64 protein-coding genes (2 of these 64 running past the window's edge) are annotated in these 55,049 nt (G+C 45.9%); 31 read left to right on the top strand and 33 right to left on the bottom strand.

Annotated features, from left to right (window positions below):
- Positions 1–368 carry the 3' end of a 3-hydroxybutyrate dehydrogenase gene (locus tag ICN49_RS07150; RefSeq protein ID WP_216167024.1) on the top strand. It extends 409 nt beyond the left edge of the window, so only the last 368 of its 777 coding nucleotides appear in the window; the start codon falls outside the window, past its left edge; its stop codon occupies positions 366–368.
- A 61-nt stretch (positions 369–429) separates the two neighbouring features.
- Here ICN49_RS07150 and ICN49_RS07145 read toward each other — a convergent pair whose 3' ends face one another.
- Complete coding sequence (locus tag ICN49_RS07145) at positions 430–1,410, bottom strand: Bug family tripartite tricarboxylate transporter substrate binding protein (RefSeq protein ID WP_216167022.1); 981 nt, start codon at positions 1,408–1,410, stop codon at positions 430–432.
- Between the two features lie 41 nt (positions 1,411–1,451).
- The gene (locus tag ICN49_RS07140; protein ID WP_216167021.1) at positions 1,452–2,396 is read right to left on the bottom strand and encodes a hydroxymethylglutaryl-CoA lyase; all 945 of its coding nucleotides are present in this window, start codon (positions 2,394–2,396) and stop codon (positions 1,452–1,454) included.
- 136 nt (positions 2,397–2,532) lie between these two features.
- Between ICN49_RS07140 and ICN49_RS07135 the strand changes: the two genes are divergently transcribed.
- Positions 2,533–3,126 (top strand): urate hydroxylase PuuD, encoded by a 594-nt coding sequence (locus tag ICN49_RS07135; protein WP_216167019.1) that lies wholly within the window; start codon positions 2,533–2,535, stop codon positions 3,124–3,126.
- A 91-nt stretch (positions 3,127–3,217) separates the two neighbouring features.
- Here the strand turns inward: ICN49_RS07135 and ICN49_RS07130 are convergent, their stop codons facing one another.
- From ICN49_RS07130 to ICN49_RS07120, 3 genes are all read right to left on the bottom strand, one after another.
- Entirely contained in the window at positions 3,218–4,384 is a 1,167-nt protein-coding gene (locus ICN49_RS07130) for an NAD(P)/FAD-dependent oxidoreductase (protein WP_216167018.1), read from the bottom strand.
- Between the two features lie 48 nt (positions 4,385–4,432).
- On the bottom strand, positions 4,433–4,600 hold the full coding sequence (locus tag ICN49_RS07125) for a rubredoxin (RefSeq protein WP_216167016.1): 168 nt from the start codon (positions 4,598–4,600) through the stop codon (positions 4,433–4,435).
- Positions 4,601–4,663: 63 nt separating this feature from the next.
- Positions 4,664–5,149: a rubrerythrin family protein gene (locus ICN49_RS07120; protein WP_216167015.1), complete on the bottom strand. Its 486-nt coding sequence runs from the start codon at positions 5,147–5,149 to the stop codon at positions 4,664–4,666.
- Between the two features lie 168 nt (positions 5,150–5,317).
- Between ICN49_RS07120 and ICN49_RS07115 the strand changes: the two genes are divergently transcribed.
- Both ICN49_RS07115 and ICN49_RS07110 read left to right on the top strand, forming a co-directional pair.
- On the top strand, positions 5,318–6,262 hold the full coding sequence (locus ICN49_RS07115; RefSeq protein ID WP_216167014.1) for a hydrogen peroxide-inducible genes activator: 945 nt from the start codon (positions 5,318–5,320) through the stop codon (positions 6,260–6,262).
- A gap of 69 nt (positions 6,263–6,331) precedes the next feature.
- On the top strand, positions 6,332–7,432 hold the full coding sequence (locus ICN49_RS07110) for an alkene reductase (protein WP_216167012.1): 1,101 nt from the start codon (positions 6,332–6,334) through the stop codon (positions 7,430–7,432).
- 72 nt (positions 7,433–7,504) lie between these two features.
- Here the strand turns inward: ICN49_RS07110 and ICN49_RS07105 are convergent, their stop codons facing one another.
- The 5 genes from ICN49_RS07105 to ICN49_RS07085 all read right to left on the bottom strand — a co-directional run bounded on the left by ICN49_RS07105 (position 7,505) and on the right by ICN49_RS07085 (position 10,483).
- A complete protein-coding gene (locus ICN49_RS07105; RefSeq protein WP_216167010.1) occupies positions 7,505–7,681 on the bottom strand; it encodes a hypothetical protein in 177 nt (58 codons plus the stop codon).
- A gap of 13 nt (positions 7,682–7,694) precedes the next feature.
- Positions 7,695–8,240, bottom strand: coding sequence for a cytochrome b (locus ICN49_RS07100; protein ID WP_216167009.1), 546 nt, complete (start codon positions 8,238–8,240; stop codon positions 7,695–7,697).
- A 78-nt stretch (positions 8,241–8,318) separates the two neighbouring features.
- Positions 8,319–8,507: a hypothetical protein gene (locus ICN49_RS07095; protein ID WP_216167007.1), complete on the bottom strand. Its 189-nt coding sequence runs from the start codon at positions 8,505–8,507 to the stop codon at positions 8,319–8,321.
- Between the two features lie 31 nt (positions 8,508–8,538).
- Positions 8,539–9,285, bottom strand: coding sequence for a bestrophin-like domain (locus tag ICN49_RS07090; protein WP_500797043.1), 747 nt, complete (start codon positions 9,283–9,285; stop codon positions 8,539–8,541).
- A gap of 52 nt (positions 9,286–9,337) precedes the next feature.
- Complete coding sequence (locus ICN49_RS07085) at positions 9,338–10,483, bottom strand: alpha-hydroxy acid oxidase (protein ID WP_216167006.1); 1,146 nt, start codon at positions 10,481–10,483, stop codon at positions 9,338–9,340.
- Between the two features lie 141 nt (positions 10,484–10,624).
- Here ICN49_RS07085 and ICN49_RS07080 point away from each other — a divergent pair, with 141 nt between their 5' ends.
- The 6 genes from ICN49_RS07080 to ICN49_RS07055 all read left to right on the top strand — a co-directional run bounded on the left by ICN49_RS07080 (position 10,625) and on the right by ICN49_RS07055 (position 17,317).
- Positions 10,625–11,548: a DMT family transporter gene (locus ICN49_RS07080; protein ID WP_216167004.1), complete on the top strand. Its 924-nt coding sequence runs from the start codon at positions 10,625–10,627 to the stop codon at positions 11,546–11,548.
- A 79-nt stretch (positions 11,549–11,627) separates the two neighbouring features.
- Complete coding sequence (tcuA, locus tag ICN49_RS07075) at positions 11,628–13,046, top strand: FAD-dependent tricarballylate dehydrogenase TcuA (RefSeq protein ID WP_216167002.1); 1,419 nt, start codon at positions 11,628–11,630, stop codon at positions 13,044–13,046.
- A complete protein-coding gene (tcuB, locus tag ICN49_RS07070) occupies positions 13,033–14,178 on the top strand; it encodes a tricarballylate utilization 4Fe-4S protein TcuB (RefSeq protein ID WP_216167001.1) in 1,146 nt (381 codons plus the stop codon). The genes tcuA and tcuB overlap by 14 nt, the downstream gene beginning before the upstream one ends.
- Positions 14,179–14,218: 40 nt before the next feature.
- A complete protein-coding gene (locus tag ICN49_RS07065; RefSeq protein ID WP_216167000.1) occupies positions 14,219–15,157 on the top strand; it encodes a fumarylacetoacetate hydrolase family protein in 939 nt (312 codons plus the stop codon).
- 10 nt (positions 15,158–15,167) lie between these two features.
- Positions 15,168–16,115 (top strand): Bug family tripartite tricarboxylate transporter substrate binding protein, encoded by a 948-nt coding sequence (locus ICN49_RS07060; protein ID WP_216166998.1) that lies wholly within the window; start codon positions 15,168–15,170, stop codon positions 16,113–16,115.
- A 53-nt stretch (positions 16,116–16,168) separates the two neighbouring features.
- The gene (locus tag ICN49_RS07055) at positions 16,169–17,317 is read left to right on the top strand and encodes an aminotransferase class V-fold PLP-dependent enzyme (RefSeq protein WP_216166996.1); all 1,149 of its coding nucleotides are present in this window, start codon (positions 16,169–16,171) and stop codon (positions 17,315–17,317) included.
- Positions 17,318–17,347: 30 nt separating this feature from the next.
- On the opposite strand, the gene ICN49_RS07050 is transcribed toward ICN49_RS07055, so the two are convergent.
- The gene (locus tag ICN49_RS07050) at positions 17,348–17,998 is read right to left on the bottom strand and encodes an FABP family protein (protein ID WP_216166995.1); all 651 of its coding nucleotides are present in this window, start codon (positions 17,996–17,998) and stop codon (positions 17,348–17,350) included.
- Positions 17,999–18,088: 90 nt separating this feature from the next.
- Here ICN49_RS07050 and ICN49_RS07045 point away from each other — a divergent pair, with 90 nt between their 5' ends.
- On the top strand, positions 18,089–18,349 hold the full coding sequence (locus tag ICN49_RS07045) for a protein tyrosine phosphatase (protein ID WP_216166993.1): 261 nt from the start codon (positions 18,089–18,091) through the stop codon (positions 18,347–18,349).
- A 14-nt stretch (positions 18,350–18,363) separates the two neighbouring features.
- Here the strand turns inward: ICN49_RS07045 and ICN49_RS07040 are convergent, their stop codons facing one another.
- Complete coding sequence (locus ICN49_RS07040) at positions 18,364–19,344, bottom strand: DMT family transporter (RefSeq protein ID WP_216166991.1); 981 nt, start codon at positions 19,342–19,344, stop codon at positions 18,364–18,366.
- A 6-nt stretch (positions 19,345–19,350) separates the two neighbouring features.
- Positions 19,351–20,244: an NAD(P)H-hydrate dehydratase gene (locus ICN49_RS07035; protein ID WP_216166990.1), complete on the bottom strand. Its 894-nt coding sequence runs from the start codon at positions 20,242–20,244 to the stop codon at positions 19,351–19,353.
- A 60-nt stretch (positions 20,245–20,304) separates the two neighbouring features.
- Between ICN49_RS07035 and ICN49_RS07030 the strand changes: the two genes are divergently transcribed.
- Positions 20,305–21,720 carry an MBL fold metallo-hydrolase RNA specificity domain-containing protein gene (locus ICN49_RS07030; protein ID WP_216166989.1) on the top strand — a complete coding sequence of 472 codons (1,416 nt, stop codon included), beginning with the start codon at positions 20,305–20,307 and terminating at the stop codon, positions 21,718–21,720.
- Positions 21,721–21,725: 5 nt separating this feature from the next.
- On the opposite strand, the gene ICN49_RS07025 is transcribed toward ICN49_RS07030, so the two are convergent.
- Both ICN49_RS07025 and ICN49_RS07020 read right to left on the bottom strand, forming a co-directional pair.
- Positions 21,726–22,532 carry an ABC transporter substrate-binding protein gene (locus ICN49_RS07025; RefSeq protein ID WP_255535435.1) on the bottom strand — a complete coding sequence of 269 codons (807 nt, stop codon included), beginning with the start codon at positions 22,530–22,532 and terminating at the stop codon, positions 21,726–21,728.
- Between the two features lie 58 nt (positions 22,533–22,590).
- Entirely contained in the window at positions 22,591–22,794 is a 204-nt protein-coding gene (locus tag ICN49_RS07020; RefSeq protein ID WP_216166987.1) for a hypothetical protein, read from the bottom strand.
- A 173-nt stretch (positions 22,795–22,967) separates the two neighbouring features.
- Between ICN49_RS07020 and ICN49_RS07015 the strand changes: the two genes are divergently transcribed.
- Genes ICN49_RS07015 through ICN49_RS07005 form a run of 3 tightly spaced genes read left to right on the top strand, consistent with a single transcriptional unit; the run spans position 22,968 to position 25,584 of the window.
- Positions 22,968–23,825: an LOG family protein gene (locus tag ICN49_RS07015; protein ID WP_216166986.1), complete on the top strand. Its 858-nt coding sequence runs from the start codon at positions 22,968–22,970 to the stop codon at positions 23,823–23,825.
- A 22-nt stretch (positions 23,826–23,847) separates the two neighbouring features.
- On the top strand, positions 23,848–24,363 hold the full coding sequence (locus ICN49_RS07010) for a hypothetical protein (protein WP_255535434.1): 516 nt from the start codon (positions 23,848–23,850) through the stop codon (positions 24,361–24,363).
- 3 nt (positions 24,364–24,366) lie between these two features.
- Positions 24,367–25,584 carry a BaiN/RdsA family NAD(P)/FAD-dependent oxidoreductase gene (locus ICN49_RS07005; protein WP_216166984.1) on the top strand — a complete coding sequence of 406 codons (1,218 nt, stop codon included), beginning with the start codon at positions 24,367–24,369 and terminating at the stop codon, positions 25,582–25,584.
- Here the strand turns inward: ICN49_RS07005 and ICN49_RS07000 are convergent.
- A complete protein-coding gene (locus tag ICN49_RS07000; protein WP_216166983.1) occupies positions 25,581–26,348 on the bottom strand; it encodes a TerC family protein in 768 nt (255 codons plus the stop codon). The genes ICN49_RS07005 and ICN49_RS07000 overlap by 4 nt on opposite strands.
- Positions 26,349–26,401: 53 nt before the next feature.
- Here ICN49_RS07000 and ICN49_RS06995 point away from each other — a divergent pair, with 53 nt between their 5' ends.
- On the top strand, positions 26,402–27,385 hold the full coding sequence (locus tag ICN49_RS06995) for a Bug family tripartite tricarboxylate transporter substrate binding protein (protein WP_255535433.1): 984 nt from the start codon (positions 26,402–26,404) through the stop codon (positions 27,383–27,385).
- 8 nt (positions 27,386–27,393) lie between these two features.
- Here ICN49_RS06995 and ICN49_RS06990 read toward each other — a convergent pair whose 3' ends face one another.
- Positions 27,394–27,783, bottom strand: coding sequence for a group II truncated hemoglobin (locus tag ICN49_RS06990; RefSeq protein WP_216166981.1), 390 nt, complete (start codon positions 27,781–27,783; stop codon positions 27,394–27,396).
- A 125-nt stretch (positions 27,784–27,908) separates the two neighbouring features.
- On the opposite strand from ICN49_RS06990, the gene ICN49_RS06985 reads away from it, so the two are divergent.
- Positions 27,909–28,436 carry a hypothetical protein gene (locus tag ICN49_RS06985; RefSeq protein WP_216166980.1) on the top strand — a complete coding sequence of 176 codons (528 nt, stop codon included), beginning with the start codon at positions 27,909–27,911 and terminating at the stop codon, positions 28,434–28,436.
- A gap of 45 nt (positions 28,437–28,481) precedes the next feature.
- Here the strand turns inward: ICN49_RS06985 and ICN49_RS06980 are convergent, their stop codons facing one another.
- Complete coding sequence (locus tag ICN49_RS06980) at positions 28,482–28,718, bottom strand: TIGR02450 family Trp-rich protein (RefSeq protein WP_216166978.1); 237 nt, start codon at positions 28,716–28,718, stop codon at positions 28,482–28,484.
- Between the two features lie 11 nt (positions 28,719–28,729).
- Complete coding sequence (locus ICN49_RS06975) at positions 28,730–29,059, bottom strand: hypothetical protein (RefSeq protein ID WP_216166977.1); 330 nt, start codon at positions 29,057–29,059, stop codon at positions 28,730–28,732.
- Between the two features lie 95 nt (positions 29,060–29,154).
- On the opposite strand from ICN49_RS06975, the gene ICN49_RS06970 reads away from it, so the two are divergent.
- A complete protein-coding gene (locus ICN49_RS06970; protein ID WP_216166975.1) occupies positions 29,155–30,204 on the top strand; it encodes a fumarylacetoacetate hydrolase family protein in 1,050 nt (349 codons plus the stop codon).
- Between the two features lie 58 nt (positions 30,205–30,262).
- Here ICN49_RS06970 and ICN49_RS06965 read toward each other — a convergent pair whose 3' ends face one another.
- Positions 30,263–31,846, bottom strand: coding sequence for a rhodanese homology domain-containing protein (locus ICN49_RS06965; protein WP_216166974.1), 1,584 nt, complete (start codon positions 31,844–31,846; stop codon positions 30,263–30,265).
- Between the two features lie 53 nt (positions 31,847–31,899).
- On the bottom strand, positions 31,900–32,913 hold the full coding sequence (locus tag ICN49_RS06960) for a tripartite tricarboxylate transporter substrate binding protein (RefSeq protein ID WP_255535429.1): 1,014 nt from the start codon (positions 32,911–32,913) through the stop codon (positions 31,900–31,902).
- A gap of 119 nt (positions 32,914–33,032) precedes the next feature.
- Between ICN49_RS06960 and ICN49_RS06955 the strand changes: the two genes are divergently transcribed.
- From ICN49_RS06955 to mmsB, 3 genes are all read left to right on the top strand, one after another.
- A complete protein-coding gene (locus ICN49_RS06955) occupies positions 33,033–33,221 on the top strand; it encodes an Hc1-related histone H1-like protein (protein ID WP_011903187.1) in 189 nt (62 codons plus the stop codon).
- A gap of 82 nt (positions 33,222–33,303) precedes the next feature.
- Entirely contained in the window at positions 33,304–33,585 is a 282-nt protein-coding gene (locus tag ICN49_RS06950; RefSeq protein WP_216166972.1) for a cupin domain-containing protein, read from the top strand.
- 12 nt (positions 33,586–33,597) lie between these two features.
- On the top strand, positions 33,598–34,482 hold the full coding sequence (gene mmsB / locus ICN49_RS06945) for a 3-hydroxyisobutyrate dehydrogenase (RefSeq protein ID WP_216166971.1): 885 nt from the start codon (positions 33,598–33,600) through the stop codon (positions 34,480–34,482).
- Between the two features lie 4 nt (positions 34,483–34,486).
- Here mmsB and selD read toward each other — a convergent pair whose 3' ends face one another.
- The 6 genes from selD to ICN49_RS06915 all read right to left on the bottom strand — a co-directional run bounded on the left by selD (position 34,487) and on the right by ICN49_RS06915 (position 39,761).
- Positions 34,487–35,557, bottom strand: coding sequence for a selenide, water dikinase SelD (gene selD, locus ICN49_RS06940; protein WP_216166970.1), 1,071 nt, complete (start codon positions 35,555–35,557; stop codon positions 34,487–34,489).
- Between the two features lie 24 nt (positions 35,558–35,581).
- Positions 35,582–36,133 (bottom strand): TlpA family protein disulfide reductase, encoded by a 552-nt coding sequence (locus ICN49_RS06935; protein ID WP_216166968.1) that lies wholly within the window; start codon positions 36,131–36,133, stop codon positions 35,582–35,584.
- Between the two features lie 22 nt (positions 36,134–36,155).
- Positions 36,156–37,265: a transglutaminase-like domain-containing protein gene (locus tag ICN49_RS06930; protein ID WP_216166967.1), complete on the bottom strand. Its 1,110-nt coding sequence runs from the start codon at positions 37,263–37,265 to the stop codon at positions 36,156–36,158.
- Between the two features lie 64 nt (positions 37,266–37,329).
- Entirely contained in the window at positions 37,330–38,610 is a 1,281-nt protein-coding gene (locus ICN49_RS06925; RefSeq protein ID WP_216166965.1) for a DEAD/DEAH box helicase, read from the bottom strand.
- 111 nt (positions 38,611–38,721) lie between these two features.
- Positions 38,722–39,297 (bottom strand): cysteine dioxygenase family protein, encoded by a 576-nt coding sequence (locus ICN49_RS06920; protein ID WP_216166963.1) that lies wholly within the window; start codon positions 39,295–39,297, stop codon positions 38,722–38,724.
- A 38-nt stretch (positions 39,298–39,335) separates the two neighbouring features.
- The gene (locus tag ICN49_RS06915; protein WP_255535428.1) at positions 39,336–39,761 is read right to left on the bottom strand and encodes a GNAT family N-acetyltransferase; all 426 of its coding nucleotides are present in this window, start codon (positions 39,759–39,761) and stop codon (positions 39,336–39,338) included.
- A gap of 149 nt (positions 39,762–39,910) precedes the next feature.
- Here ICN49_RS06915 and ICN49_RS06910 point away from each other — a divergent pair, with 149 nt between their 5' ends.
- Together ICN49_RS06910 and mgtA are read left to right on the top strand one after the other, a co-directional pair.
- A complete protein-coding gene (locus ICN49_RS06910) occupies positions 39,911–40,492 on the top strand; it encodes a hypothetical protein (RefSeq protein WP_255535427.1) in 582 nt (193 codons plus the stop codon).
- 116 nt (positions 40,493–40,608) lie between these two features.
- Positions 40,609–43,197, top strand: a complete 2,589-nt coding sequence (gene mgtA / locus ICN49_RS06905) for a magnesium-translocating P-type ATPase (protein WP_216166962.1) — start codon at positions 40,609–40,611, stop codon at positions 43,195–43,197.
- Positions 43,198–43,246: 49 nt separating this feature from the next.
- On the opposite strand, the gene ICN49_RS06900 is transcribed toward mgtA, so the two are convergent.
- Positions 43,247–44,071, bottom strand: coding sequence for an ABC transporter substrate-binding protein (locus ICN49_RS06900; RefSeq protein WP_216166960.1), 825 nt, complete (start codon positions 44,069–44,071; stop codon positions 43,247–43,249).
- Positions 44,072–44,146: 75 nt separating this feature from the next.
- On the opposite strand from ICN49_RS06900, the gene ICN49_RS06895 reads away from it, so the two are divergent.
- Both ICN49_RS06895 and modA read left to right on the top strand, forming a co-directional pair.
- On the top strand, positions 44,147–45,169 hold the full coding sequence (locus ICN49_RS06895; protein ID WP_216166959.1) for a helix-turn-helix transcriptional regulator: 1,023 nt from the start codon (positions 44,147–44,149) through the stop codon (positions 45,167–45,169).
- Between the two features lie 33 nt (positions 45,170–45,202).
- Positions 45,203–45,946 (top strand): molybdate ABC transporter substrate-binding protein, encoded by a 744-nt coding sequence (gene modA / locus ICN49_RS06890; protein WP_255535426.1) that lies wholly within the window; start codon positions 45,203–45,205, stop codon positions 45,944–45,946.
- A 4-nt stretch (positions 45,947–45,950) separates the two neighbouring features.
- On the opposite strand, the gene ICN49_RS06885 is transcribed toward modA, so the two are convergent.
- From ICN49_RS06885 to ICN49_RS06875, 3 genes are all read right to left on the bottom strand, one after another.
- The gene (locus tag ICN49_RS06885) at positions 45,951–46,577 is read right to left on the bottom strand and encodes an FMN-binding negative transcriptional regulator (protein ID WP_216166957.1); all 627 of its coding nucleotides are present in this window, start codon (positions 46,575–46,577) and stop codon (positions 45,951–45,953) included.
- A gap of 95 nt (positions 46,578–46,672) precedes the next feature.
- Positions 46,673–47,428, bottom strand: a complete 756-nt coding sequence (locus tag ICN49_RS06880; protein WP_216166956.1) for a hypothetical protein — start codon at positions 47,426–47,428, stop codon at positions 46,673–46,675.
- On the bottom strand, positions 47,428–47,769 hold the full coding sequence (locus ICN49_RS06875) for a cupredoxin domain-containing protein (protein WP_216166955.1): 342 nt from the start codon (positions 47,767–47,769) through the stop codon (positions 47,428–47,430). The genes ICN49_RS06880 and ICN49_RS06875 overlap by 1 nt, the downstream gene beginning before the upstream one ends.
- A gap of 92 nt (positions 47,770–47,861) precedes the next feature.
- Between ICN49_RS06875 and ICN49_RS06870 the strand changes: the two genes are divergently transcribed.
- The 3 genes from ICN49_RS06870 (at position 47,862) to ICN49_RS06860 (ending at position 51,139) form a co-directional block, all read left to right on the top strand.
- Entirely contained in the window at positions 47,862–48,107 is a 246-nt protein-coding gene (locus ICN49_RS06870; RefSeq protein ID WP_216166953.1) for a FeoA family protein, read from the top strand.
- On the top strand, positions 48,100–50,013 hold the full coding sequence (gene feoB / locus ICN49_RS06865) for a ferrous iron transporter B (RefSeq protein ID WP_216166952.1): 1,914 nt from the start codon (positions 48,100–48,102) through the stop codon (positions 50,011–50,013). Before ICN49_RS06870 ends, feoB begins: the two co-directional genes overlap by 8 nt.
- Before the next feature lie 82 nt (positions 50,014–50,095).
- Positions 50,096–51,139, top strand: coding sequence for a fumarylacetoacetate hydrolase family protein (locus tag ICN49_RS06860; protein WP_216166950.1), 1,044 nt, complete (start codon positions 50,096–50,098; stop codon positions 51,137–51,139).
- Between the two features lie 99 nt (positions 51,140–51,238).
- On the opposite strand, the gene ICN49_RS06855 is transcribed toward ICN49_RS06860, so the two are convergent.
- The gene (locus ICN49_RS06855) at positions 51,239–52,126 is read right to left on the bottom strand and encodes a fumarylacetoacetate hydrolase family protein (RefSeq protein ID WP_216166948.1); all 888 of its coding nucleotides are present in this window, start codon (positions 52,124–52,126) and stop codon (positions 51,239–51,241) included.
- A 99-nt stretch (positions 52,127–52,225) separates the two neighbouring features.
- On the opposite strand from ICN49_RS06855, the gene ICN49_RS06850 reads away from it, so the two are divergent.
- From ICN49_RS06850 to ICN49_RS06840, 3 genes are all read left to right on the top strand, one after another.
- On the top strand, positions 52,226–53,200 hold the full coding sequence (locus tag ICN49_RS06850) for a Bug family tripartite tricarboxylate transporter substrate binding protein (protein WP_216166947.1): 975 nt from the start codon (positions 52,226–52,228) through the stop codon (positions 53,198–53,200).
- Positions 53,200–54,009: a class II aldolase/adducin family protein gene (locus tag ICN49_RS06845; RefSeq protein WP_216166945.1), complete on the top strand. Its 810-nt coding sequence runs from the start codon at positions 53,200–53,202 to the stop codon at positions 54,007–54,009. The genes ICN49_RS06850 and ICN49_RS06845 overlap by 1 nt, the downstream gene beginning before the upstream one ends.
- Before the next feature lie 72 nt (positions 54,010–54,081).
- On the top strand, positions 54,082–54,813 hold the full coding sequence (locus ICN49_RS06840; protein ID WP_216166943.1) for a hypothetical protein: 732 nt from the start codon (positions 54,082–54,084) through the stop codon (positions 54,811–54,813).
- Between the two features lie 75 nt (positions 54,814–54,888).
- Here ICN49_RS06840 and ICN49_RS06835 read toward each other — a convergent pair whose 3' ends face one another.
- Positions 54,889–55,049, bottom strand: partial view of a DUF6152 family protein gene (locus ICN49_RS06835; RefSeq protein ID WP_216166941.1) — the 3' portion only. It continues 277 nt past the right edge of the window; 161 of the gene's 438 nt are visible here — the last part of the coding sequence; its start codon lies beyond the right edge, outside the window — the gene reads right to left on this strand; it ends in the stop codon at positions 54,889–54,891.

Raw genomic sequence — 55,049 nt, 5'->3', positions numbered from 1 at the left:
ATATAGCCTCAGTGCATGGCTTGGTCGCTTCAACCCAAAAAGCAGCCTACGTTGCTGCTAAGCATGGCATTGTTGGTTTAACCAAAGTCACCGCTCTTGAAAATGCGCGCACTGGTATTACGTGTAACGCTATTTGTCCTGGTTGGGTTTTAACGCCATTGGTTCAAAAGCAAGTGGATGCTAGAGCGGAACGTGAGCACATCTCGAATGACGCCGCGAAGATTGCCTTGGTTTCTGAGAAACAACCTTCTGGTGAATTCGTAAGCCCAGAACAGCTGGCTGCCTTAGCAGTGTTTCTCTGCGGGCCCGATGCCTCAGAGGTAAGAGGTGTTGCTTGGAATATGGATGGTGGTTGGACTGCTCAATAGATTGACTTGCAGATACTCACTTCTTGGCATCAATACCGCTGAGTAGGTTCAGAATCAATCCTTACTCGGCGGTAATTTTTCTGTCAGCAATAATCTTGCCCCAAGTGGCAGATTGACTCGCAATATATTTGGCTAAATCTTCACGCGATCCTGGATTGGGTGTTAAGCCATGTTCAGCTAATTGCTTATTGGTTACTTTATCGGTCAACACGGCAACTAAGGCTTTATTCCATTTATCTAAAATGACTTCAGGTGTTTTGCCTGGAGCCACGAATGCGTACCAGTTGACAGCATCAAAGCCTGGGTAGCCTGACTCTGCGATCGTAGGAACATTTGGCAGGGTAGGTGCACGCTTTAGTCCAGTGCTAGCAATCGGAATCAGTTTGCCGCTCTTGATGTAAGGCTCTGCGGTTGCCAATGCTGAATAGTAAGAAGAGACTCTGCCGCCGAGCAAGTCAACCATCGCTGGACTACCTCCCTTATAAGGTACGTGAACCGTATCGATATCTGCTCTAACGTTGAAGAGTTCGCCCTGTAGGTGTGAGGCTGAGCCGCTTCCAGTAGAGGCAAAAGTAATTTTTCCGGGATTCTTCTTCGCATACGCTACGTACTCTTTGAGAGTCTTAATGTCCAACTCTGGAATCACTACCAAGACATTGGGGAAGGTCACACCCATAGTGAGGGGCGCCAAATCTTTTTGAGGATCGTAAGGCAACTTCATCAAGTGAGGAGCAATCGAAAGCGGTCCAATCGAGCCAAACAAAATCACCGATCCATCGGTTGGCGCATTCGCAGTAAAAGCGTGGGCAATATTTCCACCGGCACCAGGCTTGTTATCGACAATCACATTCTGCCCAAGATCCTCACTCAGTTTTTTGGCAATGATGCGAGCCGCGTTATCAGCAGATCCACCTGCAGCAAAGCCAACCACCATCGTGATTGTTTTCTTTGGCGGAAATTCTTGTGCGTTCAATGCTGAGCTAGCACTTAAAAACACGATAGCAAAAGCAAGAATAGATTTAACTAAGAAGGATGGTTTCATGATCTTGTCTCGGATATTGTTTAATTTTTTTTGAGTGTTTACTAGATCTGGCAAGGTGCTTTGTACACGCGATCTACTTTACCAGCCATCAGTAATTGGCTGGGTAAAGTTCTACCAACGATGTTTTGTAAATCCTTAGAGCATTCTAGAAGCGTATCAATCTGCATATGGGTTTTAAGACCCATGAGATCAAGCATGTGCACCAGTTCTTCAGTGCAGATATTGCCGGTAGCGCCGGGGGCATAGGGGCAGCCACCTAAGCCACCAAGCGAGGAGTCAAAGCGATCTATACCGCTATGAACAGCTGCAAGAGCGTTGGCCAGACCCATGCCACGGGTGTTGTGGAAGTGCAGGGTCCACTGTAGGTTGGGGTGCTTAGCTTGGACCGTTTCACAGACTTCCTGAACTTGGGCTGGGTTAGCCATGCCAGTGGTATCGCAAACCGTAATGCCACGAATGCCTTTTTCCGAAAATCGGTCAATCCAGTGCATTAATTCTTTGAGGGGGGTGATGCCAGACATTGGGCAGCCAAAACTCGTTGATAAAGAAATATTGACTGCAATCTTGTTAGAGTGCGCCAGATCAATAACTGAGCTTAAGCCCTTAAATGAATCTTCACGACCCATCTTGAGATTGGCCTGATTGTGGGTCTCGCTCACCGACATCACGAGATTGAATTCATCTACGCCAACAGCAATCGCACGTTCAGCCCCCTTGAGATTTGGAATTAAAACGGTGTACTCCACACCAGGAACGCGATTGATGCCTTGCATCACCGCTTCAGCATCTGCCAACATCGGTATGGCTTTGGGGCTGGTGAATGAGCTCACTTCAATTTTGGCGTAACCCGCATTACTGAGTCGATCAATCAGAGCAATCTTTTCCTCAGTTGGGATAAAGGCACTTTCAGCCTGAAATCCATCCCGCGTGACCACTTCCTGAATGTAAATTCGTTTATGGGGGCTAGGGCTTAAATGGCTGGTCATATGGGTCTTTAAAACAAGCTGCCAAAGTTGGCTAAGTACCTATTTTAAGTAAGAAATCCCAATTTTGGGTCAGATAAACAAAAACAGCAGAATCGTTTATAGTTACAGCGCATTCATATATATAGGAGATCCTCACATGGCATCAATATTGACCTCATTGGGACGCACGGTTTTAGCTGGTTTTGTGCTGCTCGTTCTGATTATTCTGGCCTTAGGTGGTAATTTTGGTTCTGCCGAGCTGCCTTTCGTATTCCGTTGGTTACACGTGATGTTTGGCGTAATGTGGATTGGTTTGCTCTGGTACTTCAATTTTGTCCAGATTCCATCGATGCCAAAAATCCCTGACGAGCAAAAGCCAGCAATTGGTAAAGTGATTGCTCCAGCCGCATTGTTCTGGTTCCGTTGGGCAGCTTTGTTTACTGTGTTGACTGGTTTAATCGTTGCTACATTGAACGGTTACGCTCATCAAGCCTTTACATTGCAAGCGCCATTCCGTGCCATTGGCTTGGGTATGTGGATAGCTTTGGTCATGGCCTTTAACGTATGGTTCATCATTTGGCCAAATCAGAAACGTGCCCTTGGTATCGTTACTGTTGAAGCTGACGTAAAAGCTAAATCTGCACGCATTGCGATGTTGACTTCACGCTTGAATACATTGTTATCAATTCCAATGTTGTTCTTGATGGTTGCTCAATCACACAACACTACTTGGTTTGTAGTGGTTGCTTAGTTAGCCGCCTAATTAATTGCTTCGTTAGCACTTCCGCATTACAGAAAAGGCCCGCAGATGCGGGCCTTTTCTATGGATCAATTAAGCCTTGTTACAGGATTACAGGCAACTCTTTAGTCAGGGCGCCGCGTTGAGTAGTTGCACTCCCCATCAGCACGAAGCCGAGAAGTTTACTATCAGCAGATTCAAAACGGGCTTCTAAGCCGCCTTCAACGGGGGTGATTTTCCAAGAGCCAATTGCATCTTTAGCAGGCGGGGACACGATGGTAGGTAGGGCCGGGGTCTTCACCATCACTGGCATGGCAGGGTAGCTCAAAGCAGTATCTTGGCCCAGGAGGGTAGGTGCAAGCGCTCTTGCAGCCTGCATGATCGGCATCACATAGGGCAATACCAAACCTTCCACTTCAGCGCAGTCGCCTAGTGAGTAGATATTTTTTGCACTGGTTTCTAAATGGCGATTGACCTGAATGCCCATACTTGTACATAAGCCAGCAGCCTTGGCCAGCTCTAATCTAGGCCTTAAGCCAACAGCAGAAAGAACCACATCGCTCTCAATCGTATTGCCGTTGGCAAGGGTGATTTGCAAATGGCTACCAGTGCGATCAATTGATTGCACAGTTGTGCCGAAGTGCCAGCGCACACCCGCATCACTGAGTTTGTTTTGTAATTCTTGAGCAGATTCCTTTGGTAAGAGGCGTCCTAAAGCTTGTGGTGCTAGGTCAATGACGTCTACTTCATAAGAACCAAGAACTAGATCGTTTGCAAACTCACAGCCAATTAAGCCTGCGCCTAATATTGCTATCTTCTTTTTCCCTGCAATAGCTTCGCGGAACTTTGCATAGTCTTCTAAGTCGTTTACGGTAAGCACTTCATTCGCAGCATTACCTTGAAGGGCAAGACGAATTTGATCAGCCCCTAAGGCCATCACTAACTTGCTGTACGAGAGAGTGCCTTTATTGGTCACTACGGTTTGCAGGTCTGCATCAATGCTACTCACTTCAGCCTCACTCATGATGGTGAGCTCTAGCTGGCTAGCCATGCCATCTTGTGGTGTAGAGATGAGTTGCTTAGCCTCTTTTTTGCTCGCCAGCGCGGTTGAAAGCATTGGCTTTGAGTAGAAGTACCCTGGCTCACGAGTGATCAGGGTAATAGGGATTGCTTTATCTAATTTGCGGATTTCGCGAATGACGGTGAAGCCAGCCAATCCGCTGCCAATGATGACAATGGCGGATTGTGATTGTTGCGTATTGTGATCCAAAGCTGGGCTCCTAGTAATACATTCAATTGCGATAAAGATGGGGCTTGATTAGCCGATCTGAACCATTTCAAAGTCAGATTTGGCTACACCGCAGTCTGGGCATTCCCAATCTGCAGGCACATCAGCCCAAGCAGTTCCCGCAGCGATACCATCTTCTGGGATGCCTTTTGCTTCGTCATAGATGAAGCCACACACGATACATTGCCAAGATTTCATAATCATTCCTTCGTTCAATAGTGATGAGTTTAAATTTAATTTCGAATTAATTCTTGAGGCAGCTTATTTGGCTGCAAATGCTATAGCGCTTTCCAAGGCTTTTTTGTAGTGGTTAGCATGACGCTCCTCTACATTAGCCAAGGCAGCAAAGCGTTTAGCTGCTTTTACCAACATTGCTTGGAATTGCTCGGCATGCTCTTTAGATTCAGCAATTTGCTCATCAATTTCTTGAATGGCTGCAGAGTTACCTTCCTCGACAGCGGTTTTGCGGAAGCTTGGGTACATTTCAGTGTATTCATAGGTTTCACCTTCAATCGCAATCTCCAATGCACGGGTTGGGGTAATCGTGCTTGCAGGGTAGAGCAAATCGAGATGACCGAAGGCATGCATCACTTCTTGATCAGCCGTTGCCTCAAAGATTTTTGCCGTCTCTTGATCACCTGCCGCGCGTGCCAACTTGGCAAAGTAACGATATTTGATATGAGCCATGGACTCGCCAGCAAATGCAGACTCGAGATTTTGGATTGTTTTAATTTCAGGACGTGCCATTGTTGATTCCTCTTTGTAAAGTGTAAAAATCCGTTTAATGAGAAGAGGGCTATTTCATTGCCTTTTGCTCAACCATGGGATGGATTTTGAGCTTTAAATTATTATCAGTCCAATGAATAATAATGATACTATTTATCGAAATATTAGATAAATAGGAAATCGGGGAATATGGCCTATCTACCTTCACTGAGACAGCTCAGTTACTTTGTGGCATTAGCTAAAGAGTTGAACTTCACGCGTGCTGCACAAGCTTGTTTTGTGGGCCAGTCAACCTTGAGCGCAGGGCTAAAGGAGTTGGAAGATAGCCTAGGGATTCGCTTGGTGGAGCGAGATCGACAGAATGTATCCATCACACCTATTGGCTTAGAGGTTTTAGAGCGAGCTAAGGCTATTCTGGCGGCTTCTGAGGACTTGGTTGAGTACGCTGATGGGGCAGCCAAGCCAATGACCGCCACAATCCGCCTAGGAGTCATCCCAACTATTGCACCTTTTCTATTGCCACAGGTTTTGCCAGAAATTCGCAATCGCTTTCCAAGTTTGAAAATCACCTTACGTGAAGATTTGACCGCAAATTTACTGGCTAGACTTGCCGATCATCAGTTAGATTTCGCCTTAATTGCCCTACCTTATGACGTCAATGGTTTGTTGGTTAAAGAGCTATTGAATGATGAGTTCTGGTTAGTTGCTCGAGCAGATGATCCTGCACTCAAAGGCAAAGAGGTGCATTTGCCGGCCAAGATGGCTGAGAGACTGCTTTTGCTTGAAGAGGGGCATTGCCTGCGTGACCACAGCCTGCAGGCTTGCAAGAGATCAGATATTCGTAATGCTGAAGGTATGGAGGCTACCAGCCTACTGACATTACTCCAAATGGTCGAGTCAGGAATGGGCATCGCATTGCTTCCAGAGATGGCTGTGAAGGGCGGTTTGCTCAATAACACTGAGTTAGTCGCCAGACCACTAGCGACGCCCACTCCTAAGCGTGTTATTGCACTGGTTGCGCGCTCCTCTACTGCTCGCCTAGAAGAGTTTCAAGTGCTGTCGGATTGTATTCAGGAGCGCTTTGGAGCGAGCATTAGAATCAGTCGCGGTAAACGTAAAGGTATTCGTGCGTGAGCAAGACTGCAGCAATTTTGCTACAGTCTTGCTTCACGATGATGTGTTTTATAGAAAAGAAAGATGGCAATGTCCGGAAAAGAAATCATGTTTACCCCAGTAAAGCTCGGTTCGATTGAGTTGAAGAATCGTTTAGTCATGGCGCCGTTAACTAGAATGCGTGCCGTAGCTGGTGATGTACCACATCCATTAGCCAAAACGTATTACGCCCAGCGTGCGAGTGCTGGTTTGATTATTACTGAGGCTACTCAAATTTCCCCTTTAGGTATGGGTTACCCAGCAACTCCTGGAATTTATTCTGCCGAGCAAACTGCTGCTTGGAAAGAGATTGTTGAGGCGGTTCATACGAAGGGTGGTTCTATCGTTGCCCAGTTATGGCATGTGGGTCGAATTTCCCATTCATCATTGCATCCAGAACAAGGTGTGCCAGAGGCGCCTTCTGCTATTGCTGCTGCAGGCCAAACCTATGGCGCTGATTGGCAGTTGCATGACTACGAAACCCCTAAGGCTATGACATCTGATGATATAGCTCGATTGATTAAGGAGTATGAGACGGCAGCTCAGAACGCTAAGTCTGCAGGATTTGATGGTGTAGAAATTCATGCTGCCAACGGTTATCTCTTGGATCAGTTCTTGCAAGACAAAACCAACCAACGCACAGATCAATATGGCGGCTCAATTGAGAATCGCCTACGCTTGCTTGGTGAAGTCATCGATGCTGTTGCCAAAGTATTTCCAAGCGATCGAATTGGTGTGCGTCTATCCCCTTATGGTCAATTTAATGACATGAGTGATAGCGATCCAGTTGCTTTATTTGGTGCAGCCATTCAAAAATTAAATAGCTATCACTTGGCGTATGTACACATGATTGAGCCACGCTCAACCAGTGCGGGCGGTAATGATCAAGTGTACGAAGATGCTCCAGTTACTTCAGAGATATTCCGCAAGGCCTATCAAGGAAAATTCATCAGTGCTGGTGGATATGATCAAGCAATGGGTGAGAAGGTATTGGAAGACGGTTTGGCTGATGCAGTTGCTTATGGCCGTTTGTATATTTCCAATCCGGATTTAGCTGAGCGTTTTGAAAAGAACGCCCCATTAAATCCTTATAACCGTGCAACCTTCTACGGTGGGGCGGAAGTGGGTTACACCGATTACCCAGCATTATGATGAGATAGAAAAATACACAGTCACGCTAGTGAGGTGACAGTCGATGAGGTCATATTCCCAAAGAATCTGACCTCATTTTTTATTGTTTGGCGGATCTAATAAATCAAAGTGGTTTGCTACTAGCAGCATGACTACTGAAGCGAGGCCTAGAGCGAAGAATTGCCATTGGTGGAGTATGGCAGTGCCAACCACAGTCATGAGGGTTGTCCAGGCGACGGCAATCTTTGCTTTTTTGCTTAATGGTTTCATATTCCAGATATTCCTATTTGCTTTCAGGGTCGTATTTATTCAACATGCGAAGAAGTGTATCGGTTTTCAGGATGTAATGGTGCCACAAAGCTACCAGGGCATGAATTCCAATGAGGAAGTACAACGCATTACCTAGCCATTCATGGAGTTCTTTGAACACCTTCTTGATGGATGGGTCAGGGCTTAGCACTTGGGGGAGTGTCCAATTGAAGAATTGCACCTCTTTACCACCTGCCTGCAGAAAAATAAGGCCCATGATGGGAAGTGTCAGCAGCAAGCAATAGAGCAACCAATTCATTGCTGTGGCCAAATGACTAAATAATAGGCTTGTTCCAGAGCGCTTTGGAACACCATAGATCATACGAATACCCAGTCTCAATACCATAGCGATAAATATGAGCTGTCCCAAAAGACTATGGATTGTTTTACAGAGCTCGCGAGGCTCACTCCCTTTGACAAACTGCCCCTTTAATTCAATCACGCCGAGCGCTGCTACAACGAGAAGAAATACGAGCCAGTGAAAGAAGATAGATAAGGGGTGATAGCGTTTTTTTGACATGATGTGCTGAATAGATTTACAGACAACATCATAAATAAGGTAATTGACAATGACCATTGTGGGGTCATTGCATCAAACTTAGTTGGGCAGTCTAGCCTTAGCGCTTAATTCGTTAACGGCGCCGCGCTTATCCAGTTGCGATAGTCTTAAAGCCTCCACTTCAAAATCAATTTGTGCCGGATGAAACTCATCGTTTCCTAAGTGAACCACGTAGGTCCAGACCAGCTCGCGGCCTCTGTTTTTAAAGACATCTACTACTCGTTTCATTTTTACCGCCTATAAAAAGTACTATGCCACTTTATTTTTCTGAAGTGCTGGGACTGCCTGCACTCTGTTGATGTAAGGAATTTTTTAACTGAATTAAATTACGCGGTTCTACTCTGATGACACCGCCTCTTGGACTATCAATATCTGCAATCAGAAAGAAAGACACTGCAATGACAAAAGGAAAAATCATGAAGAGAGCGATATTATGCGAAAAGTTCCTAGCCCCAAATCCTACCAAGAGATTGGCGCAAATCGCGATTGCCCCCATGAGTCCCCAGGCGGTGAATGGGATACGGTTCCACCAGGCAGCTTGGGTGTAACCATGCGAATTGAGGACATCATTCATACCGGAGACGGCTAAAGCAGTCATGGCATTGGTCTGTGAACGGGCAGCTGGCAGAACTTCCTGCCAAAGCGCATTTTCAAGCTTATCCGTTCGTTTGGAAATTTCTGTCAGAGGCTCGTGATGCTGCTCGGTATAAAACAGGATGCGTTGATCAAGATAGCGAACTAAGAGCACTTTGATTGCCGATGCTGAAGTTGCGGGAAGAAGGTCGGCACGGAGATACTCAGTGCCAATAGCATTCGCTTCAGCCTCTTCCAGAACCTCTCTTTGATCATGACGATCAATGGCCATGGAGAAAGTAAATCCAATGATGAGCGCGAGAAGCGTCAATGTTGCCGTTTGAATAATTCCCAAATCAGAAGCTGTCTCACTGTCTTTAGTGCGGTACTTACTAAGCACCGCATTTCCGAACCAAACAGATGCTGAGCAAATTATAAGAGTGAAGGCAAAGGCAACAAAGGGGTGATCAAGAATGTATTTAATTTTAAAAAGTTCCTGGATACAAAATATCTTTAGTAACGTTCTGAATATCGCGGTGACCCGTAAAAGCCATAGTGATATCTAGCTCATTGTGAATCAATTCCAGACATTTCGTCACGCCAGCTTCTCCCATGGCACCCAAGCCATATAGGAAGGGTCGACCAATCATCGTGCCACGCGCTCCAAGAGCCCATGCTTTTAAAACATCCTGTCCAGAGCGGATGCCGCCATCCATCCATACTTCAATATCCTTGCCAACTGCATCCACAATGCCAGGAAGTGCCTGAATGCTAGAAACGGCGCCATCTAGTTGACGCCCACCGTGGTTGGAAACAATCATGGCATCTGCACCAGAGTTGGCAGCTAAACGAGCATCTTCAGCATCCAAGATGCCTTTAATAATGAGCTTACCGCCCCATAGCTTTTTGATCCATTCCACATCACCCCAGTTCAAGCCCGGATCAAATTGTTCTGCTGTCCAAGAGGAGAGGGAAGACATATTGCCCACGCCTGTGGCATGCCCCACGATATTGCGAAAAGTTCTGCGAGGTGTCATAGCCATACCTAGACACCAACGTGGCTTAGTAGCCATATTGAACATATTCGCAATGGTCAGTTTTGGTGGTGCTGATAGACCATTCTTGAGATCCTTATTGCGTTGACCCAAAATTTGTAAATCCAATGTCAACATCAGTGCCGAACACTTCGCCACTTTGGCTCTTTCAATTAAGCGCTCAATAAAGCCACGGTCTTTCATGACATAGAGCTGAAACCAAAATGGCTTGGTCGTACGCTCCGCGACGTCTTCAATAGAGCAGATGCTCATCGTGGATAAGCAAAACGGGACGCCGAATTTTTCAGCTGCTCGGGCTGCTAGGATTTCGCCGTCGGCATGTTGCATACCAGTCAGGCCAGTTGGGGCTAATGCTACTGGCATCGCAACGTCTTCACCAATCATCTTTGTTCTGGTGGTGCGATTTGTCATATCAACAGCGACACGTTGGCGCAACTTGATTTTTTGAAAATCAGATTCGTTTGCTCGGTAGGTGGATTCAGTCCAGGAGCCAGAGTCGGCATAGTCATAAAACATCCTGGGGGTACGCTTTTGATGAAGTACCCGTAGGTCTTCAATGTTGGTAATGATTGCCACGTTTTATCCTTCGATTTGAGGTCATTTATGAAGACTCTGACCTATTTAAGCTCTATCTTAGCAATACCAGGCATTTGTTTCTACAATAGGAGGGTAGTCCCTAACTGGGGCCTTGATTTCCTCCTTGTTCAATACCTTCCAATGTTTCAGCTTAATTTAGCTACTATTTTCTATTTAGTTGTTGCCACAGCACTCTGGGCCGGAAATGCTATTGCCGGACGTCTTCTAGTTGGGAGCGTTTCGCCAATTACCTTGAGCGCAGTTCGATGGGGATTGGCCGCCTTGATCTTGCTGCCTTTTGGCTGGCGCATCTTTAAGCGCGATAGTGCACTCTGGCAAAACAAGACGCGTTTTTTATTGCTAGGACTTTTTGGGGTCGGTAGTTATAACGTCCTTCTTTATCTCGCCCTGCAAACTTCTACCCCCATCAATGTCACTTTGATTGGGGCCAGCATGCCAATTTGGATGTTATTGATTGGGGCAGTATTTTATAAAGTCCGACCCACCTTGCTACAGCTCATTGGTGCTGTTGTCTCCCTGATTGGTGTAACGGTGGTATTGACCAGAGGCGAGCCTTCAACACTATTTTCGATGGAATTGGTTGTGGGTGATCTTCTGATCATGCTTGCTACGATCTTATGGGCGACCTATAGCTGGATGCTCAGTCGTCCAGGTCAAAGTACTGAACGTCAGTGGCCTTGGGCGGATTTTTTGATGGCCCAGGTATTAGTAGGTTTGTTATGGACATTATTCTTTGATGGTTTTGAGATCGCCGGTGGCTATGCTCACCTAGAACTGAATGTATTTACTGCCGCTGTTATTTTATTTGTAGCAGTCGGACCGTCTTTGATCGCCTACCGCTGCTGGGGATTGGGTGTGAATGGTGCTGGGCCTACCGTAGCCGCATTTTTTGCCAACCTCATCCCGTTGTTTACTGCCCTGTTATCAGCAGCAATGCTAAGGGAACCCCCAAGGCTTTATCACGGGCTGGCTTTTGCGTTAATTGTTACCGGTATTGTGGTGTCATCCACCAAATCTAGGGCCAGCCAAGTAAAGGCATCTTGATCCACGTCTAGGAATTAAATAGAAAAAAGCTTTACAGTTATTTTTTCTGAATTTTGCTTCTAATATTTTTAGGTTGACTATGTTTGATGTTCTTGTGATCGGTGGCGGAAATGCTGCTCTTTGTGCCGCTTTAATGGCCAAAGAAGCGGGCGCTACTGTTTTGCTTTTAGAGTCAGCACCCAAAGAATGGCGCGGCGGAAATTCTGCGCATACTCGCAATATTCGTTCAATGCATGATGCGCCTGAAGATGTGATGAGTGAGGCCTACCCTGAAGAGGAATATTGGCAGGATGTAATGAAGGTTACCGGCGGCATTACAGATGAAAAGTTAGCACGCTTGACCATTCGTGCATCTTCCCAGTGTCGCGCTTGGATGCAAAAACACGGCGTGAGATTTCAGCCGCCATTGTCTGGCACGCTCAATTTATCCAGAACCAACGCCTTTTTTATGGGTGGTGGCAAGGCTTTAGTAAATGCCTATTACCGGAGTGCCGAAAAGCTGGGAGTCAAGATTCGTTACGACGCTACAGTCACTTCCTTAGATATTCAGGATGGAACATTTTTAGCGGCTTACGTTGGCAATGAGCGCATCGAAGCTAGGTCTTGCGTATTGGCTGCCGGTGGCTTTGAATCGAATCGCGAGTGGTTAAAAGAGGCTTGGGGTATCAACGAGTTTGGTGAAGCGCCAGCTGATAATTTTTTGATTCGGGGCACGCGATATAACAAGGGCGTGCTATTAAAGCAATTAATTGAGATGGGTGCGGATTCTGTGAGCGATGCAACTCAAGCGCACATGGTGGCAGTCGATGCGAGAGCACCACTATACGACGGTGGAATCTGTACGCGCGTCGATTGCGTCTCTTTCGGAATCGTCGTTAACAAGAATGCCGAACGTTTTTCTGATGAAGGTGAAGATTTTTGGCCAAAGCGGTATGCGTTTTGGGGAAGGTTAGTAGCCCATCAACCAGGTCAGATTGGATATTCCATTATTGATTCAAAAGTATTGGGTAGATTTATGCCTCCAGTATTTCCAGGGGATAAGGCGGATACCCTGGAAGAGTTGGCGGACATGTTGGGTCTGGACAGAGGGGCTCTGCTGAAAACGATTCAGGAATATAACGCTGCTTGTCAGGCGGGCACTTTTGATCACACGATCATGGATGATTGCCATACCAATGGCTTGGAGCCCGCTAAGACTCACTGGGCACTTCCTATCGATACCGGACCGTTCTATGGATATATTTTGCGACCTGGCGTGACTTTTACTTATCTTGGACTGAAGACCACCGATAGGGCAGAAGTACATTTTGGTGGAAAACCAAGCGATAACCTATTTGTCGCCGGTGAAATGATGGCTGGCAATGTTTTAGGAAAAGGCTATGCAGCAGGAATTGGTATGGCGATTGGGACAGCATTTGGCAGGATTGCAGGAACGCAAGCAGCGCAGGCAGCACAATTCGCTCTTCGTCATCGGGATGTAACACATGCAAGCACTTAAAGAACTGATTCAAGAAGCTACAGTCCTAGCATCGGGCTCTCCTGAGGCTGAAGCTGCGCGCATGTTGCAGATCTGTAATGCCTGTCGCTATTGTGAAGGCTTCTGTGCAGTCTTTCCAGCGATGACTCGCAGGATTGATTTCAATGTGGCTGATATGAACTACTTAGCCAATCTTTGCCATAACTGCGGCGCCTGTTTGCATGCCTGTCAATATGCTCCTCCTCATGAGTTTGGAGTGAACATTCCTCAAGTAATGGCGCAGGTCCGCAAAGACACCTACATAACCTATGCGTGGCCTAAGTCATTTGGCTCTCTCTATCAGAAGAATGGCTTGACGACGGTCTTAGCCACTTCCATATCTTTAACTGCATTCTTGCTACTGACGTTGTGGATGAATGGCAATCTTGTCTCCAGCCCATTCAACGGTAATTTTTACGCAATCTTTTCTCACAACACTTTGGCTTTGATGTTTGGGTCGGTATTTGCTTTTGCCTTACTGGCATTAAGTGTTGGGGTGTTTTCTTTCTGGAGACAAATCTCCGATGGAAATATCTCAGGTGCGGCTGCTGCTGAGGCGACACATGATGCGCTGACTTTGAAGTATCTTGGCGGCGGCCATGGAGATGGCTGCAATAACGAGGATGATGCTTTTTCACTCTGGCGTAAACGCTTTCACCATTTCACCTTTTATGGATTTATGTTTTGCTTTGCGGCTACTTCAGTAGCGACGCTCTATCACTACTTATTGGATCTACACGCGCCTTATGCATTGACTAGTCTTCCTGTGCTTCTGGGTACAGTGGGCGGTATTGGTTTACTGATTGGTCCTGCTGGCTTGCTGTACTTAAATCTCAGGCGCAATGCAGAGCACGGTGATGCGACACAAAAACCCATGGATAGGGCATTCATTATTTTGCTGTTCTGTATCAGTGCGTCTGGTTTAGCCTTGCTGGCATATCGTGACACTGCCTCTATGGCGATCATGCTGGCAATTCATCTTGGATTCGTTATGGCCTTTTTCCTGACGATGCCTTACGGAAAGTTCGGGCACGGTTTTTACCGAATTGCTGCTTTACTCAAAAATTCAGTCGAAAAGCGCCAGAAAAATAATGCGCTGTTTGGCTCAGAATAAGTTTTCCATTTTCACTACTTCAATATAAAACCTAAAAAATATGAGACTCATTACATTTACCCGCAGCGGATCATCCACCCCTGAAATCGGCGCCAGAATTCCCAATTTATCGGGAGACTTAGTTTTACCATTTAGTGATGTTGCTCAATCACAAGGCATCAAAGATTTTCCAGTGGGGATGAGAGATTTTTTACGTGCCGGCAGCAAGGTGATGGAGCAGGCGAAGGCTTGGGTTAAAACGATTCCAGAATCTGCTCCCCCATTGTTGTTGCAGGCTTCGAGCATTACGTATTTACCGCCGATCATGGATGCCGAAAAGTTTCTTTGTGTAGGTAAAAATTACCGTACACATTTGGAGGAGCTCAAGCGCACCAACCTGATTAAAGAAATTCCTCAAGAGCCCACTTCATTTATTAAGTTGAACTCCTGTCTTTCTGGGCACGAGGCAAAAGTGGTTCGTCCAAAAGGCATTACCCGTCTGGATTACGAGCCGGAATTGGTTTTTGTGATGGGTAAGCGCGCGCTAGGCGCTAAAAAAGATGAGGCCATGAGCTATGTCGCTGGTGTCACCATTCTGAATGACCTGACTTGCCGTGACTTGCAGTTACGCGAAGTTGCTTCTGGTTCACGCTTTTGGACCGGAAAGAATATCCCTGGCTTTGGGCCGCTTGGACCTGAGATTGTGACGATTGATGAGATTCCGGATGTCTATGATTTGTGGATGACTTGCTCCGTCAATGGAGAAGAGCGCATGCGCGTTAATACACAAGATCAAATTTGGAAGATCTCCGATATTTTGGAGCATTTCTCACGTTTTATCCCTATCGAAGCTGGTGATATGTTTTCTACTGGCGCGCCTGGTGGTGTGGCGGTGGGTAAAGAAAATGCGGAAGATTTATATCTCAAACCAGGCGATGTGGTTGAGTGCTCAATCGATGGCATCTCGACCTTAAGAACGACGATTGTTGATGAAGTCTAAGGCGAAGATGATGCGGCAATATCTGGTTTCTGCAATTTTTTTGTTTGGCTTGCTAGGATGTTTACCTGCGCAAGCTCAATCGATTGATTCTTTTCCTGTAAAGCCTATCAAGGTCATCGTGCCATTTCCACCGGGTGGCGGGGCTGATACTTTAATTCGTTTGATGGCGCCATCGCTGACTGAGTTATGGAAGCAATCTTTGATTATTGAAAATCGTCCCGGGGCTAGTGGGGCGATTGGTGCTGAGATCGTAGCGCAATCCTCAGGGGATGGCTATACCTTGTTGATGGGTTCAACGGCAGCGGTAACCGATAGGAATATCGCGCAATTTTCTCCCGTGGCCTTGGTATCCGCCTCTCCTTATATCGTTACGGTTAACCCTGGTTTAAATATCAACTCGATTAAAGCACTGGTTGCTTTTGCAAAAGCCAATCCTGGCAAAGTGAGATTTGGCTCATCTGGTGCCGGCTCAGCTTCACACTTATCTGGCGAATTATTTGCGTCGATGGCGGGGATTGAGTTACTGCATATTCCTTACAAGGGAACAGGTCAGGCTTTAACAGATTTATTGGCGGGCCATATTGACTTGATGTTTGCACCTGCACAAACCGTGATGCCGCAAATTGAAACGGGTAAGTTGCTGGCTTTAGGTCAGACCGGAGCAAAGCGCTCTGAAGCTTTGCCCAATATTCCAACTGTCTCAGAATCCGGATTGCCGGGCTATAGTGCTGTCGGATGGTTTGGTCTTTTTGCGCCCGCAAGCACACCAAAGGCAATCGTACAAAAACTCAACCAAGGGGTTGCCGTCACCTTAAGTCAGGAAAAGCTGAGGAAAGCGATGTTGGAGCGGGGGAGTGACCCTGCCAGCGGTAGTGCCGATGATTTTGTGTCCTTTTTGCGCTTAGACCAAGCTAAATGGGGCAAATTGATCAAAGACAATCGGATTGCAGTGCAATAAGTAACTAAATCAGTATCATTTAGGACTATTTACAGAATTTCTAGGAAATCACTATGCCAGGCTTACTTCCCAATATTGATCCAGACGGACTTTTAGAGTTCTCGGTTGTTTACACCGATCGCTCCTTGAACCACATGTCTGTAGAGTTCAAAAAAGTGATGGTAGATATTTCTAGCGTCTTAAAGGATGCATACAACGCAAGCTCTGCTGTGATTGTTCCCGGTAGCGGTACTTTTGGTATGGAGGCAGTTGCTCGTCAATTTGCCAACAATCAAAAATGCTTGGTGTTGCGTAATGGCTGGTTCAGTTATCGCTGGACACAAATTTTTGATTTAGCCCATATCACTCAAGACGTCACAGTTCTGAAGGGTAAGCAATTAGATGCTTCTACTCAAGGTGTATTTGCTCCAGCACCAATTGAAGAAGTTGTTGCCTTCATCAAAAAAGAAAAGCCAGCCGTAGTATTTGCGCCGCACGTTGAAACCTCTGCCGGAATTATTCTGCCAGACGATTACCTCAAAGCTGTTGGTGATGCTGTGCGTTCAGTTGGCGGTCTGTTTGTTTTGGATTGCATCGCATCTGGTGCGATGTGGGTTGACATGAAGGCATGCAATGTTGATGTATTAATCACTGCACCACAAAAAGGTTGGAGTAGCTCCCCTTGCTGCGCTTTGATTGCTATGGGTGAAAGAGCGCGCGAGCATATTGAATCTACGCAAAGCAGCAGCTTCTCCATGGATCTTAAAAAATGGCTCCAAATCATGGAAGCTTATGAAAAGGGCGGGCATGTTTATCACACCACCATGCCAACGGACGCTCTAAAGATTTTGCGTAACACCATGAAAGAAACTCAGTCATTAGGCTTTGCAGCTCTGAAGCAAAAGCAACAAGAGTTAGGCGACAAGGTTCGTGCCTTGCTGGTATCTAAAGGCTACCCATCCGTTTCCGCTAAGGGCTTTCAGGCTCCTGGCGTAGTGGTAAGTTACACCAAGGATGCTGATATTCAGTCAGGTAAGAAGTTTATTGCCTTAGGTCTGCAGACTGCTGCTGGTGTTCCATTGCAATGCGATGAACGTCCAGATTTCCGCACTTTCCGGATTGGCTTATTTGGTCTTGAGAAGTTGGCACACGTTGATCGCACGGTCGATCACCTTGCAACAGCTTTAGAAAAGATTACTGAAGTTGAGGCGCAGCCAGCCTAAGCAATTGCAAGCCACACATAAAAAGCCATCCTAGGATGGCTTTTTTATTGCCTCTAAGGCTAGGGGATTTGGCGTTGGCTCACCGACTTTCATGAGAAGGTTATTGTCTTTGTGATGAAAGGGCTCAGCACTTCCTTTAATCATCATGATGGTATCTTGGCTATAGGACCAAGTTCCATCGTCTAAATAACAAACTTGAATACGATATTCAATCGTCTTGAATGCATATTCTAAAAAAGGATTTGAAGAGATTCCCGATGTTGGGTTATCAGCTCTGGCAACGAGTTCAAATTGATTGGCAGTCGCCGCGGTTTGGCCCGATGCCATGGCAATCATTCCGCGAGGAATAGTGAGGGTATGAGTAACGGTTTCAGTTGCCGGCTCCCACAACCAGTAGCCAACTTGATCATGGTATGTCTTGATTTGATCTGGCTTGGTGATGTGGGTGTGATACCTCAAGCCATAAAGCAATTGTGGGCCATTGGTTTGAGGGTCAATAGGTTGTAGTTCTATGCGCTCAATATAGGCCTGTTTTTTTGGACCTTCTGCCTTTGGTTTTACGTCTAACCCTCGCGCTCCTTCCCAAATTCCAGCCATGCGGGTCAGGGGCCCTAGATTTTTTAGGGTATCAATTGAGTAGCCTTGTGGTTCGGTATAGATATCTTTTGGGAAATTGGTCATGGCAGCGCTCAAATTGAATTGTTGAAAAAAGCATTTTTGCTAAATTCTTGGGTATTATTTAATTATCCACAAACCCAATTGGAGAATTTGATGATTTCTCGTTTCGTACGTTTAAGCTTAGCCACCCTGGTATCCGCCACGATTGGCCTATCTCCAATCTCGGTGATGGCTGCTGACCCTGCGCCAGCCTCAGCACCAGTTGCTGCCCCTGCGGCTGCTCCTGCCGCTCAGCCAGATAAAGCTGCTGATAAGAGCGCTCAGAAGCAGGCTAAGAAAGATAAAAAAGCGAAGAAGAAAGCTGAGAAAAAAGCAAAGAAGAAGGCAAAAAAGGCTGAAGCCGCACAGCAGTAATGCTGTTTGCTCGGCTATGATCCGAGCAAGTCTTTATCGCTAAAACCATTAGGGTTCACAGACTCTAGTGGTTTTTGTTTATTGGAGTCATTACGCACTAATAGCCACATAGCCGCCATCACTAAAGTCATGCCTCCAATTTGCAACCAGGTAATGGGTTCAGATAGAACAGCCCAACCCATGAAGATCGTGGAGACGGGCCCCAGAATACCCGCCTGTGCAACGAGTGGGGAGCCAATGCGATTAATGGCAATCATAATGAGCAGCATTGGAATGACCGTGCAGACACTAGCATTCACAAGACTAAGCCAATAGATTTGGGAGGCCTGCTCCAGAATATCTGTGGGGTTGTATACCAAGGCTTGTATAGCGCTGAAGAATGCTGATGATGTACTTGCATAGACTACCAAGCGAATGCTGCCAACACGCCTCACCATTTCTCCGGAGCCAATCATGTAAACCGCATAGGTGCAGGCGCTGGCAAATACCAAGAGCATTCCAAGCCATGCTGCACTTCCAGTGGAATTAGCATCTTGAATAAATACGGTCAGCACACCAAGGTAGCCGACGATTAAGGCCGCCCACTGAACACGTGAAATGGTTTTTTGCAAAACAAAATAGGAGATTAGTAAAACAATCGTTGGAGTGAGATACAAAACAATTCTCTCGAGGCCAACAGAGATGTATTGCAATCCTAAAAAATCCAAATAGCTTGATAGAAAGTAGCCCAAAAATCCTAAGAGCAATACCTTTGAGCGGTCTGACCAACTAATGGGCAACATTTTTTGCTGACGTGATTGCCACCAATAGATCGACCAAAATAAAGGCAAGGCAATCAACATGCGAAGTGCCAGGAGAGTTTCTGCATTCGCGCCATAAGTGAAAGCGAGCTTAATCAGAATGGCTTTGCCAGAGAATAGAATGGACCCCAGGCCAGCCATCAGAATGCCAGATAGATAGCGTTTGCGTTGCAGAGCGAGATTGCTGGCGTGCATGTTTACTTATAGAAGACGGTTGAGCATGCTACGCATTTCTAGAATGGTCTCTGATGGTGTAAGTCCAATGGGGCCAATCCCTTTATTGACCAAGCCATCAGCCGCCGATGCATGGAGTTGCACGGCTATGCAGGTCGATGACCATAAATCGAGCTGATGTCGAATACCTTGAGCAGCAATAGCGGCAATACTGCCTGTGAGTACGTCACCCATACCACCTGTACCCATGCCGGGATTGCCTTGCATGCATTGAACGCTAGAGTGCTGCGGAGAGGCAATTAAGGTGTGCCGGCCTTTGAGGGCCACAATGGAGCCAGTTAACTGCGCTAAGCTTTTTAAAGTGACTTGGCGTTGATCTTGAACTTGCTCACTCGATATGTTGAGAAGTCGAGCTGCCTCACCAGGGTGCGGCGTAATGACGCTTAGACCTGGAAATTGTTGATTGCGATTTTGTAATGCCAGTAAAAGCGCTTTGTTGTCGGCGATTAAATTTAGCGCGTCTGCATCGAGGACCAAAGGAATGTTGGGATGCGCCAGGCTCGCTTGAAGCCATGTATAAGCAAGTGAGGAGTTACCCAGACCTGGTCCGATTGCAATGAGATCGGGATTCGTTTTGATCAACAGTTCCGCTGCATTATTACCTGCCGCTCTCACCATTAATTCTGGTTGGTCAAGGAGTGCCTGGGTAGATGTATGGTCGAGCATTTCGAGAATGGTCCAACCGGCACCCAAATGCAATGCGGCATTACCTGCAAGTACCAGTGCACCCGCCATACCAGGGGCGCCGCCAATGATCACAACTTTCCCAGCGTCGCCTTTATGTTCCGATGGCCTTCGCTTTAAATGTTGAATGAGATCCAGTGACGCAAGTTCTACTGGTTCTTGGGTTGATGCTGTCATCCCTATTAATCGCTTTTATTTAGATGGTGAGGGTATTTTAAGGGGTGTATGCTTTTAAGCATGAAGATTCAATTTTTTGGTGCAGCGGGGGAGGTTACGGGTTCACGACACTCGGTCCAGGCTTTCCTTGGTGGTCACGAGAGACGTTTTATTGTTGATTACGGGATGTTTCAAGGTGGACGTGAAGCCAGTCTGAAAAATCTGGAGCCATTGCCATTTTCCCCCCAAGAAATTGACTTTATCGTCTTAACCCATGCCCATATTGACCATAGTGGATTATTGCCACGTCTTTGTGCCCAAGGGTTTACCGGCCCAATCTATTGCACTAGCGCTACCTTTGAGTTATTAAAAATTCTGCTACCGGACAGCGCGCATTTGCAATTTGCAGATGTTGAGCGGGCCGAGCGTAAGCAGAAGGCAGGCAAGTGGCATGGCGATATGCCTGTCGCGCTGTATAGCAGAGAAGAAGTAGAGATGACTTTGAATCAGTTTGAGGTCATAGAGTATGGGCAAGTCGTCAAGCCCTGTGAAGGTGTGCAGTTAGAGTTTCGTAATGCCGGGCATATTCTTGGATCGGCTATTGCTATTTTGGATATTCAGGAAACGGACTCACCAGTAAAGCGCTGCGTGTTCTCTGGTGACATTGGTATGAAGGGCAGAGTCTTAATGCCTGATCCAGCGGTGATTAGCGAGGCAGATGTATTGCTAATTGAATCGACTTATGGAGATCGCCTGCATCGCAGTCTACAAGAGACTGAAGATGAGCTGGTGGAGGTGATTTCATCGACGATGCGCGGACATGGAAATGTGATCATTCCAGCTTTTGCCGTCGGGCGAACCCAAGAGGTGTTATTTCTATTGATTGATTTAGTTCGTAAAGGATTATTGCCGCATCTCAGTATTTGGGTAGATTCGCCGATGGCAACAGCAGCTACACATCTCACCGAGCATTTCTTTTCGCAATTGGATCAGCAGTCGCAGGCGACTTTTGCGTGGTTTAAAGATCATCCAGATGCAGTTAGCCTACGTTTTATTGCCGATGTAGAAGAATCCAAAGCACTTAATAAAATTAAGGGTGGCGCCGTCATTATTTCGGCAAGCGGGATGTGTGATGCTGGTCGAATCGTGCATCACTTAGCTAACAATCTTCCTTATGCGCAGAATGCCATCGTCATCACTGGCTTTCAGGCCTACGGCAGTCTTGGGCGGCGCTTAGTCGACAAGGTTCCTATGGTCCGGTTATTTGGTGAGGAGGTTTTAGTGAAGGCCTCTATCCATACTATTGGAGGCTTGTCAGCGCATGCCGATAAAGCGGGCTTACTAGATTGGCTAAGCGGATTTAAAAAGCCTCCCAAAGCCACATTTGTTGTGCATGGAGAGCCTAAAGCAGCTGCTGCATTTGCTGCAAGTATTCGAGATGAACTAGGCTGGACCCATGTCCAGATTCCGGAGCGCCTACAAACTATTCAGTGCTGAAGATCCTATTCGGCAACCTTGGCACCTTGGATATCGTGACGATACATTGCATTCGCGACAAATCCAGACGCTTTTAACTCGGTAATGATGGCGCTTAAGTAAGCGCTGGTTTTTTCATATCCAGATCTGGCTTTCGGAATGCCGATCGCTTGATTGATCACCATAAACCGTCCAGGCAACATTCTTAAATCTGTATAGCGGGAAGCATCGCTCTCAAGTTGTTGTTTTACACCTGCAGCGACATTTCCTTGGCCACCCATGAAGTCGTCTACCACCGCTTGTGAGCTCGGGGCGCGCAAAATGGTTGCATGTTTAATTTCTCGTGTGAGATAAAGGTCATAAGCACTTCCTTTGCCGACCACAATTTCATTACCAGCCACATCAACTGCTGCGTTGCTGGTAATAGGGGATGACGCTTTGACCATATAGGCGCCTTCGATTTGAATATAGGGTGGGGTATAGCTAATGTCTTCACCTCGCACTGGGTCTATGGCAACAAAGACTAAATCAATATTGCCAGTCTTAATTGCATCTACTGTTGCGCCTGCGCTTTTAAAGGGAATCAGTTGGACCGGTAAACCCGTTCGCTTGCCAATCTCATTAGCAATATCAATCGTCACCCCTTTTGTTTTTTGGGTAACTGCATCAGTCCCCGCTAAAACAGGATTCCCTAAATTAATCCCAACTCGGATTGTGCCGGTTGGTGCAAAGGATTGAAGCATGGCTTTATCAGATGGGTTCATGGCTTTAGGCGATTGGCTATTGGCGAGAGTGGAAAGGAGTAGAAGGCAGGCGCTGAAAAAGTATTTCATAAACAGATGATATAAAAAAACCGCGGCTGACCGCGGTTTTCTTTCGATGTCAGTAAGATTACTTCTTAGCATCGGCAGCTGGGGCTGCTGCAGGTGCAGCCGGAGCAGCAGCTGGTGCATCTTTTTTAGCTTCTTCAACATGCGTAGCTTCAGCACCATGTTTTTCACCACCCATATCAATGTTGCCATCGCCTTTGAGGAGTAGATAGGCTGTAGCACTAATTAATACCAATACCATGATGATGATTGAACGGTTGCTCATTACTTTTCCTTCAGTTTGTTGAAATTGCAATAATCTTAACCTGTGTTTTGGCCTCAGTAAATCCCAATCGCCTCCTAATAAGCCTGAGATGTGTAAGTGATAGCACTTTCTAGGTAGTAATACTGACACTCCAAGAGGTAAGATGGAGTTCTATTTCCTTTCAAGGTAGTGATATGAGCCCAAAGCTCCCCATCAATAATGCACAGACAATTTCTGATTTTTTAAATCTGAATAAGGGTGAAATTTCTGAGAAAACATCTGAGGACTCCTCAAAATTTGCATTTGATGATCCTGCGTTCTTGGCGAGACGTGAAACCTTGGGGATCCGATTTGAATTGGAGCTATTAAAGCCTGATATTTTGCTGCGGGAGCGGGGTATTGATCACACGATTACTGTTTTTGGTTCTGCCCGCTTTGTAAGTTACGAGCAAGCCTTAAAGATGGGGAAAGAAGCTAAGACTTCTGAGGAAATAGCAGAGGCAAAAAATGCCGTGTTGCATAGTAAATACTATGAGTCTGCACGTGAATTCGGAAAGCTTGTGGCTGCTTATAACGCTACACAATTAACAACAAGCAGTAAGCTTCATATCTGTACGGGTGGCGGCCCCGGCATTATGGAGGCAGCTAACCGTGGTGCCTATGAGGCGGGTGATGAAACCATTGGATTTAATATCAGCCTTCCTCGAGAGCAACATCCCAATCCATACATCACCGAAGGTTTGGCGTTTCGATTTCATTACTTCGCCTTGCGCAAGATGCAATTTATGCTCAGAGCAAGGGCAATTGTGGCTTACCCAGGGGGTTTTGGTTCCTTTGATGAGCTCTTTGAAGTATTGACGTTGATGCAGACTGGCAAGGTAGCGGTTCTACCCGTGATCCTGGTTGGTGATGGGTTTTGGTCTGAGGTCCTGAATTTACAAAAGATGATTGAATTCGGTGTGATTGATAAGTCAAGCGTGGACTTAATACATTTTGTTCATACTGCAGAAGAGGCCTGGAAAGTGATTGTTGACTGCTACCAATTGGCTTGATCATCTGTAAAATAGGCTGATCATGATGACGCCTCAAGCCTCCACTCTCATTACCCAATTAGATCTTCCTGGATATGCACTGGGAATCGCTATTTTGCTGCTGGTCATGCTGGTGCATGGAGCCGCCTTATTACAGATTGCTAAGCGCTACGAGGTTAAATCGTTTTTGTATCTTTCTGAACATAAGCATTCTTCAGTCGCTGTTGTTTTTTACATCAGCATTCTGTGTTTATTTCTGACGCACATTGCTGAGATCTTTATTTGGGGTATCTCCCTGTGGGCTTTTAAATTGCTCCCAGTTTTGAGTGAAAGTATTTTGTTTGCGGGCAGTACCTATACGGCAATGGGATTTATGGATGATATTTTGCCGCCTGGCTGGAAAATGCTAGCCATCATTATTGCCTTCTCTGGCATGTTTGCATTTGCTTGGACTGCGTCCGTCATGATCTCCATGACAAAGAACTTTAGACGGGCCTATACCCGCATGCATATGGAAAAGCTCAACATTCCTACTGAAATCATTGAGCGCTTTAAATAAACTATGAGCAAAATTTGGGATGCCGTCATTATTGGTGGCGGAGCTGCTGGTTTATTTTGTGCTGGTGTTGCAGGTCAACTCGGTAAAAAAGTATTGCTACTAGATCACGCTGAGATATTAGGTGAAAAAATACGTATCAGCGGAGGTGGGCGATGTAACTTTACGAATCTTCATAGCAGCCCAGCCAATTTTCTATCTCTTAATGCACACTTTGTAAAAAGTGCATTGGCGCGTTACTCTTCGAAAGATTTTATTCAGTTAGTGCAGACCTATCGCATTGCTTATCACGAGAAGCATCAGGGACAACTCTTCTGTGACGACTCGGCAAAACAGATCATTGATTTATTGTTTTCTGAGTGTGCTAAAGGTGGCGTGAAGATTCGCAATCCCGTAAAGTTGGAAGCGATTTCTCATGAGGCAGATGTTTGGACTATTCAAACTAATCAAGGAGTAGAAAAAACCAAGGCAGTTGTCATGGCGACTGGTGGTTTGCCAGTACCAGCAATTGGGGCCACTGCATATTCCTTGGATATTGCCAAGCAATTCGGACTCAATGTGATTGATCCTCGTCCCGCCTTAGTGCCGCTATCGTTCACTTCTGAGACTTTTTCTAATCTCAATGAATTGGCTGGTCTGAGTTTGCCTGTCCGCATCAGCTCTGGCTCAAAAGGTAGTCGATACGGCGCATGTCGTTTCAATGAAGATCTATTGCTCACACACAAAGGCTTGTCTGGCCCAGCAGTATTGCAAGCAAGTAGTTATTGGACTGAGGGCGAAGCCATTCATATTGATTGGCTTGGTGCGGTTGAAGTTGGCAGCAGCTTTCAGTGCGATGATCTATTCAATAATGAAGATAATCGACTCAAGCTTACTGAAACTATTTTGGCTTCAGTATTGCCGCAACGTCTAGCAAAAGCATTTGCAGAGCAAAAAAACTTATTGGGTCGCAAATGGGCTGAGGTCTCTAAGAAAGATCGACAGGTATTAAAAGAGTTGCTTACCAATTGGTCTGTCAAACCAGCGGGAACCTTGGGTTGGAAAAAAGCTGAGGTGATGTTAGGTGGGGTTGATACCAAAGAGTTGGATGGTCAAACCATGATGTCGCGTAATCATCCTGGACTGTATTTCATTGGCGAGTGCGTAGATGTCACAGGCCATCTTGGGGGGCACAACTTCCAATGGGCTTGGTCAAGCGGCTTTGCTTGCGCTCAAGCACTTTAATCCGCAGAGCTTTTCTTCTTCTTGCGTGAACGGATATTCAGTAGCTCTACCGACAGCGAGAATGCCATTGCGACATAGACATACCCTTTGGGAATATGCACTCCCATTCCCTCGGCAATGAGGACAACGCCAACTACCGTCAAAAAAGATAGGGCCAGCACTTTAATGGAGGGGTGATTATGAACAAAGTCCCCAATAGGCTTGGCTGCGACCAGCATGATCAGAACTGAAGCAAGCACAGCGGCAATCATCACACCAATTTGATCGACCATTCCCACAGCAGTAATCACACTGTCGAGTGAAAAGATAATATCGAGTAAACCAATTTGCACAACTGAGCTAATGAACATCTTTGACATTGATTTTGAATCAATAGCACGTGTTTCAGAGCTCTGATTGGTATCGTGTGCTTCACCAACTTCTACTTCTGTATAAATTTCTTTGGAGGCTTTCCAGATTAAGAAGAAGCCACCAAGTAATAAGATTAAATCTCGCCCCGAAATGACATGATCCGCAATAGTCAGTAATGCTTGATTGAGTCCCATCACCCAAGAAAGGCTTAATAGCAACAGAATGCGGGTGAGTAGTGCAAAAAGCAGGCCAAACTGTCTGACTTGTTCGCGGATTTCCACTGGGAGACGATTGGCGATGACGCTGATAAAGATGATGTTATCGATCCCTAAGACAACCTCAAGGGCGCAGAGGGTTAGGAATGCGATCCAAACGCCAGGGTCGTTTAAGTAGGTGGTGACGAGTTCAATCATGTTTAGATGGGGTGCCTTTCGGGTAAAGTGTATCTAACTACACTCACTCCACCATGACAAAGTTGATATCCATGCGCGCTGTCCGGACATTTCTAGTTATAACGCTATCTTTTTTGCTATTGCAGGGGGTGCAAGCCGCCTATCCCGATAAGCCTATCAAAGTTGTTATTGGATTTCCGGCGGGTGGGCCCTTAGATGCCCATATACGTCTTCTGGTGGATAAGCTTCAAAATGCATTAGGTCAACCAGTCATTGTCGATTACAAGTCTGGAGCTGGTGGTGCAGTAGGCGCCCAGTTTGTTGCTCAGTCTCCTGCTGATGGATACACGGTGTTACTTGCCAATACAGGGACGATGGTGATTAACCCAGCGATCTATACAAAATCCCCTTATGACACTTTGAAGGACTTTCAGCCCATTGCACGCACTGCCCAGCAGCCATTAGCCTTAATTGTGAACAACGATGTTCCGGCGCAGACACTCAAAGAGTTTGTTGCCTACGCAAAAGCAAACCCAGGAAAATTGAATTATGGTTCCGCTGGCAATGGCGGAATTTCCCATTTGGTGCCAGAGATGCTTAAAAATGAAACCGGTATTTTTATAGTGCACATCCCCTTTAAGGGCAGTGCGCCAGCCTTTACTGATCTCATGGCTGGTCACGTGCAATTTATGGCGGAGTCTGTCCCCCAGGCTGCTAACTATGCCAAGCAGGGCAAAGTGAGGGCGCTAGCAGTAACGAGTGCTAAACGTAACCCAGCTTTACCAAATACCCCGACAGTCCTCGAGACAGGTGTGGCCAATTTAGAAGTAGTGGGTTTTTATGGAATTCTGGCACCTAAAGGCACTCCACTAGAGGTGGTGAATAAATTAAGCCAAGCATTTAAAGAGACGCTGGAATCGCCTGAGATTCAAAAGAAGATGATGGATCAGGGGGCTGATCCCGCATACTTAAATGCAGAGCAATTTACGAAATTCTTGAACACAGAAATGCCGCGTTGGGCGAAGGCTGTCAAGCAAGCTGGCGCTAAGCTCGACTGAGGCTCTTGCTAGTTGGGTTGATTTCTCATCCAATCGGCAGTGTTGAAGAAAGATTCATGCAATTGATCGGCAATATTGCCCTCAATACCGCAATCCTCAAGCGCTTGATACATGCAAGCTAACCACTGATTGCGCTCTTTCATGCCAATCTTAAAAGGGAGGTGTCTTGCCCTTAACATTGGGTGACCATACTTAGGCGAGTAAATATCAGGCCCGCCCATCCAGCCCGTGAGGAAAAATTTGAGTTTTTCACGAGATCCAGAGAGGTCAGCAGGGTGCATGGCACGAAGATCGGACAAGGTCTCTTCCAGTGCCATTAAATCGTAAAAGCGATCAACCAGCTCATCGACTTTGTCGATACCGCCAATGGCTTCATATAGGCTATTTTGTCCTGTCATAAACCTATTTTAATATGGAAAAGCAGGGCAATTGGCAAGTATAGAAAATCGGTATAGAGTTATCTTAGAAGCAGTTGATGAAGCACTTTGGTATTTATTCATAATCACTTTATTAAGGAAAAATGATGGACGCAAAAGATTTTCAAAAATGGCAACAAGAAAAAGCAAAAGAACTTTTTAGTTATTCCCATAAGCTCTTGGATGCCGCCAAGCAACTCAGTGAGCACCACATTGCAGAAATTGAGTGGGGCATGAAAAATGCGCTGGATAGCGCTAAGTCTGCAGCTAAAAATGACCTGACTAAGCTTAAAGACTTACAAGAAGAGGCGACTAAAGAGGCTGCAAAGCGTGCAGCTGTCTACCAGAAGAAGGTTAAAGCTGTTCTGAAAGATCTTGGCGAAAATGCTGCTGATGAAACAGAGAAGCATTTAGAGAAAGTGCGCACCTCTTTAGTGGGCTGGTTAGAGGATGCTGAGAATAAATTGCCAGCGCATGCTGATAAGCTTTCTAAAGTTGTTCATGAGATGTCGACTACGGGTCAGAAAATGTTTAAAGAAGGACGCCGGATTGTTAATCAAGTAGCGGATGCTGCTGAGAAAAACCTAGATGGTCTTTCTAGTAAGGCCTCTGGCGGCAAGAAGAAGAACGATTGATTTTATTTTTCCCCTCGATAAAAGACCGCTTGCTAGTGGTCTTTTTTATTTCCAGCCCTGAATCCAGATTTCTGGATTACTAAGATCGCGCCAAGGAATGATCTGAGTCTGATTGCTATAGATAGCCTCAAGCTCAATAAACTCAATTCTCTCGTCTGGAGGCTCTGGAAAAATGACCTTGCTTACTAAAAAATGTTTCTGTTTATTGGTGGGATGAACGGCAGTCCATTTAGTAAGTAGTAATTTCTTGGGATGGATAGGGTTTGAGGAGTGGATAGACATATGATTTTTACTTAAAGCGCTTTGCAATGTAGTTGATTGTCTTGATCTAGCAAAGCCCCTGTACTAGGAATGAAGGTGACCTGAGATTTTTCAATCGCAGCTGGGCAATTGCTATCGAAGTAGCTCTTATCCCCTAGACTGCCACAATAATTTAACTGCTTGCTCTGAAGTTGCATTTGGGCTTTTTTGAGGACCATGGGCAACTTGTCACCAGCTGTATTTTCGCAATTCCAGCTGGTGTACGTTTCCCGCTCACAAGCGCTTAAGCTGAGAAGCAAGGCTATCACTAGGCAGGCACTGAGCTGAATATGGAATGGTTTCATGGCTTTAAGAATAGCCATTTTTCAAAATTCCTGCCTATTTCAAGCTTTCGTATTAAGATTTGAGGCAATGGGACCTTAGAAGGCCCTTAGTAAAAATACAAAAAGGAGATGTTGTGGATACAAATCGTCGAGATATGCTCAAGCTTGGAACTTCAGCCGCAATTGGTGGCTTACTGATGCCTGCTGGAGCTGCATCAGCCCAAGATCGTCAGCCGATCGTAGTGGAGCCAATGACTGGTAAGGCGGGATTTCGCATTGCCAACTATTTACCGAAGATGGGAGCTACTTCTCGCTTAGGCTTGGTCACCAATGATGGTTTGGTAGTCGACATCCCAGCAGAAGCTGCTCGTCAAAAGGTGCAACTTTCATTTGATCCTACTTCAACAATTTCTTTAGCCGCATCCGGTAACAGGGGATTGCTAGAGCTTGCTACGCTATTTAAGAATCGTGGCTCTAATTTGGTCAATGTCAATCAAGTGATTTTGCTGTCACCCATTCCTAAACCGCAAAGCAATATTTACTGTGTGGGTTGGAACTACCTAGATCACTTTGACGAGGGTAAAAAGAATCGCGCTGATTCGGCTGTCAAAGAGTATCCAAAAGTTCCCGTTCTTTTTACCAAGGGTACTCAGACTATGAATGGTCCTTTTGATAGCATTCCCTATGATGGCGGTTATTCAACCCAGATTGATTGGGAAGCTGAATTAGCAGTCATTATTGGCAAGAAGGGTAAGAATATTTCCGAAGAGTCCGCCATGGATTATGTTTTTGGCTATTCTGCTTATAACGACACTACTGCACGCGATGTCCAGCAGAAACGTCACTCAGGCCAATGGTTTAAAGGTAAGAGCTTGGATGGTCATGGACCAATGGGCCCTTGGGTTGTCACGGCTGGCGGCGTTGACTTGGATGACACGCGCATCATCTGCCGTGTGAACGGCGTTGAAAAACAAAATGCTAGTTACAAGCAGATGTTTTTCAAAATCCCTGTGATTATTTCAGAACTATCACGCAGTTTGACATTACTCCCTGGCGACATTATTGCCACCGGCACACCTTCAGGTGTGGGCTTTGGTAGAACTCCTCAAGAGTTTTTAAAGCCAGGCGATATGATGGAAACACAAATCACTGGGGTAGGGATCATTCGCAATAAGATTGCTTAACTTAAAATGCAAGCAAAAAAAGCGCTGGACTTACCAGCGCTTTTTTATTGGAATAAGCTTAGAGAACCCAAAAGTGATGGGTGCCGTCTTTGCCTAACTGCTCAACTAAACCAAACTCCCAGTCTAGGTAAGCCTGCATGGCTGCAGTATCAATGCCAGTACCTTCATAGGGGCGCTTATAGCGATCTAGCGGTGGCGAGGCGAGATGTGTTGCGCCTTTCTCAATCTCCAATCCTGCATCAGTCCATCCTGTGTTGCCGCCCCTGAGTACATAAACCTCAACACCGCTCAGGGATTTGAATTCTTCTGCAATAAAGCTAGCTAATTGCGGTGGGGTGCTGGTGAGAACGTAGCGATTAGCCTTGGGGAGTTTTCCTAAAGCATCTACTAGCTGTGAGCGCAACGCAAACCAAGCGCCAGGGATGTGGCCCTTGACGTAATTAGCATGGGTACTGAAATCCACTATCAAGGTATTGGAATTCTCCTTGATCCATTCTGAAAGCATGGTTGGGTCGACACTCTGAACACTCGGCAGGCTTGGCATAGGAGCCTGCCATGGACCTTTCTGCGTTAAATCACTGGCCTTAATATCGTCTAATACATAAACCTCCCAGGCCATCTGCGCTAGCCATGAAGCTGGCATGTTTGCGCGAACGCCACCAGGGTCTGCTAAGACGATACGGGCGCCTCTTACTGGGGCAACCATCTCCGTCTCTTGAACGAGCTGTCCACCAGGAACAGAACGAAATCCTGGTAAGTGGCCAGCTTCATATTCTTCTGGGGTGCGAGTGTCAAAGAAATAAGTCGTGCGATCTACCTGCGCTTGCCATTTGGCTACATCGGCAAAGCTTGCACACTTTACATTGGCTCGATCAGCAACGGAGCGCGCTCGTTCAGCAGCGGTATCAGAAATTTCATTGCTCACTTCTTTAAACTTGCGACTTTGACCCTTATCGAGAACTTGCCCAGCTAAAGTCCAGCCAATCGTGCCATTGCGTAATGCATTCACTTCATTAGGAATACCGGCATTAATCAAGGATTGTGTGCCAATAATGCTACGGGTTCTACCAGCACAGTTCACAATGATTTTTGTCTTAGGATTAGGGGCTAGGTCAGGAACCCTCAGAACCAGTTCAGCGCCTGGAACGCTGATGCCGGTTGGGATGCTCATGGTGTGATATTCATCAAAGCGGCGGACATCCACTACCACTACGTCAGCCTTGTCATCAATTAACTTCTGAACCTCTTGAGCTGATAGAGAGGGGGTGTGACGTTTAGATTCAACCAACTCGCCAAACGATTTGCTTGGCACATTAACATCTTTGAACACTTCGCCGCCAGCAGCTTTCCATGCCTGCACTCCGCCTTCAAAAATAGAAACATCGGCATATCCAAGCCCTCGTAATTTTTGCGCAGCAAGTTCGGCATATCCTTCGCCATCATCTAAGGTAACGATAGAGACATCTTTTCTGGGTAACTTTCCAAAGGCATCAATCTCAATACGAGAGAGCGGAAGATTTGCTGCAAAGAGGGGATGCTCTTGAGCATGTGGGTCTTCTTCGCGCACATCTAAAAAAGCAATCTCTTCTTTATTGAGTAGCTTGTTGCGAACAAAAGAATAATTTGTAATATTGAAGCTCATACGGCTCTCTTATTTGATGAATAACTAAATATATGAATGATAGCAATTAAAAATTAATCTAACTTTGCACCAGATTTTTTAACAACATCATTCCAGCGCACAATTTCTTGATTGATAAAGACTGCTAATTCCTGCCGCGTCATCTTGGGTGCGCTAGCTCCCATGGAGGCCCAGCGCTCCTTGATTTCTGGTGAGGCAAGTGCAATTTGTACTTCAGCACTCATTTTCTCGATAATATCTTTCGGGGTGCCTTTAATGGCCCACATAGCGTACCAACTAGAAACTACAAAGTTTGATATTCCTAATTCTTGGGCCGTAGGTAGGTTTGGAAAAGCGTCTACTCGTTTTTGGGTGGTAACAGCCACGGCAATTAACTGACCATTCCTAATGAAGGGCGCAGCGCCTGCCAAGGTATCAAACATCATGTCCACTTGTCCTGCAACTACATCTTGTAACGCCGGCCCTGTTCCCCGATACGGGATATGTGTAATGAATAATTTGTTTTGCATCTTGAATAATTCACCAGTTAAATGCTGTGAGGTGCCATTGCCAGTTGATGCGTAGTTATATTTTCCTGGGTGCTTGCGAATTTCTTCGATGATCGATTTCAAATCATTCTTAGGAAATTTGTTTGGGTTAACAACAATCACGTGGGGTACGCTGCCAATAATGGCTATTGGTTCAAAATCTTTTGTAATGTCGTAGGAGAGATTGGCGTACATGCTCGGGGCAATTGAGTGATGCACCGCACCAAGAAGCCAGGTATAACCATCAGGAGCCATTTTTGCTGCAACTGCAGCACCCAGCGTTCCACCCGCACCCCCGCGATTGTCGACCACAATAGAATCATTCAGTTGAGTAGAGAGCTGTTTAGCTAAGGGGCGTCCAAAAGCATCTACCGCTCCACCTGGGGGGAAGGGGTTAATAAAGGTGATTGGCTTGCTTGAGGAAGGCCAAGAGCTGCTCTGTGCGCCCGCTGACATGCAAATGACGCTAGTAATAAGTAAAAGAAGGGTTTTTTTGAACATTTCTAGGGTCTCCGGGATATTTTTCTGTAATTTGAACATTCTGTCTGATGTGCTGCTTCTAAGAGTTATCCCTGATGAAAAGCCCCATTTTTTATCGTTTTTATCGATATATACTGATTCGGCGTTTGTAATTGAATATTTAATTAAGAGGAGACAAGATGTCACAACACGATACATTGCTAGCTGCTTTTGAAGCATACAAAGCAGAGAATGAAAAGTTCATTGAAAAAGGCATTAAGGCATCTGCTGCACGTGCTCGTAAAGCACTACAAGAAATCGCTGGCGCCTGTAAAGAGCGTCGTAAAGAGATCACAGCTACAAAAGAGGCGATGGAAGCTAAGAAGTAATTTCCACTCATATTCTTAAAAAGCCTAGTTCAGTAATGGACTAGGCTTTTTGCTTTAGTGCGCATCCGCCATTGCTGAATCGATGACTAAAACAGAATTTATACACATGCTGATGCAAGAGGGCTATCCTGACCCTGTTGAGGTCCAACGTGAGCCCCGCGGATCATTGGATGAGCACTCTCATCCTTTTGAAGTGTATGCGCTGATCTTAGATGGTGATATTGAGTTAATCATAGAAGGTGAAAGTGCTGTTTATAAGCCTGGTGATATTTTTTACTTAGGCGCATATGAGCCTCACTCAGAAAGATATGGGAAAGAGGGTGTTCTCTACCTAGCAAGCAGAAGGTCGGTTGATGATTTATAGCGAGAGGTGTATATGAAGGTCGCATTTATTGGTTTGGGCAACATGGGTTTGCCAATGGCACTCAATCTTTTGAAGGCTGGGTATAGCGTTACTGGCTTTGATTTAGTTCAGAGTCAGATTGACGCTTTTGTTGGTGCAGGTGGTCTGCCAGAAAAGAGCGCCGCTTTAGCTGTCATTGACGCCGACATCGTAATCAGCATGCTCCCGGCCTCACGCCATGTGGAAAGTCTATATCTTGGCGATGCTGGCATCTTGGCCCATGCCAATCCTCGGGCCTTATTGATTGACTGCTCCACTATCTCACCTAAGGTTGCCCAAGACGTAGCCAAAACTGCTAAAGCCAAGGGATTTGCCATGATCGATGCCCCAGTTTCAGGCGGTACTGCCGGGGCGCAAGCGGCTACCTTGACCTTTATGGTTGGTGGCGATGCCAAGGATCTAGAGCGGGCTCGACCTCTGCTGGAGAAGATGGGTAAAAACATTTTCCATGCAGGTGCTAATGGCAGTGGCCAAACCGTTAAGGTTTGCAACAACATGCTCTTGGGTATTCAGATGCTGGGAACAAGTGAGGCCCTACGTTTGGGTATTGCCAATGGCATGGACCCGAAAATCTTGTCTGACATCATGACGAAAAGCTCTGGCCGTAATTGGGCTTTGGAGTTATACAACCCATGCCCGAACGTAATGGAGAATGTGCCCTCATCCAAAAACTATGCAGGTGGTTTTGGGGTGGATTTAATGCTGAAGGATTTAGGTTTAGCAGTGGAGAACGCGCAGGATTTAAATGCCAGCACTCCCTTGGGAGAGTTGGCTCATCACTTGTACGAGTTACACAGTAAAGCTGGAAATGGTGCGCTGGATTTCTCTAGCGTATTTAATCTAACTAAAGTCGAATAGACATTTAATTAGAAATCACCAGCGACTTCTCTTCTTTTGCACCCATTTGGCCAATGACGCGCGCACCCAAGAACTGATGGCGACTAAAGATATCCAACACTTCTTTAACTGTATCTGGACTGCAAGAGACTAGTAGTCCGCCACTGGTTTGAGGATCGGTTAATAAAGCCTGTTGTGCTTTAGTGAAACCCATTGGTAAAGAAATTTCGTCGCCATAGCTTTGCCAATTGCGATCCGATGCCCCTGTAATGACATCTTGGTCTGCAAGTTCTTGCACTTGAGAGAGAAGTGGCACTTGGCTCCAGTCGATATGGGCTGTGCAATGTGACCCTCGTGCCAGCTCAAGCATATGACCGGCTAAACCAAAGCCAGTGACGTCGGTGAGAGCATGAACACCAGGCAACTTAGCAAGATCAGGGCCAGCCGAATTTAACTTGGTCGTGTTGGAGATCATTTCTTGATAACCAGCTGGGCTCAAGAGATCTTTCTTTAATGCAGCAGAAAGAATGCCGACACCAATGGGCTTTCCAAGGATGAGAACATCACCCGGTTTAGCTGCGGCATTGCTCTTGATTTGTTTTGGGTCGATGATGCCGATTGCTACCAATCCATAGATGGGCTCTACAGAATCAATCGTATGACCTCCAGCAATAGCGATACCTGCGCTACGACAGGCTTCTGCGCCACCTTCTAGAATGCGTGCGATGGTGGCATTTGATAAGACCTTGATAGGCATACCAACAAGTGCAAGCGCAAAGAGTGGTGTACCACCCATGGCATAAATATCGCTAATGGCATTGGTAGCAGCAATCTTCCCAAAATCAAATGGATCATCGACGATCGGCATAAAGAAATCCGTGGTCGCAACAATCGCTTGTGAATCATTAATCTGATAGACAGCTGCATCATCAGAAGTCTCAATACCAATCAGCAGCTCTTTAGGAAAAGGTAGTTGCGGCACACCTTTTAGAATTTCTGAGAGGACGGCCGGTGCAATCTTGCATCCACAACCACCACCATGAGACAGGGAGGTAAGGCGAGGTTCAGTATTTTCTAGATGATGAATGGTGTTCATTGTTTTTCGATCAGAAATAGTCATTTATTGACGTAGTAGCGTTTCAATTTTACCGCTCACTTCTTCGCTATCGGCATTATCAATTGCGCCAATCCAGACGCCGTCAATTTTGCCCTGCTTATTGATAAGGAAGGTCGTTGGGATGCCGCGGGCTTTCCAGGTTTTATAAATGATGCTGTTGCGGTCCTGCAAAACCTCGATAGCGTTTTCAGGGATGCCATTACCTTTAAGGAATTGGGTAATGCGAGGTTTCATTTCTGCCAAGTTCACGGCAAAAACTTTCAGACCTTTGGCGCCGTACTTATCTTGCAAGTAGGTAAGCTCTGTAAATTCTTCTCTGCACGGTTCACACCAGCTAGCCCAAAAATTCACAATCACGACTTTACCTTTGAAAGCGTTGATATCAACTGGTGTACCCGCTAAGTTATTGAGCAGTAATGGTGGGGTTTGGCTTAAGCCAACCTTGCTGACGGCTTGCCATTGCGCAGAGGCGTAAGCACCCCATAGGCTGAGACAAATAAAAAACAGCGAGAGAAATATTCCCCTCGCTGTTTGTTTTTTTATCAGATCTATCACTAGAAATTCTTAAAAATAAACATTAACCAATCAGTCGGCTTGTAATTTTGTATTTGAAGTTATCTGGGTCTAGCGAATCAAAACGACCTTCTTTACTCTCTGCTTGTGGATACATTAAGAAAGGAATCACACCATTCTTACCAAGCTTAGAGCCGGGCAGGGCGATGTCGTGATCATAGTTGTAAGCCATCCAATTCATTTCCCAATTGCCAAATAGGTAATCACGGATTGCCACTACCTTTGGATCGGTCACAGCTAGGCCGCCAGTTTCCTCAAGAATCACTTTGCGAACGTCCGCAGGATCTACTGGGCACCAGCCATAGCCGCTGGCATAAAACTCAGCACGGCAATGTTGCGCTTTAGTGATCTCACCAGACTTACCAAGACTCTTATAGCCACGAGCAGAATCAGCGATACGAATGCCATATACATCACGAGCGGCAATACCTGCAGAGCGAGCGAGAGCCACAAAGACCGCATTAATATCTGCGCATTTTCCACCAAGGTTATTGGTCTCTAGCATCAACTTGACATCACCTTGGCCACAACCGCGGGTTTTAGGATCGCGGTGAGTGTTGTCTACAACCCAGTTGTAGATTGCTTTTGCTTTATCAACATCTGTTGCATTTGCAGGGAGGGAGGCAAGACATTCTTGTGCTTTTGCTTTAACAATGCCATCAGTTGGTAGATAGGCTGTCGCGCGTGTCCAGAACTTTTGCTCTTCTTTGGAAAGTTTTAAAGCTGGATTTGGGGTGGAGAGTTCTAGGTGGCGATTGCGGGTGCTCACAATCATGGCAACCTTCACTGAATGTGCGCTGGCTGACTTGTCCCATTTAGTCCAGAGCATGCGAGCTTGCTTGTCTGGTGTCTCATAAATCTTACTTTCTACTTTGGTATCGCCTGCTTCCGGTCTGATCGACAGTGTCTTGAAATAATCGGTATTCAAAACGAGTGGCAAAGGAATCCATGCCTCAGCAGCGCCATTGGTGTTCTCAAGATTAACTTCAGTAACGATCTCATAAGTAGTCCACTCTGGTGAGGATTGTGCGAATACAGATGTGATTGGATTGAGGGCCGGTAGTGCAAAGGCGCTTGCGATGGCTTTGATGGCTGAGCGACGGGTAATAGTCATTGGATATCTTTTTATGGGTGATAAAGGTTAAAAGGTTTTCACGGAATGATTTTAAAGGGGGGTTTTAGCGGCTAAAGCTTCTTTTAGGCGGGCTAGAGCGCTTGGCCGCTGGTTTGGCGCCACCTCCGGCATTCCCAGAGGGTCTAGGCTTTCTAGATTGCTGGTGTTGCTGACTGCGCATCTGAATGGGTTGAGCCACTGCATTTGGGTCTGGTTCAAATCCAGGAATCACTTCTTGTGGAAGTTTCTGCTTGATCAGTTTCTCAATGTCTTTCAACATTTGGTGCTCATCCACACAGACTAGGGATACGGCAACCCCATTGGACCCAGCTCTACCAGTTCGGCCAATACGGTGAACGTAGTCTTCCGATACATTTGGCAGGTCATAGTTCACGACGTGAGGGAGTTGGTCGATATCGATGCCGCGCGCAGCAATATCAGTTGCTACCAATACAGCAATCTTCCCAGCCTTGAAATCAGCCAGCGCTTTAGTACGTGCGCTTTGACTCTTATTGCCATGGATGGCCATGCTGGTGATGCCATCTTTTTCTAATTGGGTAACTAACTTGTTGGCGCCATGCTTGGTGCGCGTAAATACGAGAACCTGCTTCCAATCATTGCTTTTGATCAGATGCGCCAAGAGCGGATGCTTGTTGGTTCTGTCTACCGGATGAATTAACTGTGCAATCGCTTCGTTGGCGCTATTGCTGCGCGCTACTTCGATTAAAGCAGGGGAGTTCAAAAGACTATCAGCGAGCGTTTTAATCTCAGTTGAAAAGGTTGCGGAGAACAAGAGGTTCTGACGTTGTTTTGGCAGGGCAGCCAAAATCTTTTTAATGTCGCGCAAAAAGCCCATGTCGAGCATGCGATCGGCTTCGTCTAAAACCAGAATTTCAATGGCACTCAGTGATACGCAATTTTGGGACATCAAATCTAACAGTCGTCCAGGGGTGGCTACCAAAATATCTAAGCCAGCTTGAATCGCTTTGATTTGGGGATTAGCGCCCACACCGCCAAAGATAACAGTAGATTTAAGACCGGTGTATTTGCCATAGGTCACAACGGATTCTTGTACTTGAGCTGCTAACTCACGAGTAGGAGTCAGAATTAATACCTTGAGCTGACGCTTTCCGGATGTGGGTTTGGCATTACTGAGTAAGCGTTGCAGAATCGGCAGGGTAAAGCCAGCAGTCTTGCCTGTGCCGGTTTGTGCGGCAGCCAGTAAGTCGCCACCTTTGAGTACTGCTGGAATAGATTTAGCTTGGATTGGGGTGGGAGTGGTGTAACCATGCTCCTCAATCGCGCGCAGGATGGAATCAGATAAACCGAGTTCTGTAAATAACATAGGGACCAATGAAATATTGGCCCGTATTCAATTAAACGACTATCCCGGCCAATGGGGTGAGCTGCCACACTAGGGTGTCTGCAGTAAGAGGCTGTATTTTAGCCTATCGCCCTAGGAATGCCATAGATTGGGCGTGAAAGCATTGACATAGCCGGAGACAAAGAGTTTCTCGGCGCCTGTCTCTGGATGAAAGACGGCTCTTTCGATTCTGCCGATATTACCGCCGTACACATGGATGCTGATTGAAGGCTGGTTACTTAAGTTGTTAGCTACGACATGAATGTCATGAGTATTGGGTGAAACCATCGCTACTTGGCCGGGTAAGAAAATAGATTCCTCACCGGCTTGATAACTGCCATCTTTTTGTAGATGAAAGGCGGTTTCTTTTTCGGCGCCACGCAATTGACCCACCATGCCCCATACAGTGTGATTATGAATAGGTGTTTTTTGTCCTGGCCCCCACACAAAACTCACTACAGAAAATCGCTCGAGAGGGTCCGCATATAAAAGATATTGCTGGTAGTACTCAGGGTGTGGCTTACTGAGTTCATCGGGCAACCAATCATCTTCCTTAATCAAAGCTTCAAGCAGTCTTTTGCCTTTGGTGAAAATGATTTCTTCAGAAACCTTTTCATCCAGCAGCAGGGTGAGCCCTTTAATAAAAGTGAGTAGCTTACCTTCTTGCATACTTATTCCTCATTGGGGCTAGGTTGATGGTTCAATATTTACTGCAATATCAGAATCATATTACGGTGAGGAATTCCTGCTTCGTCATAGACTTCACCGAAAGAACTAAAACCTAGCCTCTCATAAAAAGGCATAGCCGTGACTTGGGCATGAAGCTCAAACTCCATTATTCCTTGGGATCTCCCCAGCTCTAGCAGGGTTTTCAAAAGTGAACTGCCGATGCCATTTCGGCGATGTCCACTTAAGACAGCCATTCGACCGATTTGCCCCTTTTTGCCTGCTAGCCTTATGAGTCTAGCCGTACCAACGCATAAAGGTCCGATATAGGCCAAAGCATGGTCGGCATCCGCATCGGACTCATCAAGCTCCAATTCTTCTGGCACGCCTTGCTCTTGCACAAATATAGCCATACGTATGGGAAGGGCTTCAGTAATGGCCTCAGACCATGGTTTTATCGAAATCATGTGCATTTCCTTCAATGTATCAAACAATCGAGACCTTGTTTAGCCGGCGGCAGAAATTGTCATAAAAAGCATCAATATCGTAGTTACAATGAAAAATGAAGCCCAGATACTGGGTTCAACTTACAACCCTTACTTATTTAGGAGTTATCTTGAAGAAATCATTACTTGTCACACTATTTGCAACACTAGGTTTAACTTTTGCAGCTTCTTCCTTTGCGCAACTTCCAGCAAAGATGCTTCCTTTAGCAGCCGATGTAGCTGTTTTAAGCGCCACCGTTGATTCAGTAGATGCTAAGAAGCGCATTGTTGTATTGAAAGATGCCAATGGCAATCTAGCGCAGATGAATGTTTCCAAGCAAGTAAACGATTTGGATAAAGTTAAAAAGGGCGACGTATTTTTGGTTGAGCATGCTCAAGCGATTGCGATTGGCCTAACAGCTGCTGGTAAAGATGCTAAACCAGGCGTTTCTGGTGTTCGCTCTGTTGTGATTGCCGGCAAGGGATCTGCAAAGCCATTTGAAGAAACGACTGACACTATTTATGCAACAGTAAAAATTACTACGATTGATGCTAAGACTCGCGTAGTGACTTTCACATTACCTAGCGGTGAAAAGCAAAGAGTTAAAGTGGATCAAAGCGTTCTTGGTCTTGAGAAATTCAAAGCTGGCGATGATGTCATTGTTGAGTTTGTTGACGACACAGCCATTGGTTTTGTAACTCCTAAGAAGTAATGCATTAGCAATACACCGTTTGCAGAGTTTCTTCTGCATCCCAAAATGCCCGTCAGGCTTCAATCTGTCGGGCATTTTCTTTGGCTGGAAATAGCCTATGAGCCTACAATGATTCTATGAATCTCGTGCAGCAACATAGCTTAGACATAACACATTTTTCAAATGTACAGCACGATTCTTTGCTAAAGGAGTTGGGGAGTTCGATAGAGGGTTTGCGTAAGGATGTTGCCATCAGCAGGCTCCGGCAATATGGCCCCAACACCATAGACATCACACGCAAGATTCATCCGCTTTTACAGTTCTTAGCATTATTTTTATCGCCTTTGCCTTTGCTCTTAATTGCGCTCTCAATTATTTCTTTGGTGACGGGTGGTGTAACGGGTTCCCTGGTGATTGCAGCGATGGTTTTTTTATCTACAGGCTTAGCTTTTTTACAAGAATACAAATCTAATAAAGCCGCAGAGAAACTACGCCAACTAGTGAGTATTAAGGTGACCGTCTTGCGCGAGAACCTTGAACAAGACATTCCTTTGAGCGAGCTTGTCCCTGGTGATCTCGTCCAACTCTCAGCTGGCGACCTGATTCCGGCAGATCTTCGCCTATTGAGCACAAATGATTTGTTTGTTAACCAATCTTCTTTAACTGGTGAGGCCATGCCAGTAGAGAAGGTTGCTAGTAGTAGTGATGCTAAGTCAGTCTTTGAACTTCCTAATATCTGCTTTATGGGTAGTCATGTTGTCTCAGGCCTGGGATTGGCAGTCGTGGTTCACACAGCTTCACAGACCATGTTTGGTCAACTCGCAAAAGATATTGTTTCTGCAAAAAAGACCTCCAGCTTCGATAAAGGCATCAAGCAATTTATCTGGCTCATGATCAAGTTCATGGCCGTTATGGTCCCAGCAGTCTTCCTCATCAATGGGTTGATCAAAGGAGATTGGTTGGAGGCCTTGTTATTTGCTACAGCAGTTGCGGTTGGCCTTACTCCTGAAATGCTGCCTATGCTGGTGACGATTAACCTTGCAAAAGGTGCAATCGCCATGTCCCGGAAGCGGGTGATTGTGAAGCGCCTGAATTCCATTCAGAACTTAGGCGCCATGGATGTTCTGTGTACGGATAAGACTGGCACTTTGACTCAAGATGAAATCATCCTGGAGCGCTATGTTGATATTGCTGGTAACGAAGATGAAACAGTTCTGGAGTATGCCTACCTCAATAGCCATTACCAATCCGGACTAAAAAACTTATTGGATGTAGCGGTGCTCAAGCACGTCGATATTCATCAAAAATTGCATCAAGCTGCTGCATTTGAAAAGCTCGATGAAATTCCTTTCGACTTTCAGCGTCGTCGCATGTCTGTAGTAGTGAAACAAAATGAAGCCTTGCAGATTCTGATTTGCAAGGGCGCGGTAGAGGAGATTGCCAGTTGCTGCACCAAGGTTGTACTGAACGGCCAAGTGCAAGCCATTACCCCTGAGCTGAAGACTCAACAAGAATCGCTGTTTGCAGAACTCAGTAGCGATGGTTTTCGTGTAATTGCAGTGGCTATTAAAGAGATTGCGATTGCCAACGCTAACCCTAATAATCACTACACCGTCGCCGATGAGAGCAATCTCACCTTAGTAGGCTATGTTGCCTTCCTAGACCCCCCAAAGGATTCTGCTAGGCCAGCAATCGCCGAATTGCATGCTTTAGGGGTGAAGGTCAAAATTTTGACTGGCGACAATGAGCTGGTAACGCGCAAAATCTGCAGCGAGGTTGGCGTCTCTGTAAAGAGAGTATTGATAGGTTCACAAGTAGATGAACTTACCGATGATCAGCTCGCCACAGTTGCCGAAGAGATCTCAGTATTTGCCAGAATGTCACCACAACAAAAGGCAAGGGTGATACAAGTACTCCAATCAAAAGGGCACGTAGTCGGTTATTTGGGTGATGGCATTAATGATGGCCCAGGACTAAAAACAGCTGATGTGAGCATCTCTGTTGATACAGCAGTAGATATAGCCAAAGAATCAGCAGACATTATTTTGCTGGAGAAGAATCTCTTGATTATGAAAGAAGGGGTGCTGGAAGGTCGCAAGGTGTTTGGCAACATCATGAAATACATCAAGATGTCTGCAAGCTCCAACTTTGGCAACATGTTCAGCATGGTCGGCGCGAGTGCACTGCTTCCTTTTCTGCCGATGGCGCCAGTGCAAATTCTCTTGAATAATCTGCTTTATGATTTTTCCCAGACCTCAGTACCTACTGATAATGTTGATGCGGAATACCTAACAGAACCACGCACTTGGGATATCGCCCATATCGCCCGCTATATGTTCTGTATTGGGCCCATCAGCTCATTGTTTGATTACGCCACCTTTGGTTTACTGTGGTTTGTTCTGCGCGCAGATTCTCTAGCTGATGCCAGCCTGTTTCAGACGGGGTGGTTTGTGGAGTCACTACTGTCGCAAACGCTGATCGTGCATATCATTAGAACAGGCAAGATCCCCTTTATACAAAGCCGACCAAGTCTTCCCTTGCTTCTGACAACCGGCGTTATTTGTCTCGTCGCCATAGTCTTACCATTTAGTCATCTTGCAGGCCCGCTGCAGATGTCACCACTACCAGCCATCTACTGGTATGGCTTAGTCCCCATACTGCTCTGCTACTTTGGCCTGACTCAGTTTGTAAAGTCCCTATTGGTCAGGCGTTTTGGCTTGACGTAAAAAAGCCCGCTGTAGCAGGCTAGTTTCAAGCGAACCTAATGGCGCTGGCTTACTTCTTAGCGTTAGGGAAGAATAATTGCTCACCACCAACTTTATAACCAGCAATCGTGTCTTGACCATCTTTAGAAATCAGCCAATCAATGAATGCCTGTCCTTCAGCTTTTTTAACTTGAGGGTACTTCACAGGGTTAACTAGCATGACACCGTACTGATTGAAGAGTTTTGGATCACCTTGAACCAAGATAACGAGGTCGCCACGATTCTTGAAGGTTAACCAAGTAGCGCGGTCAGACAAGATGTAGCCATTCATAGCGGATGCTGTATTAAGCGCAGGACCCATGCCAGAGCCGGTTTCTTTGTACCAGCTTGATGATGGAGAAACTTCAACCCCAGCGCCTTTCCAGTAACGTAGTTCTGCAGCGTGCGTACCGCTCTTATCACCGCGTGAAATGAATGGAGTCTGCGTAGAAGCAATCTTTTGTAATCCTGCCTGAATATCCTTGCCACCACCAATCTTCGCTGGATCAACTTTTGGACCAATCAAGACAAAGTCGTTGTACATCACTTCATTGCGTTGAGTTGAGTAACCTTCTTCTACAAATTTCTCTTCAGCAGGCTTATCGTGCACAAAAACAACATCGGCATCGCCGCGTCGACCAATATCCAAAGCTTGACCAGTGCCAACCGCCACAACCTTGACCTGAATACCAGCCTTCTTTTCAAAGATTGGGAGGAGGTAGCCAAAAAGACCCGACTGCTCTGTAGAAGTTGTAGATGACACAACGATGCTCTTTTCTTGAGCAATAGCCATTTGACTTTGGCTCAACAAGACCAAGGAGAGGGCGGCGGTGAAGCTAAGGAGCAGTTTTTTCATTTGTATCACCAATAGATCGATTAAGTTGTTATCATCCCACACTCTAGAGACGCTTGAATATGCAATGGATTACATATGCAAATTGATATACGACCAATGCTTATCCCCAAAGGGAAAGTTGCCGATAAGACCCCAGTTGATTTAGTTTGGTTATCTGGATTATTAAAAAATATCGGGGGCGGGGATTCTTTGGTGCAGGCTTCCAAGAAATCCGGGGTGTCTTATCGAAGTGCGTGGGGAAAATTAAACGACGTTGAGGAAATGCTATCCCTGCAACTCATCTTGAGGACAAAAGGGCATGGCTCGGAGTTGACTCAGTTTGGCGAATATTTCATTGGCTTTATTGATGGCATGCAAGCAGATCACAATAAGCAGGGAAAACTGCATTACGACAAATTAATACTAGAACTTAATAAGTTGAAGAAGATTGAAAGCTCCAAGTGGAAATTTCATTCGAGCAGCGATGCCATCATTCAAAAAGCTGTTGAGGATGTGAAGGGATTTGCTTTAAAAATAGCGGGGTCAGGCGAGGCCTTAGAAAAGCTTTTGAATCAAGAAGTCGATATTGCTGGATACCATGTGTCCGATGAGAAAAGCTCTAAGGCAATTTACAGTCGACTGATGAAAAGCGGTATTCAAGTTTTCCCTGTGATGAAACGAACTCAAGGCCTGATGGTTAAAAAAGGTAACCCACTGAACATTAAGTCGGTTATTGATCTAACGAAGCGCAAGGTTCGATTCATGAATCGCCAAATTGGCTCGGGTACCAGGTTATTGCTTGATACTTTACTGATTGAGGAGAATATCGACCCAACAGATATTCATGGCTACTTGCAGGAGGAGTTCACCCACTCAGCAGTGGCTAACGCCATTCTGGCTGGTAAGGTCGATGCAGGGTTGGGGGTGAAAAATGTCGCGATTGAAAATGGTCTTGGCTTTATCCCTGTTAAAGACGAAATCTTCTTTATCGCCATGCACAAGGAGTTGGCTTCAGAAGCGCAAGTTTCGAAGTTAATTCGTAAAATTCGAGCTTACTCAGGAGAAACTCCAGGCTATAAAGCTGTGAGCCTGAATCGACAAATTTCAGATTGGTTATAAACTGAAGTTCAATTTTATTGTTAGGCACTTCATTTGTTGCGCTTACTCCTAATCCTACTGGCATGTCTTTCAGCGTGTGCTCAAGCGCAAACTGCAACCGTGGCTGTCGCCGCCAATATGAAGCCGGCATTCGAGGAAATTTATCAAGGCTTCAAGCAATCTCATCCCGAGAGCATCCGAATTGTTTATGGATCCTCTGGAAATCTAGCCACTCAGATTCTCCAGGGCGCACCTTTTAGTTTATTCATTGCCGCAGATGAGGCTTACCCACTGCGTTTGTATAAAGAAGGTATAACGCTAGACCAAGGCGCTGTTTATGCCATTGGGCATTTGGTTTTACTGTTGAACTCTAAGAGTAAACCCAAAGTCAGCGACGTACCTGAGCAGATTGCTTCTCTGTTAAAAAGAGCTAATAAGATTTCCATTGCCAATCCTGAGCTTGCACCATACGGTGCAGCGGCATCTCAATACCTTCAGACTCGTCACTTGTGGGATGCAGTTAAAGGCAAACTCGTATTCGGGGAAAATATTTCTATCGCTACGATGTATGTCAGCTCTGGTGCTGTAGATGTTGGCTTTACTTCTTTGTCTTTGGCTAAATCCTTAGAAGTTGCTAAGACTACGCAGTATGTTCATTTAGATGGGGCAGATACTTTGATCAGTCAGCGCATGGTCCTGACGAAAGGCGCCCCTAAAGTTGTGTTGAGTCTTTATGAGTATCTACAGAGTCCTGCTGCAAAGTCTATCTTGATAAAACATGGGTATTCCATCCCCTAGAGTCTTACTGTGGCTTCTTCATAAGTACCAGCATGGCGCGCAAGTTTTCCTCCGGGGACTTCTGGAGATTTTCAACAACGCCAGTGTATTCAGATGGGCTGCGATTCTGACTTAACTTGAATTTGCCAACCAGACTGCTGACTTCGATTTCAATTCCAATAATGGCTTTAAGCATCATCTGCACATACTCTTCTGGCGCATCAGCTAATTTCCAGTTTGATTGATAGGTGGGCTCATGGGTATCAGTCATCTGAGAAACGTGTTGTCGTATCCAGTGCGGATCATCTATGAGACTCAACTTTCCTTCTGCATGCACTACGGCATAGTTCCAAGTGGGGACTACTTTTCCAGTTTCCTGTTTGCTGGGGTACCAAGCTGGCGTAATGTAGGCATTGGGACCATGGAAGACGGCGGTGACCTCCCGATTTTCTTGCTCAGCAACTTTAACAAGCGGGTTAGTTCTAGCGATATGGCCATGGAATTTCTTGCCATCTTTACTCAGCATGAGTGGCAGGTGATTGACTTCTAGATGCCCATCTAAATTTCCGACTAAAGTTGCCAGAGGGTATTCGGTGATGAGTTGCGCGAGGATTTGTAGATCATCTACTTGGAAGTGTTTTGGTAAGTACATAAGTTATTCGGCCAGAAGCTTTGTGGAATCAATGATAGTTAAGAACATATCAGAAATTAGCATCTAACTAGCTATGCAGCCGAACTTTATTTTGACTAGAACTCATATTCAGCCTGCATACGGATGGTATTGCGTGGGGATGCCGCTGTAGTGCCCCAAAGATAGGCTACGTTGTACTTAATGGCCTCTTTGCGGCCCAATTTCGTTTTCCCAAAAATCGCCGGTCCGACGCTGGATTGCTGTTGTTGATCAGTATTCCAACTGTTGACTTGGCCAAGCCAGGAGTAGATTTGTGCGCCCACTTCAAATTCAGGTTGTAGGCGGTATTTCAATTGGCCCTGGTAGCCAAAGTAAGTGCCTTGATTTTCAGTGCCCGTGTAATGACCTTGCATCAATAGATTTAGATTGGCTTGCCATTTCTTCCATTCACTTTGCAGTAAAAAACCATACTTAGCCTCGTAGCCCTCATTCCTATTTTGCGGACGTTCTAATTCAATCAGAAACCCGATATCTACTGGATATTTACCAGTCTCAGTGAGTTGAAACTTGTTTTCCCATTCAACCGCATCAAATTGAGATGTGTTGCCATCCCAAATCGCCTTGCCGTAGATTTCAGTAAACCACCAAGAGTTAACGCCATATCCAAATCCAATGGATGCCCCTGACTGTCTTGAGGTGTCGCCATTTCTTGGTGATTGCGTCCCAAACTTGGTGTCAATTTCCCTTTCGCCTTCCTCGACGATGGGACTGTAAATATAGTCAGCCGGCCCACTCAAGTACTCCGCAGCATGGATGAGGGGGGTGAAGCTTAGCAAGCTAATGAAGAAGAGTCGCTTGATTGCATGCGGCATTATTTCACCCTCACAATTCCTTGCGCCGTTTCTGGGCTGAACTCCCCTTCAAATTTGTAATTGCCAGCGCTGAGCGGGCCAATATAAAAAGAAGCTTTACTGCCTGGGTTGATGAGCACTTCTCTGTTGAGGTCGTAACTTTCAAACTCTTCTGGTGTGTCGTCGAAGTTTTCAATCGTCAGCTTTACCTTGGTATCAGCAGGAATTTCAATTTCAGAAGGCGAAAATCGACCTTTTTTGATGGATATGTAAATTTCTGTTGCTATTGGGCTTGCGTAACTCAATGTCCCCATGAAGAGGGTGGGCACAGCAAATAAAAGGCTTAGGAGGTGGTTTTTCATATATTTTGACTGATTATTAATAAGAATCATTCTCAATTGTAAGGTATATAATGAGAATCGTTCCTATTAAATGTCAAAAGTGACACCATTCCATGCATTTGGATCAAGTCGTTTTAAATTCACCCTATAGGGTTAGCGGGGTCAATCCCCCCAAAGGTGCGCCTCAAATTAAGGGGCAATTGGAAGACATCGGCTTTTTACCGGGCGAGCAAGTGACGCTCTTGCGTAAGGGTCTTTTGGGTAAGGGCCCATTCATGGTGCGTGTTGGCTCTTCTACCTTTGCATTGCGTAAATCTGAAGCCCACATGATTGAAGTTGAGCTCGAACCCCATGTCTGAATCTAAGCTTCACTTTTTTTCGAATGAGCCACTGGTTGCGCTCTTAGGTAATCCCAACTGCGGTAAGACGGCATTATTTAATCTGCTAACGGGCAGTCGCCAAAAGGTAGCTAATTATTCGGGCGTGACTGTTGAGCGCAAAGAGGGACGCTTGGGTTTAGATTCCGGAAAAAATATTCGCATTTTGGATTTGCCTGGTGCCTATAGCCTCTATCCACGTTCTTTGGATGAGAGAGTGACCTGCAATGTTTTATTGGGCAGGGCAGAAGGCGAGAAGCGCCCTGATCTAGTGGTTTGTATTTTGAGTGCCATGAACTTGCGTCGTAATCTGCGTTTGGTTCTTGCTGCTAAGCGCTTGGGACTGCCTTGTATGGTTGTCTTGAATATGCTCGATATCGCCAAGCGTCAAGGCCTAGAGATCAATACTGATGCACTTTCCAAGGAGCTTGGTCTGCCAGTGCTGACCAGTATTGGCATTCAGGCAGATGGTGCTGATGGCATTAAATCGTTTTTCAATCAATTGGATTGGAAAGATTTAAGTGCATTGCGCACGGGCACCAGTGATGCTACTTTAGAAAATGCAGCTTCACACATTGCCCATTCTGAATCTGACAATATTCAAGTTCAGAGAATTTTAAAAAGTCTTGGTTTGGATCAAATCATCCCTGATCGTTTTAGCGATCGACTGGATTCTGTATTGCTGCATCCCATCATTGGCCCAATTATTCTGGCGGCCTTACTCTTTTTCATATTCCAGGCGGTCTTTAGTTGGGCGACCGTGCCCATGGATCTGATTAAAACCACCATTGAATATTTCGGTGGTTTATTAGGTGAAGTCTTGCCTAATAATTGGTTACGCAGCTTACTCATCAATGGCGTGCTAGCTGGTCTGGGTGGGGTCGTCATTTTCCTGCCGCAAATCTTGATCTTGTTTTTCTTCATCTTGCTGTTGGAGGAGTCTGGATATTTACCGCGTGCGGCATTCTTATTGGATCGCGTGATGGGTTCAGTTGGCTTATCGGGCCGATCATTTATTCCGCTGCTCTCTAGCTTTGCTTGCGCTATTCCAGGGATTATGGCGACTAGAAGTATTTCTAATTCGCGCGATCGCTTAGTCACCATCTTGATTGCACCAATGATGACTTGTTCAGCACGTTTGCCGGTTTATGCATTATTGATCTCAGCATTTATTCCAAACCAAAAGCTGTGGATGGGCATTGATCTGCAGGGACTGGTCTTATTCTTGCTTTATCTCGCCGGCATTTTTGGTGCCATGGGTGTTGCGTGGATCTTGAAGCGTTTCACTAGCGAACAATTCCGCATGAATGCCTTGATGATGGAGTTGCCTAGCTATCACATGCCCCGTTTAGGAAATTTAGCCATTAGCCTCTGGCAACGCGCTGAAATTTTCTTGCGTCGGGTTGGCGGAATTATTTTGATCATGACAGTGGCGCTCTGGGTTCTATCTAGTTTCCCAACGCCACCCGATTGGGCTACTGGTTCACCGATTCAATACAGTATTGCCGGTATGTTGGGACAGGCTTTATCCCATGTTTTTTCGCCGATCGGATTTAACTGGCAGATCAGTATTGCGCTGGTTCCTGGTATGGCTGCGCGTGAGGTAGTGGTGAGCTCTTTGGCAACGGTGTACGCCTTGTCTAGCTCTAGCGCTGATGCAGCAGATGCTTTGATCCCGCTAATCTCTACCAGCTGGTCTTTGGCAACAGCGCTTTCCTTGTTGGCATGGTTTGTCTTTGCCCCGCAGTGCCTCTCCACTATCGCAGCAGTTAAGCGTGAAACTGGTGGCTGGAAGATCCCAGCGATCATGCTGAGCTATCTCTTTGGCCTCGCTTACCTGGCTTCATTCATTACCTATCATTTAGCAGTCTTCTACGGACTTGGATAGACCCCTTATTTTGCTGCGCCACCGCATTTTTTTCTGCGGTAATATCTTTCTAGAAGTTCTAATAAAAATATAGGAGATAAGAATGAGTTCTCGTCGTCAGTTTATGAAAACAGCCTCAGCGGCTGGTGCAGGTCTTGTTGCAGCATCCACTATGGGCGTGATGCAAGATGCATCCGCACACCAAACTTCAGTGTGGGGAGGGGATGTTTATACAGGCCCTCGCGAAATGGTTAAGAACAGCAAGATTCTTTCGATTCAGAATGCTGATGGATCTGAGACTCTAGGTGTCGTTACCCCCAAAGGTGTGATTGATGTGCGCGCGGTTGCTAAAAAAATGAAGATCGCTGCACCCTTAACGCTCGATCAGTTGTTGCAAGAGGGAAATGCAGCAGGCTTTAATAAAGTAGTTGCCAGTGCAGATAAGTCAGGCGTTCCTTATTTAAAGGAATCCGACATTACCTTTGGACGTCTGTTTAAGAATCCTGGAAAGATTGTCTGTGTTGGCTTGAACTATCGCGCCCATGCTGACGAAGTAGGGATGGCACATCCCCGTGTCCCGCCACTGTTCAATAAGTACAACAACAGTCTTGCAGCCCATAACTGCTTATTGCAAATTCCTCCTCCAGAGGTTTCATATAAGCTGGACTACGAGACTGAGCTCTTGATTGTCATTGGCAAGCAGATGCGTAACGTTCCAATGTCTGATGCTCTCAGTTATGTTGCTGGTTATTGCACCTCAAATGACTTCTCATCACGGGACCTGCAGTTGGAGTTGCCAAGTGGTCAGTGGATGATTGGTAAAACCTTAGATCAATACGCACCGATTGGGCCTTATATGGTGACAGCAGACTTAGTGGGGGATCCGAATAAGCTTCAGGTACAGACACTTGTGAATGGTGAAATGCGCCAGAATTCCAATACGGCTGACTTTATTCACAACACTCAAAAGATGTTGTCTTATATCAGTACTTATTGGACTCTAGAGCCAGGAGATATTGTCTTTACAGGTACACCTCAGGGTGTGATTGCTGGTATGCCAAAAGACAAGCAAGTCTGGCTCAAGAAGGGTGACAAGATTGTTAGCCGTATTGAGAAGTTGGGCGACCTACAATTTACTTTGGGCTAATACTCAAATAGCTCAGAAAAGTTGCGCAAATAAAAAGCCACCCTCGGGTGGCTTTTTACATCATTAATCTTCAATGCAGAAGAAGCTTGTGAAAAATACTTACTCAGCAATAAAAGTATTTTCTAATTTTCCAATACCACCCATTTCAACGACAACCACATCGCCGTTTACTAAATACTTTGGTGGTTTGAAACCAATGCCAACACCAACTGGGGTGCCTGTAGCAATGATGTCACCAGGGTAGAGGGTAATGCCAGCAGAAACAGTGGCAATCATATTGGGAATATCAAAAATCAAATCTTTGGTATTGGAGTTCTGACGCAATTCGCCATTCACCCAGCATTTGACTGATATATCTTCGGCGTTGACCTGATCGGCCGTCACAACCCAAGGACCCATGGGACAGAAGGTGTCAAAGCTTTTACCGAGGAACCATTGTTTGTGGCGTTGCTGCCAGTCGCGCGCTGTCACATCATTAATGGCGGTGTAACCCCACACGTGTTTCATAGCATCCGCCTCGCTAATGCCTTTTCCGCCTTTACCGATAATGATAGTTAATTCAGCTTCGTAATCAATTGCAGTTGAAACTGCAGTCGGGATAATCACATTGGTGTTAGGACCAGTGACTGATTCTGGTGGCTTAGTAAAGAAGATTGCATGAGACGGAATATCTTCACCAGGCTTGGCACTGCCATCAAAGCCGCTATTGGAAAACTCCTTGGCGTGCTCGTGATAGTTTTTACCAACGCAAAAAATGTTTCTTCTGGGTCTTGGAACTGGAGCCAATAAACGAATGGCGCTAAATTCATGGGTAGCTACTGGCTTGGGTAATTTGCCAGCTAGGTCTGCACGCAAGATTGCAACAATGCCGTCTTCGCTGACATCGACACCTAAATTCAACTCTTCAACAGTTTTACCATTAGCCGAGATGGAGCCAACGCGGGTTTTGCTCAGGTCGCTTAGTAAAGAAAATGCAGCGTATTTCATAGTCTATCTCCGGTGGGGTCTCGTCTTAGACGTCCCTCAGTTGTATTGTTCAAAGCTGTAGTAGGATAAAAGAAATCAAATAATAACTAAATTAATACTATGAGACAAACAATCACAGCAATACTATTACTTGCCAGTTTGACATTCTTTTCTGGGCTTTCTATCGCCCAAGATGCCTGGCCAAGCCACTCGATCACCATGGTGGTGCCATTTCCACCTGGGGGGGTTGCTGACGCCGTAGGGCGACCTGTTGCTGAGGCGATGACTCGTATTTTGGGGCAACCGGTGATTGTAGAAAACAAAGCGGGGGCTGGCGGTGGTATCGGCATGGCGGCGGTTGCTAAATCTAAGCCTGACGGCTACACCATTTTGATGGCTCTCTCTTCAATTTCTATCATTCCCGAGGCCGATAAGATCGTAGGGCGTGAGCAGTCTTTTCAGTTAAACCAACTCAAGCCAATTGCACGATTTACTGCCGATCCAACCGTGTTGGTTGTGAGGGCAGATAGTCCGTGGAAAGATTACAAGTCATTCGTGACCGATATGCGCGCCAATCCAGGTAAATATAATTTCGGTTCATCCGGAAACTACGGCACTATGCACGTCCCAATGGAGATACTCAAATCCTCTGAGAAGTTTTATATGGTGCATATTCCTTATACGGGTGCTGGCCCAGCGATTGTGGGCTTATTAGGCGGGCAGGTAGATGCTATTGCTACTGGTCCTTCTTCCATCGTGCAGCAGATTAAAGCGGGAAAAGTGCGTGCCTTAGCTCACTGGGGTGACGGTCGTCTTGCGAGCATGCCTGAAGTCCCTAGTTTTAAAGAGATGGGCGTTAAGGTTGAGTTTGCGCAATGGGCTGGACTATTTGTGCCTAGCGCTACTCCCGAGGCAATTACCAACAAATTGCGTGAAGCTGCTAAATTAGCGGCGAATGATGAGCGCGTGCGTACCGTCATCAATGGTGCTGGTAGCCCGATTCAATATATGGATGCCCCAGACTTTAAAGTGTATTGGGATAAAGAGTCCGCACAGATGGTTAACGTAGTAAAGAAAATTGGCAAGGTTGAATAATGAAAAATCTCAGCATCCTTAATGGCTTTCTATCTGTATCGTTTTTGGTATCCATATCGATACAGGCGGCTACAGTGCAAGAGCAAATGGCCGCGTCTCCTGCCGTAAAGACGGCGGTCGAGGAGCTAGTCCTAGCAAACCATATTATGTATGACCAGAATGTCGTTGATGGCTACGGCCATATTAGCGTTCGTAATCCTAGCAATCCAAATACCTTCTTCTTAGCTAGAAGCGTTGCTCCATCGGTCGTAACCGTTGAGGACATTATTGAGTTTGATATGAATGGCAAAGCGCTCAATGGAGATACTCGCACCGCCTATGGGGAGCGCTTTATTCATAGTGGGATTTTGCGTAACCGTCCCGATATTAATTCAGTGATTCATGGTCATGCATCACCAATCTTACCTTTTGGTATGACAGGCACTACCTTGAAGCCGGTGTATCACATGAGTGCATTCTTAGGTGAGGGTGCGCCGATATTTGAGATCCGTAATTTTGCTAAGCCTAGTCCTGACACAGACATGTTTATTAGCAATAATGATTTGGGCGATGCTTTATCAAAAACCATGGGTTTGCAGTATTTTGTTCTGATGCGTGGTCATGGTTATGCTGCGGGAGCTGACTCGATTAAGAAGGTCGTCTTTCGGTCGGTCTACGCCATTCAGAATGCCAGCATTCAGGCAGAGGCTATGAAGATGGGCAATGTTCAATATCTCACCCCGGCAGAAGCCACCATCTCCCAAGAGACTATCGAGAAGACCATTGGCCGCCCATGGCAGCTTTGGAGTGAGCGCGTCAAGAAACCTTAATCGTTGCTAAACTCTTGCATCATGTTGATGCAAAGATGTTTCCTTCGAATCCTCTTCATAGCCAGTTTGGCTTTGACCCCCTTCATTGCTCATGCAGTGTTGCAGGATGAAATCCAAGTCTACGATGACGAGATTAATGCTAAAGGCGAGTCAAGTCTTGAACTCCATGTAAATAGCACGCCCAGAGGGATTCAGACCCCAGGTTATCCTGGTGAGGTCATGAATAACAACGGTGTTCGTGTGACGCCAGAGTTTGCTTATGGTTTAGGTCACGATCTTGAGGCGGGACTCTATATTTCTTACGTTAACTACGACAATAAATTTCAGTATGCCGCTACCAAGCTTCGAATGAAATGGTTGCCATTGCAGGAGGATAAGGGTGATAGTTTTTTCGCAGGCGCCAATCTTGAGCTTGCTAATGTACAACCCCAATTTGATGAGTCACGCTATAACGCTGAAATGCGTTTCATTATTGGTAAGCATATTGATGAGTGGTTAATTTCATTTAACCCTATTATTGATATGCCGCTATCTCAACCTTATGTGCATCAAGCCCCATACTTTTCAAGTGCTACTCGAATTTCCCGAGAGGTAACTCCCCAGCTCGCCTTGGGCGTTGAGTACTATTCAAATCTTAATCAAATAAACCAGCCGATTAATTACCAAAATACCCAGCAGTTAGGCTTTCTGATGATGTATTACGATGGCAAACCTATTTCTTTTCAGGCAGGCGTTGGTAAGGGCTTTTCAAATAGCACGGATTCACTGACACTCAAAGCCATCTTTTCCATACCTTTGCCTTGATCAAGTCCAGTCTCCGCTAAATCTGTAGAGTAAAGGTAGCCATGGCGCAGAACGCTCAGGCTATCTGAAGCAGAATTACTTTTGCTCTTTTTCTTCAAGGTTGGCACTCTCTTGAGCGCGAATATCTGCGGTGTAGAACTTGCCAGTATCTACAAGTGTAATTTTCTTCAGTGCACCACCTTTGCTGCCATTGCGCAGGGGGTTGAAATCAACCACAACCTTATCACCAGCTTTAA

It is taken from the genome of Polynucleobacter finlandensis (assembly GCF_018881755.1).
GTDB classification, from domain to species: domain Bacteria; phylum Pseudomonadota; class Gammaproteobacteria; order Burkholderiales; family Burkholderiaceae; genus Polynucleobacter; species Polynucleobacter finlandensis.
The sequence above is the reverse complement of the archived record's forward strand: the minus strand, read 5'-3'. Positions and strand labels throughout refer to the sequence as shown.

Excerpts from the sequence above, each read along its gene's own strand:
- ICN49_RS07145 (WP_216167022.1), bottom strand. The coding sequence starts at position 1,410 with ATGAAACCATCCTTCTTAGTTAAATCTATTCTTGCTTTTGCTATCGTG.
- ICN49_RS07140 (WP_216167021.1), bottom strand. The coding sequence starts at position 2,396 with ATGACCAGCCATTTAAGCCCTAGCCCCCATAAACGAATTTACATTCAG.
- ICN49_RS07135 (WP_216167019.1), top strand. The coding sequence starts at position 2,533 with ATGGCATCAATATTGACCTCATTGGGACGCACGGTTTTAGCTGGTTTT.
- ICN49_RS07125 (WP_216167016.1), bottom strand. The coding sequence starts at position 4,600 with ATGAAATCTTGGCAATGTATCGTGTGTGGCTTCATCTATGACGAAGCA.
- ICN49_RS07120 (WP_216167015.1), bottom strand. The coding sequence starts at position 5,149 with ATGGCACGTCCTGAAATTAAAACAATCCAAAATCTCGAGTCTGCATTT.
- ICN49_RS07115 (WP_216167014.1), top strand. The coding sequence starts at position 5,318 with ATGGCCTATCTACCTTCACTGAGACAGCTCAGTTACTTTGTGGCATTA.
- ICN49_RS07110 (WP_216167012.1), top strand. The coding sequence starts at position 6,332 with ATGTCCGGAAAAGAAATCATGTTTACCCCAGTAAAGCTCGGTTCGATT.
- ICN49_RS07105 (WP_216167010.1), bottom strand. The coding sequence starts at position 7,681 with ATGAAACCATTAAGCAAAAAAGCAAAGATTGCCGTCGCCTGGACAACC.
- ICN49_RS07100 (WP_216167009.1), bottom strand. The coding sequence starts at position 8,240 with ATGTCAAAAAAACGCTATCACCCCTTATCTATCTTCTTTCACTGGCTC.
- ICN49_RS07095 (WP_216167007.1), bottom strand. The coding sequence starts at position 8,507 with ATGAAACGAGTAGTAGATGTCTTTAAAAACAGAGGCCGCGAGCTGGTC.
- ICN49_RS07080 (WP_216167004.1), top strand. The coding sequence starts at position 10,625 with ATGTTTCAGCTTAATTTAGCTACTATTTTCTATTTAGTTGTTGCCACA.
- tcuA (WP_216167002.1), top strand. The coding sequence starts at position 11,628 with ATGTTTGATGTTCTTGTGATCGGTGGCGGAAATGCTGCTCTTTGTGCC.
- tcuB (WP_216167001.1), top strand. The coding sequence starts at position 13,033 with ATGCAAGCACTTAAAGAACTGATTCAAGAAGCTACAGTCCTAGCATCG.
- ICN49_RS07065 (WP_216167000.1), top strand. The coding sequence starts at position 14,219 with ATGAGACTCATTACATTTACCCGCAGCGGATCATCCACCCCTGAAATC.
- ICN49_RS07060 (WP_216166998.1), top strand. The coding sequence starts at position 15,168 with ATGCGGCAATATCTGGTTTCTGCAATTTTTTTGTTTGGCTTGCTAGGA.
- ICN49_RS07055 (WP_216166996.1), top strand. The coding sequence starts at position 16,169 with ATGCCAGGCTTACTTCCCAATATTGATCCAGACGGACTTTTAGAGTTC.
- ICN49_RS07050 (WP_216166995.1), bottom strand. The coding sequence starts at position 17,998 with ATGACCAATTTCCCAAAAGATATCTATACCGAACCACAAGGCTACTCA.
- ICN49_RS07045 (WP_216166993.1), top strand. The coding sequence starts at position 18,089 with ATGATTTCTCGTTTCGTACGTTTAAGCTTAGCCACCCTGGTATCCGCC.
- ICN49_RS07040 (WP_216166991.1), bottom strand. The coding sequence starts at position 19,344 with ATGCACGCCAGCAATCTCGCTCTGCAACGCAAACGCTATCTATCTGGC.
- ICN49_RS07035 (WP_216166990.1), bottom strand. The coding sequence starts at position 20,244 with ATGACAGCATCAACCCAAGAACCAGTAGAACTTGCGTCACTGGATCTC.
- ICN49_RS07030 (WP_216166989.1), top strand. The coding sequence starts at position 20,305 with ATGAAGATTCAATTTTTTGGTGCAGCGGGGGAGGTTACGGGTTCACGA.
- ICN49_RS07025 (WP_255535435.1), bottom strand. The coding sequence starts at position 22,532 with ATGAAATACTTTTTCAGCGCCTGCCTTCTACTCCTTTCCACTCTCGCC.
- ICN49_RS07020 (WP_216166987.1), bottom strand. The coding sequence starts at position 22,794 with ATGAGCAACCGTTCAATCATCATCATGGTATTGGTATTAATTAGTGCT.
- ICN49_RS07015 (WP_216166986.1), top strand. The coding sequence starts at position 22,968 with ATGAGCCCAAAGCTCCCCATCAATAATGCACAGACAATTTCTGATTTT.
- ICN49_RS07010 (WP_255535434.1), top strand. The coding sequence starts at position 23,848 with ATGATGACGCCTCAAGCCTCCACTCTCATTACCCAATTAGATCTTCCT.
- ICN49_RS07005 (WP_216166984.1), top strand. The coding sequence starts at position 24,367 with ATGAGCAAAATTTGGGATGCCGTCATTATTGGTGGCGGAGCTGCTGGT.
- ICN49_RS07000 (WP_216166983.1), bottom strand. The coding sequence starts at position 26,348 with ATGATTGAACTCGTCACCACCTACTTAAACGACCCTGGCGTTTGGATC.
- ICN49_RS06995 (WP_255535433.1), top strand. The coding sequence starts at position 26,402 with ATGACAAAGTTGATATCCATGCGCGCTGTCCGGACATTTCTAGTTATA.
- ICN49_RS06990 (WP_216166981.1), bottom strand. The coding sequence starts at position 27,783 with ATGACAGGACAAAATAGCCTATATGAAGCCATTGGCGGTATCGACAAA.
- ICN49_RS06985 (WP_216166980.1), top strand. The coding sequence starts at position 27,909 with ATGGACGCAAAAGATTTTCAAAAATGGCAACAAGAAAAAGCAAAAGAA.
- ICN49_RS06980 (WP_216166978.1), bottom strand. The coding sequence starts at position 28,718 with ATGTCTATCCACTCCTCAAACCCTATCCATCCCAAGAAATTACTACTT.
- ICN49_RS06975 (WP_216166977.1), bottom strand. The coding sequence starts at position 29,059 with ATGGCTATTCTTAAAGCCATGAAACCATTCCATATTCAGCTCAGTGCC.
- ICN49_RS06965 (WP_216166974.1), bottom strand. The coding sequence starts at position 31,846 with ATGAGCTTCAATATTACAAATTATTCTTTTGTTCGCAACAAGCTACTC.
- ICN49_RS06960 (WP_255535429.1), bottom strand. The coding sequence starts at position 32,913 with ATGTTCAAATTACAGAAAAATATCCCGGAGACCCTAGAAATGTTCAAA.
- ICN49_RS06955 (WP_011903187.1), top strand. The coding sequence starts at position 33,033 with ATGTCACAACACGATACATTGCTAGCTGCTTTTGAAGCATACAAAGCA.
- ICN49_RS06950 (WP_216166972.1), top strand. The coding sequence starts at position 33,304 with ATGACTAAAACAGAATTTATACACATGCTGATGCAAGAGGGCTATCCT.
- mmsB (WP_216166971.1), top strand. The coding sequence starts at position 33,598 with ATGAAGGTCGCATTTATTGGTTTGGGCAACATGGGTTTGCCAATGGCA.
- selD (WP_216166970.1), bottom strand. The coding sequence starts at position 35,557 with ATGAACACCATTCATCATCTAGAAAATACTGAACCTCGCCTTACCTCC.
- ICN49_RS06930 (WP_216166967.1), bottom strand. The coding sequence starts at position 37,265 with ATGACTATTACCCGTCGCTCAGCCATCAAAGCCATCGCAAGCGCCTTT.
- ICN49_RS06925 (WP_216166965.1), bottom strand. The coding sequence starts at position 38,610 with ATGTTATTTACAGAACTCGGTTTATCTGATTCCATCCTGCGCGCGATT.
- ICN49_RS06920 (WP_216166963.1), bottom strand. The coding sequence starts at position 39,297 with ATGCAAGAAGGTAAGCTACTCACTTTTATTAAAGGGCTCACCCTGCTG.
- ICN49_RS06915 (WP_255535428.1), bottom strand. The coding sequence starts at position 39,761 with ATGATTTCGATAAAACCATGGTCTGAGGCCATTACTGAAGCCCTTCCC.
- mgtA (WP_216166962.1), top strand. The coding sequence starts at position 40,609 with ATGAATCTCGTGCAGCAACATAGCTTAGACATAACACATTTTTCAAAT.
- ICN49_RS06900 (WP_216166960.1), bottom strand. The coding sequence starts at position 44,071 with ATGAAAAAACTGCTCCTTAGCTTCACCGCCGCCCTCTCCTTGGTCTTG.
- ICN49_RS06895 (WP_216166959.1), top strand. The coding sequence starts at position 44,147 with ATGCAAATTGATATACGACCAATGCTTATCCCCAAAGGGAAAGTTGCC.
- ICN49_RS06885 (WP_216166957.1), bottom strand. The coding sequence starts at position 46,577 with ATGTACTTACCAAAACACTTCCAAGTAGATGATCTACAAATCCTCGCG.
- ICN49_RS06880 (WP_216166956.1), bottom strand. The coding sequence starts at position 47,428 with ATGCCGCATGCAATCAAGCGACTCTTCTTCATTAGCTTGCTAAGCTTC.
- ICN49_RS06875 (WP_216166955.1), bottom strand. The coding sequence starts at position 47,769 with ATGAAAAACCACCTCCTAAGCCTTTTATTTGCTGTGCCCACCCTCTTC.
- ICN49_RS06870 (WP_216166953.1), top strand. The coding sequence starts at position 47,862 with ATGCATTTGGATCAAGTCGTTTTAAATTCACCCTATAGGGTTAGCGGG.
- feoB (WP_216166952.1), top strand. The coding sequence starts at position 48,100 with ATGTCTGAATCTAAGCTTCACTTTTTTTCGAATGAGCCACTGGTTGCG.
- ICN49_RS06860 (WP_216166950.1), top strand. The coding sequence starts at position 50,096 with ATGAGTTCTCGTCGTCAGTTTATGAAAACAGCCTCAGCGGCTGGTGCA.
- ICN49_RS06855 (WP_216166948.1), bottom strand. The coding sequence starts at position 52,126 with ATGAAATACGCTGCATTTTCTTTACTAAGCGACCTGAGCAAAACCCGC.
- ICN49_RS06850 (WP_216166947.1), top strand. The coding sequence starts at position 52,226 with ATGAGACAAACAATCACAGCAATACTATTACTTGCCAGTTTGACATTC.
- ICN49_RS06845 (WP_216166945.1), top strand. The coding sequence starts at position 53,200 with ATGAAAAATCTCAGCATCCTTAATGGCTTTCTATCTGTATCGTTTTTG.